At 45.2% G+C, this 57,345-nt stretch carries 41 protein-coding genes, 1 rRNA gene and 1 pseudogene; 25 read left to right on the plus strand and 18 right to left on the minus strand.

Translation table 11 applies throughout. The features are described from left to right. A pseudogene (locus L5L77_RS18340) lies at positions 1–232 on the plus strand (IS4 family transposase); the annotation flags it as partial. A gap of 102 nt (positions 233–334) precedes the next feature. Beyond that, positions 335–1,351 carry a protease SohB gene (sohB, locus tag L5L77_RS18345; RefSeq protein WP_198572807.1) on the plus strand — a complete coding sequence of 339 codons (1,017 nt, stop codon included), beginning with the start codon at positions 335–337 and terminating at the stop codon, positions 1,349–1,351. An 87-nt stretch (positions 1,352–1,438) separates the two neighbouring features. Here sohB and L5L77_RS18350 read toward each other — a convergent pair whose 3' ends face one another. Then, entirely contained in the window at positions 1,439–2,506 is a 1,068-nt protein-coding gene (locus L5L77_RS18350) for a DUF3083 family protein (protein ID WP_028760986.1), read from the minus strand. Between the two features lie 145 nt (positions 2,507–2,651). Continuing rightward, entirely contained in the window at positions 2,652–3,251 is a 600-nt protein-coding gene (locus L5L77_RS18355) for an arylesterase (RefSeq protein ID WP_263163352.1), read from the minus strand. 52 nt (positions 3,252–3,303) lie between these two features. Between L5L77_RS18355 and L5L77_RS18360 the strand changes: the two genes are divergently transcribed. The 3 genes from L5L77_RS18360 (at position 3,304) to lepB (ending at position 7,474) form a co-directional block, all read left to right on the plus strand. Then, positions 3,304–4,032 carry an ABC transporter ATP-binding protein gene (locus L5L77_RS18360; RefSeq protein ID WP_212600695.1) on the plus strand — a complete coding sequence of 243 codons (729 nt, stop codon included), beginning with the start codon at positions 3,304–3,306 and terminating at the stop codon, positions 4,030–4,032. A gap of 2 nt (positions 4,033–4,034) precedes the next feature. Then, positions 4,035–6,530 (plus strand): ABC transporter permease, encoded by a 2,496-nt coding sequence (locus L5L77_RS18365; protein ID WP_263192231.1) that lies wholly within the window; start codon positions 4,035–4,037, stop codon positions 6,528–6,530. Between the two features lie 281 nt (positions 6,531–6,811). Further along, positions 6,812–7,474, plus strand: a complete 663-nt coding sequence (gene lepB / locus L5L77_RS18370; protein WP_263192232.1) for a signal peptidase I — start codon at positions 6,812–6,814, stop codon at positions 7,472–7,474. Positions 7,475–7,549: 75 nt separating this feature from the next. Here the strand turns inward: lepB and gltS are convergent, their stop codons facing one another. The 3 genes from gltS to folX form a co-directional block, all read right to left on the minus strand. Then, the gene (gltS, locus tag L5L77_RS18375; protein ID WP_113940752.1) at positions 7,550–8,773 is read right to left on the minus strand and encodes a sodium/glutamate symporter; all 1,224 of its coding nucleotides are present in this window, start codon (positions 8,771–8,773) and stop codon (positions 7,550–7,552) included. 531 nt (positions 8,774–9,304) lie between these two features. Further along, positions 9,305–10,198 (minus strand): TIGR01777 family oxidoreductase, encoded by an 894-nt coding sequence (locus L5L77_RS18380; RefSeq protein WP_263184833.1) that lies wholly within the window; start codon positions 10,196–10,198, stop codon positions 9,305–9,307. An 87-nt stretch (positions 10,199–10,285) separates the two neighbouring features. Then, positions 10,286–10,648 (minus strand): dihydroneopterin triphosphate 2'-epimerase, encoded by a 363-nt coding sequence (gene folX / locus L5L77_RS18385; RefSeq protein WP_006082167.1) that lies wholly within the window; start codon positions 10,646–10,648, stop codon positions 10,286–10,288. Between the two features lie 98 nt (positions 10,649–10,746). On the opposite strand from folX, the gene L5L77_RS18390 reads away from it, so the two are divergent. Both L5L77_RS18390 and L5L77_RS18395 read left to right on the plus strand, forming a co-directional pair. After that, the gene (locus L5L77_RS18390) at positions 10,747–11,856 is read left to right on the plus strand and encodes an AI-2E family transporter (protein ID WP_028760979.1); all 1,110 of its coding nucleotides are present in this window, start codon (positions 10,747–10,749) and stop codon (positions 11,854–11,856) included. A gap of 6 nt (positions 11,857–11,862) precedes the next feature. Further along, positions 11,863–12,780, plus strand: a complete 918-nt coding sequence (locus L5L77_RS18395; RefSeq protein WP_263184832.1) for a class I SAM-dependent methyltransferase — start codon at positions 11,863–11,865, stop codon at positions 12,778–12,780. 800 nt (positions 12,781–13,580) lie between these two features. Here the strand turns inward: L5L77_RS18395 and L5L77_RS18400 are convergent. From L5L77_RS18400 to ackA, 3 genes are all read right to left on the minus strand, one after another. Continuing rightward, positions 13,581–14,015, minus strand: a complete 435-nt coding sequence (locus L5L77_RS18400) for a hypothetical protein (RefSeq protein WP_105252133.1) — start codon at positions 14,013–14,015, stop codon at positions 13,581–13,583. Positions 14,016–14,492: 477 nt separating this feature from the next. Then, positions 14,493–16,646, minus strand: a complete 2,154-nt coding sequence (gene pta, locus L5L77_RS18405) for a phosphate acetyltransferase (protein WP_263184831.1) — start codon at positions 16,644–16,646, stop codon at positions 14,493–14,495. A gap of 111 nt (positions 16,647–16,757) precedes the next feature. After that, the gene (ackA, locus tag L5L77_RS18410) at positions 16,758–17,957 is read right to left on the minus strand and encodes an acetate kinase (RefSeq protein ID WP_107948097.1); all 1,200 of its coding nucleotides are present in this window, start codon (positions 17,955–17,957) and stop codon (positions 16,758–16,760) included. 141 nt (positions 17,958–18,098) lie between these two features. Here ackA and yfbV point away from each other — a divergent pair, with 141 nt between their 5' ends. After that, positions 18,099–18,542 carry a terminus macrodomain insulation protein YfbV gene (gene yfbV, locus L5L77_RS18415; RefSeq protein ID WP_081729091.1) on the plus strand — a complete coding sequence of 148 codons (444 nt, stop codon included), beginning with the start codon at positions 18,099–18,101 and terminating at the stop codon, positions 18,540–18,542. A 44-nt stretch (positions 18,543–18,586) separates the two neighbouring features. Here yfbV and pflA read toward each other — a convergent pair whose 3' ends face one another. After that, positions 18,587–19,327, minus strand: coding sequence for a pyruvate formate lyase 1-activating protein (pflA, locus tag L5L77_RS18420; protein ID WP_263184830.1), 741 nt, complete (start codon positions 19,325–19,327; stop codon positions 18,587–18,589). Positions 19,328–19,390: 63 nt separating this feature from the next. After that, complete coding sequence (gene pflB / locus L5L77_RS18425; protein ID WP_028760972.1) at positions 19,391–21,673, minus strand: formate C-acetyltransferase; 2,283 nt, start codon at positions 21,671–21,673, stop codon at positions 19,391–19,393. Positions 21,674–22,879: 1,206 nt separating this feature from the next. Here pflB and focA point away from each other — a divergent pair. Next, complete coding sequence (gene focA / locus L5L77_RS18430) at positions 22,880–23,875, plus strand: formate transporter FocA (RefSeq protein WP_263184829.1); 996 nt, start codon at positions 22,880–22,882, stop codon at positions 23,873–23,875. 107 nt (positions 23,876–23,982) lie between these two features. On the opposite strand, the gene L5L77_RS18435 is transcribed toward focA, so the two are convergent. The 4 genes from L5L77_RS18435 to cysK all read right to left on the minus strand — a co-directional run bounded on the left by L5L77_RS18435 (position 23,983) and on the right by cysK (position 30,663). Further along, the gene (locus L5L77_RS18435; protein ID WP_263184828.1) at positions 23,983–26,634 is read right to left on the minus strand and encodes a TonB-dependent receptor plug domain-containing protein; all 2,652 of its coding nucleotides are present in this window, start codon (positions 26,632–26,634) and stop codon (positions 23,983–23,985) included. A gap of 627 nt (positions 26,635–27,261) precedes the next feature. Beyond that, entirely contained in the window at positions 27,262–28,266 is a 1,005-nt protein-coding gene (locus L5L77_RS18440; protein ID WP_263223313.1) for a TDT family transporter, read from the minus strand. Between the two features lie 152 nt (positions 28,267–28,418). Continuing rightward, positions 28,419–29,492 carry a methyltransferase gene (locus tag L5L77_RS18445; protein WP_263223314.1) on the minus strand — a complete coding sequence of 358 codons (1,074 nt, stop codon included), beginning with the start codon at positions 29,490–29,492 and terminating at the stop codon, positions 28,419–28,421. A gap of 202 nt (positions 29,493–29,694) precedes the next feature. Further along, positions 29,695–30,663: a cysteine synthase A gene (gene cysK / locus L5L77_RS18450; protein WP_113940761.1), complete on the minus strand. Its 969-nt coding sequence runs from the start codon at positions 30,661–30,663 to the stop codon at positions 29,695–29,697. Positions 30,664–30,913: 250 nt separating this feature from the next. On the opposite strand from cysK, the gene L5L77_RS18455 reads away from it, so the two are divergent. Together L5L77_RS18455 and L5L77_RS18460 are read left to right on the plus strand one after the other, a co-directional pair. Beyond that, on the plus strand, positions 30,914–32,116 hold the full coding sequence (locus L5L77_RS18455) for an RDD family protein (RefSeq protein WP_263223315.1): 1,203 nt from the start codon (positions 30,914–30,916) through the stop codon (positions 32,114–32,116). Further along, positions 32,113–33,234 carry a beta-ketoacyl-ACP synthase III gene (locus tag L5L77_RS18460; protein WP_219253774.1) on the plus strand — a complete coding sequence of 374 codons (1,122 nt, stop codon included), beginning with the start codon at positions 32,113–32,115 and terminating at the stop codon, positions 33,232–33,234. Before L5L77_RS18455 ends, L5L77_RS18460 begins: the two co-directional genes overlap by 4 nt. 100 nt (positions 33,235–33,334) lie before the next feature. Here L5L77_RS18460 and L5L77_RS18465 read toward each other — a convergent pair whose 3' ends face one another. Together L5L77_RS18465 and cysZ are read right to left on the minus strand one after the other, a co-directional pair. Beyond that, the gene (locus L5L77_RS18465; RefSeq protein ID WP_411569221.1) at positions 33,335–35,776 is read right to left on the minus strand and encodes a DUF5916 domain-containing protein; all 2,442 of its coding nucleotides are present in this window, start codon (positions 35,774–35,776) and stop codon (positions 33,335–33,337) included. Positions 35,777–35,920: 144 nt separating this feature from the next. Then, positions 35,921–36,700 carry a sulfate transporter CysZ gene (cysZ, locus tag L5L77_RS18470; protein WP_131523549.1) on the minus strand — a complete coding sequence of 260 codons (780 nt, stop codon included), beginning with the start codon at positions 36,698–36,700 and terminating at the stop codon, positions 35,921–35,923. Positions 36,701–36,898: 198 nt separating this feature from the next. On the opposite strand from cysZ, the gene L5L77_RS18475 reads away from it, so the two are divergent. From L5L77_RS18475 to L5L77_RS18530, 12 genes are all read left to right on the plus strand, one after another. Continuing rightward, positions 36,899–40,315 (plus strand): chromosome segregation protein SMC, encoded by a 3,417-nt coding sequence (locus tag L5L77_RS18475; protein ID WP_263163327.1) that lies wholly within the window; start codon positions 36,899–36,901, stop codon positions 40,313–40,315. 23 nt (positions 40,316–40,338) lie between these two features. Then, the gene (gene zipA / locus L5L77_RS18480; protein ID WP_219251477.1) at positions 40,339–41,412 is read left to right on the plus strand and encodes a cell division protein ZipA; all 1,074 of its coding nucleotides are present in this window, start codon (positions 40,339–40,341) and stop codon (positions 41,410–41,412) included. 103 nt (positions 41,413–41,515) lie between these two features. Continuing rightward, entirely contained in the window at positions 41,516–43,573 is a 2,058-nt protein-coding gene (gene ligA / locus L5L77_RS18485) for an NAD-dependent DNA ligase LigA (RefSeq protein WP_263163324.1), read from the plus strand. A 246-nt stretch (positions 43,574–43,819) separates the two neighbouring features. Continuing rightward, on the plus strand, positions 43,820–44,305 hold the full coding sequence (locus tag L5L77_RS18490; RefSeq protein WP_131523553.1) for a DUF2919 domain-containing protein: 486 nt from the start codon (positions 43,820–43,822) through the stop codon (positions 44,303–44,305). A 222-nt stretch (positions 44,306–44,527) separates the two neighbouring features. Next, the gene (locus L5L77_RS18495) at positions 44,528–45,733 is read left to right on the plus strand and encodes an HD-GYP domain-containing protein (protein WP_173244162.1); all 1,206 of its coding nucleotides are present in this window, start codon (positions 44,528–44,530) and stop codon (positions 45,731–45,733) included. A gap of 56 nt (positions 45,734–45,789) precedes the next feature. Continuing rightward, positions 45,790–46,653, plus strand: a complete 864-nt coding sequence (locus L5L77_RS18500; RefSeq protein ID WP_263163322.1) for an SDR family oxidoreductase — start codon at positions 45,790–45,792, stop codon at positions 46,651–46,653. 121 nt (positions 46,654–46,774) lie between these two features. Then, entirely contained in the window at positions 46,775–47,395 is a 621-nt protein-coding gene (locus L5L77_RS18505) for a thiol:disulfide interchange protein DsbA/DsbL (protein WP_263163321.1), read from the plus strand. Between the two features lie 631 nt (positions 47,396–48,026). After that, positions 48,027–48,293 (plus strand): DUF4212 domain-containing protein, encoded by a 267-nt coding sequence (locus tag L5L77_RS18510; protein WP_006082142.1) that lies wholly within the window; start codon positions 48,027–48,029, stop codon positions 48,291–48,293. An 11-nt stretch (positions 48,294–48,304) separates the two neighbouring features. After that, a complete protein-coding gene (locus L5L77_RS18515; protein WP_131523557.1) occupies positions 48,305–50,041 on the plus strand; it encodes a sodium:solute symporter family protein in 1,737 nt (578 codons plus the stop codon). Between the two features lie 199 nt (positions 50,042–50,240). After that, positions 50,241–52,088: a DUF294 nucleotidyltransferase-like domain-containing protein gene (locus L5L77_RS18520; RefSeq protein WP_263163319.1), complete on the plus strand. Its 1,848-nt coding sequence runs from the start codon at positions 50,241–50,243 to the stop codon at positions 52,086–52,088. Between the two features lies 1 nt (position 52,089). After that, a complete protein-coding gene (locus L5L77_RS18525; protein WP_263163317.1) occupies positions 52,090–52,776 on the plus strand; it encodes an exonuclease domain-containing protein in 687 nt (228 codons plus the stop codon). A 203-nt stretch (positions 52,777–52,979) separates the two neighbouring features. Further along, entirely contained in the window at positions 52,980–53,573 is a 594-nt protein-coding gene (locus tag L5L77_RS18530) for a lecithin retinol acyltransferase family protein (protein WP_263163315.1), read from the plus strand. An 88-nt stretch (positions 53,574–53,661) separates the two neighbouring features. On the opposite strand, the gene L5L77_RS18535 is transcribed toward L5L77_RS18530, so the two are convergent. After that, positions 53,662–54,729, minus strand: a complete 1,068-nt coding sequence (locus L5L77_RS18535; RefSeq protein ID WP_028760951.1) for a ketoacyl-ACP synthase III — start codon at positions 54,727–54,729, stop codon at positions 53,662–53,664. A gap of 91 nt (positions 54,730–54,820) precedes the next feature. Beyond that, a complete protein-coding gene (locus tag L5L77_RS18540) occupies positions 54,821–55,492 on the minus strand; it encodes a GntR family transcriptional regulator (RefSeq protein ID WP_028760950.1) in 672 nt (223 codons plus the stop codon). 425 nt (positions 55,493–55,917) lie between these two features. Between L5L77_RS18540 and gmhB the strand changes: the two genes are divergently transcribed. Beyond that, positions 55,918–56,466 (plus strand): D-glycero-beta-D-manno-heptose 1,7-bisphosphate 7-phosphatase, encoded by a 549-nt coding sequence (gene gmhB, locus L5L77_RS18545; protein ID WP_219253763.1) that lies wholly within the window; start codon positions 55,918–55,920, stop codon positions 56,464–56,466. A 648-nt stretch (positions 56,467–57,114) separates the two neighbouring features. Next, a 16S ribosomal RNA gene (locus L5L77_RS18550) occupies positions 57,115–57,345 on the plus strand; the annotation flags it as partial.

Consider the following 57,345-nt stretch of genomic DNA (forward strand, 5'->3'; position numbering starts at 1 on the left):
GGTCCACCCCAATCAACTGAGTTTTCGAGATGCGGCGAGTTATATCATCTTCAAGTTGACACAACTGTCATCACAAACACCGGGGAATGTCCCGAGAGACGTATTGGATATAGAACGAAATGCACGGCAATTTAAGCTGGATGGTAAACGGGAAAGGGCATATCCACGAGTTCTTAAAATGAGCAAAAACAAGTTCCCGGTTAGACCAAAGAAAAATGCCGTTCACTCTTAAGTGAACGGCATTACAGCCTTTGCTGGGTTTTTTTATGGGCCTTTAGGCTGTTAGAATAGCGCGCAATTGACTGAATGATGTAACGCCCTAACGGAGAACACTTTGGAATTTTTATACGAGTATGGAATGTTTTTGGCGAAAGCCGTCACAATAGTGGTCGCAATCGTTGCCGTTATTATTGTGGTGTTGGCTTCTACTGTAAAACACAAGTCAGATAAGGGCGAGCTGAGGATCACTAACTTGTCTGAAGAGTTAGAAGAACTTAAGCATGGCTTAAAAGAAGAACTTCTGTCAAAGAAACAATTCAAAGCCTATGAAAAGCAATTAAAAGCTGACGAAAAGGCAAAAGACAAGGCCGCAGATGAAGCCTGCACGGGCAAAGTGTTCGTGATTGATTTTAAGGGCAGTATCGATGCCGCTGAGGTTGCATCACTGCGTGAAGAAATCAGTGCAATTATCGCTATCGCAGAAAAAGGCGATGAAGTGGTTGTCAATGTAGAGAGTGGCGGTGGTATGGTGCATGGTTATGGTTTAGCCTCCAGCCAGTTAGATCGCTTACGTCAATCAGATATTCCATTGACTGTCTGTGTTGATAAAGTCGCCGCCAGTGGTGGCTATATGATGGCTTGTGTAGCGAATAAAATTTATGCTGCACCTTTTGCCATTGTCGGTTCTATTGGTGTTGTTGCTCAACTGCCTAACTTTAACCGCCTGCTGAAAAAGCATGAAATTGATTATGAGCAACACACGGCCGGTAATTTTAAGCGCACCTTGACAGTATTTGGTGAAAACTCCGATGAGGGAAGACAGAAGTTTCAAGAAGAACTCGAAGAAACCCACGTCTTATTTAAGGCGTTTGTTGGTAAGTATCGCCCTGAGTTGGATTTAGTGAAAGTCGCCACTGGCGAGCATTGGTACGGTCAGCAAGCTATCGAATTAGGTTTAGTTGATGCGATTTCGACCAGCGATGATGTGATAATGTCACTCGCCACAGAGCGTACTGTGTACAAGATACGTTATCAGGTGAGAAAGAAACTCGCTGATAAAATTGCCCACGGTGCCTCTTTGTCTGTGAACGCTATTTTCAATCGCCTCATAGAAAAAAATCGTCCTATGTAATTCTGTCTATTGGTGAATAAAAGTAAAAACGCCTGCATTTGCAGGCGTTTTCATTTGCTGAGCTTTCGCGGCTAATACCGAAGTGGGTTAGATTTGATAGCTGATATGTTGATGGAAGCGTACGATGAGATCTTCACGCTCCGGATCGACACCTATGTCGGCTGCGAAGGCCTTCAGAGCTGTTTCAACATTGTTCATAAAGCGACCGAAACCTGAATCATCACAGTCCTTAGTACCTGCCACTATGGTAAAGTGCGCGGCTTCGACTAAGTTATCGGCATCCCAGCGACGGATAACTTGTTGCTCAGTCGCATTAGGATCGAACCCTATCATTTGTACTTCGGCTTTGCTGTCGAGCTTTTCAAACTTACTGTTACGCACAAGCGGTGTTAAGCCGTTCGCTATCATAGCAAGGCGTGTCAGTTGTCTATTCGCTGCCGCTTTGAGGAAGCAGTCTTCAAGATGCTGATATAAAGGCGTAAAGTCAGTGGCTGAGTCAGGTAATAAACCCTGTTTGAGTTTGCGGCTCAGTGGCAAGCTCACAGTCACATAGGTGAGAGAGCTAACGTTTTCTGGTAACTCACATTTTCTGGCTTTATATCTTGGGCCGATGGCGCGCAGTTTATAACCATAGGTTTCTTTATAGCCCTTAGCTTTTGCGAACAGATCATAGGATAAATGCTGATGGTCGCGGACCTTAACCTTAAGATCGCTTATTGGCATTAAGGGCATTAATTCAGTGAGCAACTCACGCACCTTGATATGGAAACTGGCGGAATTACTGCGAATATCGTCACCTGTGGCAAGAAACACAATGCGCAGTTTGCGGGCGCGATAGTTTTCTTGCGAGAATAAGTTTTGGGCTTCGTGGTAGGCTGGGTTATAAAAAAATAGAATTTGTTCAGTGGTTTGGAAGCAATATGCTTCGGTATGGTAACGCACTACTGGCAGTTTATCGTTAGTGATCACGTGAACATTACGGAGATCGTGTTGTTCTGCCAAATTAAATATCAAACGGCTTAACGTTTGATAACAGCTTTGATAATCGGGATATTGATTGAGTAGCTCATCCGTCACCTTGATTTCGGCTGTGATGTATTGATTTGTACGGGCTTCCTTGGGTATGTACACTTTTTGCTGATGGCTAAGGGACATATTGACTCCTTGTTTGAGTTAACCATTTGCTAACACGAATTTTACTGTTTATCTATAGGGTTAATCTTGCGTTAGAACACGTTTTTATCCGTTGAGTATGAGTTTAGCTAAGTAAGCGGTTCGTTAGCTTAAAATAGCAGCTATTTTATTGGGTTAACGCATTTTCTATCCATGGTTGCATCCAAGCCGCAATCTGAGCTTGCGCCTTTTCGTTGGGATGAATGCCATCCCTTTGCATTAATTCTGGATGGGGAGCGATATCCTGCATAAAGAAGGGGATCAACACTATATCCTGGGTTTTAGATATGTCTTGATACACTTGGGTGAACTTTTGGGTATAGCGAGGGCCATAGTTAGGCGGTACCATGATCTCGGTCAGCAGCACTTTTGCGCCGCTATCTTTGGCTAGGGTAATGATTTGGATTAGATTATTTTCGAGTTGCGTTGGGGGGAATCCACGTAAACCATCATTACCTCCTAGCTCAATGACCACAAGATCGGGAGCAACAGAATCGAGCAAGGCGGGTAATCGGCGTAGGCCGCCCGCTGTGGTTTCGCCGCTCACTGAGCCATTGGTAAACTGATGTTCGGGCAGATTTTTTTGCAGTAGTGCTACCCAGCCTGACTGTTCTGCCATGCCGTAGCTAGCGCCTAAGCTATCGCCGAGGATCAGTATCTTTGCCGCGTGAGCGGGCGTGACCATGAGTACACTCAGTAGGATGAATGCCCCTAGGGTCTTCGCCATTGATTTTAATCTTAGCGATTGATACCAGAACGATTTATATAAGAAGGATCCTATGTCTAACGTCATCTTAAAAAACAGTGCCATTAATGTTGTTAACCTCGAAAAATCAGTGATTACTCAGGAAGGAACGCTCACTATCCTCAAGGGCATTAACTTAGATGTCAAGCAAGGTGAGAGTGTGGCTATTCTCGGCCCATCAGGTTCGGGCAAATCCACCTTATTGGGATTGCTTGCGGCGCTTGATACGCCTACGTCGGGGGAGATTTGGCTCGATGGTGTGGCATTATCACCACTGAATGAAGAGCAAAAAGCGGCACTGCGTAAACAGAAGGTCAGCTTTATTTTTCAATCCTTTATGTTAGTGGATACCTTAACTGCACTCGAGAACGTCATGTTACCCGCCGAGCTTGCAGGCGTGAGCAATGCCAAGGAAAAAGCGCAGGCCATGTTGGTGCGGGTTGGTTTATCCCATCGCTTGACTCATTTACCCAAACAGCTTTCGGGTGGTGAACAGCAAAGGGTGGCGATTGCCCGCGCTTTTATCTGTGAGCCTACAGTTTTGTTTGCCGATGAACCAACAGGCAATTTAGACAGCGTCAACGGCCATAAGATTGCCGATATGTTGTTTGAGCTTAATCAAGAAAGCCATACAACCTTAGTCCTCGTTACCCATGATCTGCTGCTGGCCAAACGGTGTGAGCGTCAACTAGTGATGGATAACGGCCATTTACAGGAAGATATTACTCAAACAGAACCGCTAGCCGATGTTAAGGAGGCTTAATAATGGAGTTAAGTCTGGCATGGCGTCTGTTTAAACGCGAGTTACAGCAAGGGCAATTGTTATTGATTATCCTCGCTATTACGCTCGCGGTTTTGTCTGTGAGTGGCTTGGCGCGGGTGAGTGAACGTCTGCAAGTGGCAATTAGTGGTCAAGCTTCACAGTTTATTGCTGCCGACCGTATTATCGATTCGCCAGTTAAAATTGATGCGGCGATTTTATCCAAAGCCGAAGCGCTTGGGCTTAAGCATGTGACTAATATGCAATTTAATTCCATGGTCTATTCGGGAGATAAGTTTCAGTTAGTCACAGTACGCGCCGTAGAGTCGGGTTACCCGCTTAAGGGGGATATTGAACTCACCAGCGGTAAAACAAAGGCGTTACCTCAAGCGGGCGAAATCTGGTTTGAGACTCGCTTAGGCGGACTTTTGGGTTATCCCAAATCCATCGAACTAGGTAACAGCGAATTTGTGCTCAGCAATGAGATCAGCCGCTTACCCGACGCAGGTTTTAATCCTTTTGCTTCATCGCCTGTGGTATTGATGCGGATGGAGGATGTCGCCAAAACAGGTGTTATTCAACCAGGCAGCCGCGTGACTTATCTGTATCAATTTGCTGGAGATGAAGCCTCGCTTACGGCCTTTGAACAAAGTGTTAAACCGCTTTTGAATAGCACCCAGCGTTGGGTCGATGTGCAATCCGGTGACTCACCTATTGCGGGAGCCGTTAAGCGAGCGGAGCGCTTCTTACTGCTGGCAAGTTTGATGGGCATTGCATTGGCCTGCGCGGCGATAGGTATTGCCGCCCAGCGTTATTGTCAGCGTCATTACGATGTGGTGGCCATGCTGAAAACCTTTGGCGCCTCGGCAAAGCAAATTCGCCTGTTGTTTGGTACTCATTTATTGTTGGTAACGCTACTGGGAATTGGTCTAGGTCTTATTGGGGGGGGGTTACTCGATTTTGGGATCAGTTATCTATTGCCACCCGAAATTGCGGCCTATTCACCGCCACTCACACGACCATTATTACTCGGCATCAGCACAGGGCTCATCAGCGCCTTTATGTTTTCGGCTTATCCATTGATGCGTTTACTGGCTATTCCGCCACTGCGGGTGTTGCAGCGCCAGTTAGAAGGCTTACAGCTTGGTATGTGGCTGCATTTGCTACTGAGTCTAGGGGCTATGGCGCTATTGGGCTATTTGTATTCCCAAAGTTGGACTTTGACTCTGACTGTGGTCGCGGCTGTGCTATTGCTGGCTGCGCTATTAAGTCTGCTTGGATTTGTGATGATACGAGCAGGACACAGTGTTGGTATGAAGACTACCAATCCTTTGCAATTAGCGCTGGCGGGGCTAAGGCGTCGTGCGCGGCAAAATGCGGTGCAATTGGTCGGCTTTAGCGCTGCACTGGTACTGTTATTGACGATTTTGGCGTTAAGACAAGATTTACTTAACGAATGGCAAAAACAGTTGCCCGAAAATGCGCCTAATTATTTCCTTGTCAATATTGCGCCTGATGATGCAAAGCCCTTGAATGATTTCATGACGGCTAAGGGGATAGTGGCGACAGACATTTATCCGGTGATCCGTGGCCGATTAACTCAAATTAACGGTGAAGCGCTGATTTCGAATGAACAGTCAGAAGCGGGTGAAAAGGGAAGAGTGGGCATTTCGCGCGAGTTAAACCTAACGTGGCGCAATACACTGCCTGCTAACAACGAACTGTTAGAGGGGCATTTTAATCAAGCCGCTGATGAAGTGTCGGTGGAGTCTGGCGTGGCGGAGCGTTTAGGTATTGGTCTTGGCGATAAGCTGACTTACGTGATTGATAATCAAGAGCTCACAGTTAAAGTTGCCAGTATTCGTGCCGTACACTGGGAAACGCTGCAACCGAACTTCTTTATGATTTTCACCCAAGAAGCGCTCGCGCCTTTTGCGTATACCTCGATGGCGAGTTTTTATCTGAATGATCAGGCGACTAACGATAAGACTATTAATGCTGATGGTACGCCTAAGGGTGCAGTGATCCTTGCGCTTATTCAGCAATTTCCGACGATATCTATCATAGATGTTGGCGCTATGGTGGGGCAGTTGCGGCAGATAATTGAGCAAGTGTCGCTGTCGTTGTCTTTAGTGCTGGCCTTAGTGTTATTAGCCAGTGCCTTAGTCTTGATTGCACAGACTGAGGCTGGCATGGCAACTCGGCAATGTGAACTCGCTGTGTTGCGTACCTTTGGTGCTTCAGGATGGTTATTGCGCAGTGCAACGGGTTTAGAGTTCGCCTTACTTGGCGGTATTGCGGGTGTGTTAGCCGTAATTGTGGCCGAATTTGCGTTATATCTACTTAAGACGCAAGTATTTGAACTTAATGTATACATGCACTGGCCTTGGTGGGGTATTGCCCCAGTTTCTGGAGCCTTAATTGTCGCCTTACTTGGGGTGTGGTGTTGCCGAGAATTGCTCAGCCAATCTTGCTCTGAGCTATTAAAGGCGGGCAGCTAGTGGTTGCTTGCATGGGTTAACGCTTGAGTTTATGACGTACATAGGCTGAGTTAACAATTAAAAGCACTGATGCTGCCTAAGCTCAGTGCTTTTTTATTGTCTGGCTGATTCTGCTGAGGTTGAGCATGACTCGAACATGAATTTGAGCATGAACATGCCTTTTTACATCGGCTTACAAATTGATCTGTGCTTAAGCAGGTAGCAACAGAACTTAGTGCAACGCAATGGGTCTATCTAACTGAGAACAGCGACTAGCTTATATATGCCATAGAGGGAATATTATGTTCAAAGGAATAACAAAACTGCTTAAGGATAATCGCTCCTTTTTTCTGTTTATCAGCTTAATGTTAGTGTTCAGGAGCGCTGTGGCAGATTGGAATACTGTGCCATCGGGTTCTATGCTGCCGACTATCGTCGAGGGGGATCGCATTCTTGTTAATAAGATGGCTTATGATCTTAGGGTGCCATTTACGCATATCGCATTAGTTAAACTGGCAGATCCTGCTCGTGGCGATATTGTGGTATTTGACTCGAAAAAGGCCGATAAAAAGCTGATTAAGCGGGTAATAGCTGTGCCAGGCGATACTGTGATGATGCAGGATAATCGCTTGTATTTAAACGGCGAACTGCTCAGCTACACATCCCAAGCATTGAGTGCTTATGCTCCCGCTGATGTGACAGAAATGCAGGAAAATTTACTCGGTATGGTCCACAGTATTCGCCTTAACCCTGTACCCTCAAGGCTTGCCAATTTTGGACCTGTCACAGTGCCAGAGGCGCATTATTTAGCCCTGGGTGATAATCGTGATAACAGCGCTGACTCTCGGGTTATTGGCTTCGTGCCCCGTGATGAGATTGTTGGCCGTTCAAGTTCAGTCGTTTTCTCCCTTGATTATGATGATTATTACCTGCCTCGGCCTGAACGCTTAATGCGTGAATTCTAGTCTTAACTATTTTGAACCATGAAATAGGGCGCCAAAGTCGGCGCCCTATTTTTTAAGTGATTGAGTTATAAACAACTACTTCATAAAGCTCAGATAGCCCTGTAAGACAATTAAGTTAACTATGTCGATAAAGAAGGCTCCGACTATAGGTACTACCATAAAGGCTTGGGGTGATGGCCCTGTGCGCGAGACGAGCGCGCCCATATTCATTACTGCTGTTGGGGTTGCACCCATACCAAAGCCGCAGTGTCCACCGGTGATCACCGCAGCATCGTAATTACTGCCCATGACTTTGAACGTCACGAAATAGGCAAAAATGGCCAACACTGCGGTTTGTACCAGTAAAATCACCAGTAGCGGGATCGCTAAATCAAAAATTTCCCATAACTTTAAAGTCATTAAGGCCATTGAGAGGAAGAGTGACAGCGCGACAGTCCCTATCACATCGATGCTTTCGGTATGGGGTTTGTAACCGCGGGTGAGTTCTGTGAGATTAGCGATCAGCACGCCAAGAAAAAGAGCATATACAAAGTCGGGCATCTTTAGCCATGCAATACCCGATTGGCTGATCCACAGCGTGAGCCATTTTGATCCTGCAACACACAACAACAGTACAAACAGAGTTTCTAATATGGTTTTGGCGGTGACTTGGTCTTCTTCTAAGTGATCATAAGTGACTAAATGCGGATGTTCACTGTGATGCTTGCGGCCAACTCCATAGCGAGAAACGAGATTATGTTTACCGATTAATCGCTGCGCGACGGGGCCACCGATGATCCCACCCATGATCAAACCAAAAGTTGCCGCGGCCATAGCAAACTCTAAGGTGTTGATACCGTAGCGCTCAGCAAAGGTTTGTGACCAAGCTACGCCGGTACCATGGCCGCCCGACAGAGTAATTGATCCTGCGATAAGTCCCATGATGGGATCGAGCCCCAATAGGCTGGCTAAACTGACGCCGACGGCATTTTGAATCACAATATACACTGAGGCCACACCTAAAAAGATGAAGACTTTTTTACCACCGCTGAGCAATAGCTTGTAGTTTGCCGAGAGGCCAATGGTGCTAAAAAACATCAGCATTAAGGTATTTTGCAGTGATAGGCTGAAATCGAGACTGATATTTTGAAAGTGAAGAAATGTGACTCCCGCGGCGACAACTAGGCCACCCACTATGGGTTCGGGGATATTATATTGCCTGAAGACACGTACATGGCGATTGATAGAGTGGCCGATAAACAGCACGAAAATGGCAATTAAAAATGATTCTAGCTCGCCAATCATATAGGTCGTGTGCATGAAAATTCCTTACAAACTGTCTTAGTGCGGGCGTTTCATTGGGCACAATGTCCAATGAGAAGTAACCCATCTTGTTATTAAGTACCTGCTAATGCTGGATGTTAAGCGCTTGATGTCGAGGACAGATCAGTGTCAATCCGATAAAAATTTAAAGGACGAGTAGGCGCGAGTGTGTATCGTTTTATGGTCTACAGACCAAGAACAGCAGATTAAATAGCCTGTTCCTGAGCATAAATAACTGTCTATTTATGAGGTGTTGCTGACTCTATCTGTGGTCAAGGCTGAGGCGGTTAATGCGTGCCTCCTATGACCGAATGGAGGCGAGTTTAGCAGAAAATGGACGGATTGTCGCTAAATCATAATATAAATCATGATGTTACACTCTTGTTTTTCTAGTGTTGCTAAAATAATGGCAAAATTGACGCTACAATATACCTGGTTGTTGAGCGGATTTGAGTACTAAGTTCCGCCTGCATCAGCCACTGATTTTATCAGTATATTTAAGCTGAGTTTAGGCTCTAGCGTACAGGCCTATTTGGCTAACACGTTTGTTAAGGCGTTATCGAGATCACTGAATTGAAACTGAAAACCCGCTTCGAGGGCACGTTTGGGGTAAACAAATTGCCCTTCTGTCAGCAGCTCCGACATTTCGCCCATCGCTAAGCGTAATGCAAGCGGTGGGGTCGTGATTAACGCTGGGCGATTAAGTGCTTTTCCGAGCACTTTGGTAAACACAGCGTTACTCACTGGATTGGGTGCTGTGGCATTAAATATGCCTTTACAGTGTTGTTGAGTGAGTAAAAAATCAATAAGGGAAATGAGATCCTGCACATGGATCCAGCTCATACCTTGGCGTCCATGGCCAATTGGGCCACCGAGTCCGAGTTTAAATGGCGGTAACATTTTCTCTAAGGCACCACCTTTACCTAGCACGATACCAATACGGATAATGCAGACGCGTGTGTGCTCTGAGGTTGCATTTAGCGCTTCTTGCTCCCATTTTCGACAGATGTCATGGCTAAACTCAACATGGGCGCCACTAGACTCATCGAGTAATTTATCATCGTGTCGCCCGTAATAACCGACTGCCGAACCACTCACCATGATCTGAGGAGGAGTGCTACTCTGCTGTATTAGCTGAGTTAATCTTGCCGTAATATCCCAGCGACTATCACAAATGCGTTGCTTCTGGTTTTTACTCCAACGTTTAGCGACTATGGGTTCACCCGCAAGATTTACAATGGCATCAATGTGATTTAAGTCGCTTAGCGCATCGAGACTCTCGAGGTAATGGTGCTGATTACCGAGCACTTTTTGTGTTTGTTGCACTGAGCGAGTTAATAACGTCAGTTGATGATATGGCGCCAGTCGTTCGACTAATTGGCGGCCAATAAAGCCGCTTGCGCCGGTGATCAGTATATTCATGGAACCTCTCTTAATTGGTTAAGCTCTGCGGATATATACCAAAATGCGGTGTGCAACGATCACTTAGTCGGAGTATTTTTAGCCAGATTATTTTTGATAACATAACTCCATCGAGACTGAATCGGCAAAGCGTAGTGCATGGGGTTTGTCTATTTCGACACTGGCAAATTCAACCCAAGGATGCTCACTGGCGATGGCCAGCGTTTGGCTGGTGAGATTTTCGAGTAATGAGAAACGGTTATTCTCAATCAGTTCAATGATCTTTTTGGTGATTGTGCGGTAATTGAGCGCATCCTCGACATTGTCACTGTTGCGGGCACGTTCGGCACAATAATGGATCACGACATTAATGATCACGTCTTGGCGATTTTGGATTTCATCTTCTTTAATGCCAATAAAAGTACGAAGTCTTAAGTTTTTAATGCGTATAATCGCGGTTTCTGGTTTCATAATGACAAATGGCTATCTTAAGCTAAAGTTGCTGAGGTTAAGTGGTTTCAAGGGTTAGCCTAACAATTTTATCTAAGATCAAGAAGGATTTTTAATAAATGACTCGACCTAATGCGCCCTCTGCTGCTTATCGTGGCTTTGCGGTTATGGCCTTTGTAGTGATTATTTTGGCAGGGATTAAGGCGGCGAGCCCGATTGTGGTGCCGTTTGTGCTGTCCAGTTTTCTTGCGGTGATTTGTAATCCTGCAATCGGTTTGATGACAAAGTTCCGTGTGCCTAAATGGCTGGCAGTGATCCTCTTGATGGGTTTTATTGTGTTGATGGGCCTATGGTTAGCCTCAGTCGTCGGCAGTTCTGTCAATGAGTTTTCTAAACAATTGCCCCAATATCGCGATCAGCTGGTGGAGCAGTTTTCGTGGATTATCCATAAATTACAGGCATTAAATATTCAGATTTCGAAGGATCAGGTATTAGCCTATTTTGACCCAGGTATGGCCTTGTCTATGACCACGAATATGCTATCGGGTGTCGGCAATGTGATGGCGAATTTATTTCTGATCATCCTCACTATCGTCTTTATGCTGTTTGAAGCTCAGTCGCTGCCAAAGAAATTGCATCTGGCATTGGACGATCCCGATATGCGCTTAAAGCAGATTGACCGCTTTTTACAATCTGTGAATCAGTACATGGTGATCAAGACCTTAGTGAGTTTGGCTACTGGGATCATCGTCGGTGTGGGGTTGACCTTCATTGGCGTGGATTACGCCATGTTATGGGCGGTGATTGCTTTCCTGTTTAATTATATTCCCAATATTGGTTCTATCATTGCCGCCATTCCAGCTGTGTTGTTGGCCTTTATTCAGCTTGGCCCTGCGGCTGCGGGGGGGACTGCACTTTTGTACGTGGGTGCCAACATGGTGATGGGCAATATCATTGAGCCTAAATTTATGGGGCGCGGTCTGGGGTTATCGACCTTAGTGGTGTTTTTATCATTAATTTTCTGGGGCTGGTTATTAGGTTCTGTGGGCATGTTGCTGTCAGTGCCATTGACTATGGTGGTTAAAATTGCCCTCGAATCGAGTAAGAGTGGTAATTGGTTAGCCATTTTATTATCAGACGATATTGAAGATAAGTTCTTGGCCAGTAACACGGAAAATTCAATTCCCAATGGCGATGAAGCCAATACAAGTGCAACTGAGAGTAAGTAATAGAAGATGCAAAGTTTTATACAAGCGCTAGCGACAATTGAGTTAGGTGATGATGCGGTGCGGTTATTTCACGGCCGCGGTGGGCATTACGTGGGTTGTGAGCACCTATGTTTAGATTGGTTTGCACCAGTGCTATTGCTGACCAGCTTTACTCCCTTGGAGGATACGGATTTAACCCTCTGCCAACAGGCGATTGCAGTGCGCTGGCAAGCTATTCGGCCAGATAGTCAATTGAATTTAGTCTACCAATACCGTAGTACGGGGGAGACGTTTACCCAATTATTGCAAGGTGAAGTGCCTGAGCCGCATATCGTTAGCGAAAATGGCGCACGGTTTCAGGTGCACCTAATGCGCGGACAAAACCACGGACTCTTCCTCGATATGGCCAATGGCCGTGAGTGGGTGAGAGCAAACGCCCGTTATAAAAAGGTGCTTAATTTGTTCGCTTATACCTGTGGTTTCTCGGTCGCGGCATTACAAGGGGGCGCCGATGAAGTCGTGAATATGGACATGAGCAAAGGCGCATTAGGCATAGGCAAGCAGAACCATTTGCTGAATGGCTTTAGCGCGGGGGCCCGTTTTTTAGGCCATGATATTTTTAAATCTTGGGGCAAACTGAAAAAGCTCGGTCCCTACGACATTGTTGTTGCCGATCCACCGAGCAATCAGAAGGGCAGTTTTGTTGCGACTAAGGATTATGTGCGTTTAATTAGGCGGTTACCTGAGTTGCTTGCCGAGAATGGCGAAGTATTACTGTGTCTAAATGCACCTGAACTCGATACCACTTTCCTGCGTCAACAGGTAGCGGAAGCAGCACCTGCACTCGAATACATAGAGCGCTTAGCCAATCCGCTAGCCTTTATGGATGTGTCTGAAGAGAAGTCACTTAAGGTGCTTCACTACCGCTTATCGACTCAAGCCTAGGCCTGATTTAGCTTAACAGGCCAGTATTAACTGGCCTTTTTGTCGGCTTAGGTTGAATGTTTAGCTTTTTACACAGTCGCTTATTACTCAGCACTTATTATTCAGTAGCTTAATCGCTCAGATAGCTGCGATCGCCCATAGGTTTTAATCACTTTACTGACTTGATGTTGGTCTAAGTGTTTTAGGGTGGACATTTCACCATAAAGCCTGCCCTGAACATCTAATGGCATTCCCTAGATTCATTTTATGTAAGTGATTTCTGTTAATCGCTTTTGTGTATAAAGCGAATGATGAAATGGCGTCAGCATGGCCTCAATATCCTCGTAGAAAAGTGAAAGTCTTTCATGTCGAATCACTGATTGTGAGCTATTTAAATGATAACCAGCCTTAAATGCTATGCTTGGCGATACAAAACTGAAAGTTTTCTGTAATTGTGGCTTTTGCTTTGTTATACTCCAGCCCACGGAATGTATCCCTTTCCTCATAGGCAAAATGTCAGCATAGAATGGCAAGCCTCTGCGACCTTACCCAATCAAGCAGGAGTTGTTATGGAAGTTCATGAATACGAAAATGCTTATTATCAAGTGAAAGACGATGTACTAACGTCTTTACCTGCTGAAAGCGAAGAAGAAGTGATCCAAGCTTAATCGATAGCGATTAAACTGACGGTACTTATGAGTCGGAAATAACAGAACAAGCACAAAAAAATAGCAACCCTAAGGTTGCTATTTTTTTGGCTGAAAGTAAGCAGAATGATTGTATGACAAGGTATGCGCGGTGAAAGCAGGCAAGAAAGGGGGTTAACCGTTAACTTTGCGCTTTTCAGGCAGAAGTTCGACGATAATCCATTGGCTACCAATTTTGTGTAGGCGTATGGTCCTGTCATCAATCCATGGTTGACCACCTTTAAGACCTTTCATTTTGACCACAACAATGACGTCTTTGGTAAATTTGCGGAAGAAGTCGATATCGATATCATCAATTTCCATTTCAACATTGGTCATAGATAGGCCGAGCATATTACGCTGTACGGCTGCGGCAATGTGGTAATGGGTGAGCACTTGTTTAATGGGATCGTCGACGTATTGCTTGGCTTGTTCAACATTACGATCAACATAAATCGCTTTAAAAAAGCCTAAGCTCACTTCTTCCGGTGATAACTGGCGTTGCTCTTGCGTTGAGGGATCGCCACAACCGAAGAGGAACAGGAGGGAGAAAAAAAATAGAGTTCGCATAAGTTTTAGTTATTGGAATTTGTTCCGAGTATCGCGATTTTAGCTGTAATGTACAAGTCTTGTCGTGATTCGCTGTCTATTGTGAAAAGCATTGACTCAAACCTCATGTGTGTGGCATATAGTTAGGAGTCATATAAAAAGGTTATCCACAGAAACTGTGGAAAACTATGTTGAAGACTTCAGTGATACTTTGTAAGTCATTGATATTGTCTTGCTTTATTTGCTGGTTAAAAAGTGACGCTTTTCTGCTTTCCATTATGTTCCACTTCTACTTGTGGATATTTTTCGCAATTTGCCGAGCTTATTCACACTGCATAATTCGATATTTCTCGTTTTTTCTTCATCTTTTGTAATTTCGACTCATCCATTAAGCGATTCTTGCGATCAACGGTATGGTTTACGCTAAATTTGAGCATAAAAAAGCACCGGTAATAACCAGTGCTTTTTTGTGCGTAACGCTATGCAGATTTAATGCTGTTAGCTTTTAGCTGCGTCGTTTTGTGCGGCTTGAATTGCCGTTAGTGCGATAGTGTAGACGATGTCATCGACTAACGCGCCGCGAGACAAGTCGTTCACAGGTTTGCGCATACCTTGCAGCATAGGACCAATACTGATCAGATCGGCGCTTCGCTGTACGGCCTTGTAAGTCGTGTTGCCTGTATTAAGGTCTGGGAACACGAAAACGGTAGCTTGACCAGCGACAGGGCTATTAGGTGCCTTAGAGCGGGCAACGTTTGGCATAACCGCCGCATCGTATTGCAATGGACCATCAATAATCAGATCTGGGCGTTTTTCTTTGGCAATACGGGTTGCTTCACGCACTTTATCCACATCAGAACCTGTACCTGAGTTGCCAGTTGAGTAGCTGATCATCGCCACTCTTGGCTCGATACCGAAGGCTTTTGCTGATTCCGCCGATTGGATGGCGATATCTGCTAACTGCTCAGCATTGGGATCTGGGTTAATCGCACAGTCACCGTAAACAAGCACTTGATCTGGCATCAGCATAAAGAAGATGGATGAAACTAAGCTTGAGCCAGGTGCCGTTTTGATCAATTGCAGTGGTGGGCGAATGGTATTGGCTGTGGTGTTAACCGCACCAGAAACGATACCGTCGACTTCGTTTTGCGCCAGCATCATAGTGCCGAGCACCATGTTGTCTTCTAACTGTTCACGGGCAACGACTTCAGTTAAGCCTTTGCTGCGACGCAGTTCCAACATAGGTTCTACGTAACGGTCGCGCACCTCTTCAGGATCGATAATGATCACGCCTTCGCCAAGCACCACATCTTGCTGGGCGGCGATACGCAGGATTTCATCTTTTTTACCTAAGAGTACACAGCGAGCAATACCGCGTTCTGCACAAATGGCCGCCGCTTTAATGGTACGCGGCTCATCACCTTCTGGAAGCACCACAGTCTTGTGGGCGGCGCGCGCCAATTCCGTGAGTTTGTAACGGAAAGCGGGTGGCGACAGGCGATGCTCACGGGGTGAGTTTTTAGTCACGCTTTCAATCCACGTTTGGTCAATGTGGCTGGCCACATAATCCTGCACCAGATCGATACGAACCGCGTCATCGACAGGTACTTCATGGTCGAAACGTTGAATGTTGAGCGAGGTTTGCCAAGTGTTACTGTCTATTAAGAACACAGGTAAACCGGTTTCAAAGGCCTGTTCACACAGCTTAAGGATTTCTGGCTCTGGCTCGTAGCTACCGGTCAACAACAGGGCACCAATTTTCACGCCGTTCATGGCCGCAAGACAGGCTGATACGATCACATCTGAGCGATCGCCTGAGGTTACAAGCAAGGAGTCAGTCTTGATATGAGTGACCATGTTCGGGATACTGCGGGCACAAAAGGTTACTTTACGCAGGCGGCGGGTATGCATTTCACCAGCATTTAGAATGCGTGCACTTAAATGTTTCGCTAAATCCGACGCACGAGGAGCGACAAGATCAAGATTGTAGGGCACGCTGCCTAAAATACGCAGTGGGCTTTTACCCGGCAGTTGGAACATGCTGGCCGCATCTGAGCGTTGAACACCTTGGTGATCAAAGACTTCAGATAGATCAGGGCGCGCGCGACCTTCGTCGTCCACGGGGGCACCAATCTTGTTAATTACAGCACCAATTAAGCGTTTATTCTTTTTCCCGCCCCAAGAGTTATAGGCGATTTCGAGGCGATTCATTAGCCCTGTAGCCGTATCACTGCCTGGTGTGGCAATAAAAATTACGTCGGCATCCATGGCTTTAGCGATGGCATAGTTCACATCATCGGCGAAGGGATGATTACGCGTTGGCACTAAACCTTCGACAATTAAGGTCTCTGTGTTGCTAGCGCAATCGGCCGCACGGGCGATGATTTGCTCCATTAAGACGTCGATTTGATCGGCGCGAATTAAGGCTTCGGCATGGGCCATGTCGAAGGGCTCTAAGGGATTTACTGTTGGCGATTTGCTCAGAATAGTGGTCGAGCGTTCTGGGCCATTATCGTTTGGACGAAGCTGAGAAATAGGCTTAAAGAACTGAACCTTAACCCCGTGGCGCTCCAGTGCGCGCACCATCCCAAGGCTTAAGGAAGTCAGGCCGACTCCGGTACCTATGGGGATTAACATAATATTACGAGACATAAAAACCTCTAGTTTCGATGGTTTTTGGCAGAATAGTTTCTGCAAATTTGCTTGTGAGTACGGCTACGTAAGGTATAAAGCCGTTTGGGTGAGCAAACGGCTTAGGTCTTTTTATTTGTTGATAAGTTTAATGGAATCTTCGGCGATAACCCATTCTTCGTTCGTTGGGATCACCATGGCAATCGTGCCTTTATCTTGGGTGATGATACCTTTCTTACCGAAACGCGCCGCTTTGTTGCGCTCACTATCGACATGGAAATTGAAGATCTCCAGCATGTTGAGCACTTTTTCACGGATTAAATCTGAGTTTTCACCAATACCGCCGGTGAAGACGACTGCATCTAAACGGCCCAGTGGCACAGTGTATGAGGCGATGTACTTGGCTAAGCGGTAGCAGAAGATTTCTAAGGCTAAGGTCGCGCCTTTATGACCGTCTGCGTAACCTTCTTCGATGCCGCGGCAATCGTTGGTCAGCTCGGAAATACCCAGCAGACCACTTTGCTTGTTCATCAGGTTATTCACTTCTTCTAAGGTGTAACCCAGTTGATGAACTAAGTGGTAGATGATTGAAGGGTCAATGTCGCCACAACGTGTGCCCATGACCAAACCTTCTAATGGGGTTAAGCCCATAGAAGTGTCGACACTTTTGCCGCCTTTGATGGCGGTGACTGACGCGCCGTTGCCTAAGTGAGCACAGATAACATTCGTTTCTTCAATTGGCTTGTTGAGCATTTTTGCCGCTTCACGGCTAACGAATAAATGACTCGTGCCATGCATGCCATAACGACGAATACCGTGTTCACGGTATAACTTGTAAGGCAGGGCGTAGACATAAGCTCTGTCTGGCATGCTTTGGTGGAAAGCGGTATCAAATACAGCAACCTGTGGCAATTTAGGGAAAGAGGCCATTGCCGCGCGGATGCCGATAAGGTGAGCAGGATTGTGCAGTGGGGCTAATGAAGCACAGTCTTCGATGCCTTTGATCACGCTCTCATCGATGATCACTGAGCGAGTGAATTTCTCACCACCGTGAACGATACGATGGCCAACGGCTTGAATTTTTGCTGCTAATTCAGGTTGTTCCGCAAGAATTTTATTAACAATGTATTCAACTGCTTCACGGTGAGCCGTAAATGCACCTAAGGCTGCTTCATGTTTTTCGCCGTTGATTTTCCATTTAATGCGAGAGTCTTCTAAACCAAAACATTCGGCTAAGCCAGAAATTTGGTCGTCACCTGTTTGCGCGTCAATGACGGCAAATTTGAGAGAAGAGCTACCGCAATTGAGAACTAAAACCAGTTTATTTGACATGTGTAAACCCTTTGCCATTGTGTTTAATATAACGATTCAAAATAATGAGGAACTGCGGTGTTTTTACCATATCAGTCTTGGGGCGATTCGCCAGATTGTGCTATGGTAAGAGCAGTATTCCATTGTAGTTGGTGTCTAAGATTGAGCATTAAGATCCTCAAAACCTTAGGTGATGGTCATCAGTATATGAAGACTTGGCCTATGGTTAGACAACTGGGTTTTTATTTTCCTGAGTATCGGGTCGTCCGAGCAACTCAGCTCGCCATACTGGTGATGCCAGTGCTGGCGATTTTTGTGAGCATGAGCCAGCTGTATATTCACGGTTGGGCATTTCTGCCCCAAGCTGTCACTCTCGGTTTATTTTTCATCAGCTTACCGTTACAGGGGCTGCTGTGGTTAGGCTGGCGAGCTCGCCATCCATTACCGTTAACGCTGTTCGACTGGATTAACCAGTTGAGTGCGAAGTTGTCATCCATGGGCATCAATTGCCACACGTTAGGCGCTAAAGCCTGTTACCTCGATATGGCACTGATTTTAAAAATAGCCTTTGAGCGTTTAGATGCCAGTTATTGGGAAGAACTTTAGGCCGTTGCCGCGGTTATCCGTTTTGGCTTTTCTATTACTGTGGATTAATAAAACGCGTTAATCCCTTGTTGGACAAATACCGCTTTGATCTTTTCCATGGTTTCTCGACTCGGGGGAGATATCCCATCGAGTTGATAGCTTTCGCCCATGGCTTCCCACTTATGTTTACCTAATTCGTGATAGGGTAGTAACTCTACCTTTTCAATGTTTTTCATGGGCTTGATAAACTCGGCCAGTTGTAATGCCGATGCTTCATCGTCGGTAAACCCGCCCACTACGACATAACGTATCCACGTCGCTTGATTACGCTCTGCTAAATACTGCGCAAACTGTAATGTTCTATGGTTGCTGACTTTGGTTAACTCAATATGTTTTTCATCGTCCATGTGCTTGATGTCGAGCAGAACCAAGTCAGTATGGTCGAGCAACTCATCAATCACTGGCGTGTACTTACGTACAAAACCATTGGTATCTAAACAGGTATGAATACCTTCTTGCTGACAAGCCGTGAATAATTCGGCGACAAATTCGGCCTGTAAAATGGCTTCACCACCACTGGCCGTAACACCACCATTGCTGGCATCGAGAAAAGGCCGATAGCTGATGATTTGACTCATTAACTCATCGACCAGAACTTCTTTTCCACCATCAAGATCCCAAGTGTCACGGTTGTGGCAATATTGGCAGCGCATTAAACAGCCCTGCATAAAGGTGATAAACCGTATGCCGGGACCATCTACTGTGCCAAAGGATTCCACCGAGTGGATCCGACCGATAACTGCCATTGTGACTCCTGTTAAAATAAGTGAGGCTGTAGCACAGTGTACTACAGCCTTGACTAATTTAGCTTACAGACCTTTTGTGAATGTACGCGTGATCACATCTTGTTGCTGCTCTGGCGTCAGTGAATTGAAGCGCACTGCATAGCCAGAAACACGGATGGTCAGCTGTGGATACTTGTCTGGATGCTTAACGGCATCTTCGAGCATCTCGCGGTTCATCACGTTGACGTTCAAGTGTTGGCCACCTTCTTTTTTGTCATTGTGGTCGAAGTATCCGTCCATCAATGCCGCTAAGTTGGTACGGCGAGCATCATCATCTTTACCCAGCGCATTTGGCACGATTGAGAAGGTATAAGAAATACCGTCTTGAGCGTGGGCAAATGGGAGTTTTGCCACTGAGGTTAAAGAAGCGATTGCGCCTTTTTCATCACGGCCATGCATAGGGTTTGCACCCGGTGCAAATGGCGCACCTGAACGACGACCATCGGGTGTGTTACCGGTTTTCTTACCATAAACCACGTTTGAGGTGATGGTCAGAATTGACTGCGTTGGGATCGCATTGCGATACATTTTACGGTCACGAATTTTCGCCATAAAACGTTCAACTAAGTCACAGGCGATATCATCTACACGTGGGTCGTTGTTACCAAATTTTGGATAGTCACCGCTGATATCGAAATCAACTGCTATGCCGTTTTCATCACGCACTGGTTTTACGGTGGCGTATTTGATGGCAGACAGTGAGTCGGCTGCGATAGATAAACCCGCAATACCACAAGCCATAGTGCGACGTACGTCTCTGTCGTGCAGCGCCATAAGCGCGGCTTCGTAAGAGTACTTATCGTGCATGTAGTGGATTGAGTTCAGTGCAGTGACATATTGAGTCGCTAACCAATCCATTAAACCGTCTAAGCGATTCATCACATCATCAAAGTTGAGCACTTCGTCTGTGATCATGTCTGCTTTAGGGGCAATTTGGATTTTCAGTTTTTCGTCTACGCCGCCGTTAATCGCATACAGCATGGTTTTCGCTAAGTTAGCGCGAGCACCGAAGAACTGCATGTGTTTACCCACAACCATAGGGCTCACGCAACAGGCGATTGCATAGTCGTCTGATTGGAAATCAGGACGCATTAAGTCATCGTTTTCGTATTGGATTGAGCTAGTGTCGATAGACACTTTGGCGCAATATTTTTTGAAACCGATTGGCAGTTTATCTGACCATAAGACTGTGATGTTTGGCTCTGGACTTGGACCCATAGTGTAAAGGGTGTTCAAGAAACGGAAGCTTGATTTCGTCACTAACGTACGGCCATCTAAGCCCATACCGCCGATTGACTCTGTCGCCCAAATTGGGTCGCCTGAGAACAATTCGTCGTATTCAGGGGTACGTAGGAAACGCACCATACGCAATTTCATCACGAAATGGTCAACCATTTCCTGAGCTTGTTGCTCAGTTAAGGTGCCATTTTTCAGATCACGTTCAATATAGATGTCGAGGAATGAAGAGGTACGACCTAATGACATGGCTGCGCCGTTTTGGCTTTTCACTGCAGCTAAATAGCCGAAGTAAGTCCATTGGATCGCTTCTTGTGCATTGGTCGCTGGACGAGAAATATCGAAGCCATACTTGGCAGCCATTTTCTTCATTTGGCCTAATGCACGGTGTTGCTCGGCAATTTCTTCACGTAATTGGATAACGTTAGATAACTCTTCACCCGCTTCAAACTGCGCTTGCAGTGAGCTAAATTGGGCAAACTTATCTTTCATCAGGTAATCGATACCGTAAAGTGCAACACGGCGATAGTCACCAATGATACGGCCACGGCCATAGGCATCGGGTAAGCCCGTTAAAATACCTGATTTACGACAGGCCATAATTTCGGGGGTGTAAACATCGAACACACCTTGGTTATGGGTTTTGCGCAGTTCTGAATAAACGTATTTAACATCTTCATCCAGTACACGATCGTAGGCGGCGCATGAGCTTTCCACCATACGAATACCACCGTTAGGCAACATAGCGCGTTTTAGCGGCGCGTCTGTTTGTAAGCCAACGATAGTTTCTAATTCTTTGTTGATGTAGCCAGCGTCGTGGGAAGTGATGGTTGAAACCATCTTAGTGTCGAAATCAACAGGCGCGTGGGTACGGTTTTCCTGTTTGATGCCTTCCATGACTTTATCCCACAATTTTGTGGTCGCTTCGGTGGCACCGGCGAGGAAGGACTCGTCGCCTTCAAAAGGCGCGTAGTTTTGTTGGATAAAGTCACGTACATTGACTTCAGATTTCCAATCGCCAGGAGTAAAGCCTTCCCATGCGTTGGCAAACAGTTCAGTTTTGTCGGTCATCGTACTAATACCTTCTGGTTGAGATAAAAGGTTATTGGCGATCAGCGTTAAGCAATGCTGAGTATAAGCCAATAGCTAATTCCTGAAATAAAGCTCCCTTCATGATGACGCCCTATGATGGGAACTGGATTTTGAAGCGCTCGTCACTCCAAAAGTCTGTCTATTGATACCCGATAAGATGACAAATATTCGCTTACTTTGATTATCGGCTACTGATAAATCTTTATAATTGGTAAGACCAATTGTCCATAAGCATATTAACATAGGTCTGTCGCTATCGCATCTTAAACGGCTTGGTTTATGCTCTGTTAATCCCAAATTTGCTAGCTAGGTAGCATTTTTTTACCACAATAGGGAATACGGCACGCTTTTTAAGTTGGTGTGACATCTGAACCCCATTATCTCTTAAATCAGCCTGCCTATATTGTTCCCATTTACTGTCCACCTTTAGCGAGGATAAATCTATCCTCGTATAGGCTGATTTTGATTGGTGGAAGTCACGGCTCGATAATGGGAGCTGTCACAGTAGGCGCAGTGGTTATGATATTAAAAATAAGTTTGATGTTAGCTATTTGTATTAATTTATTTTTATTTGCTAACTTAGTGTCGATTTAGGAGACGGCATGTCATAACGCCATCAAATAAAGCATGCAATGCTTAAATCATTCAGGAAGGGTTAAAGAGTGGCTAAATACAGTAGTTGGCTATGATGCAGGCAACTTATTACTTGCTGTTGGACTAAACTGTAAATGCTAAAGTATCGGTTCAATTTAATAAATACCGAGAGACACGCGTCAAGCTATTGGTCATTTAATGTGTCATTGCTGAGGTTTGCTTGAATCTATAGCGCATTAATTTAAACGTTAGTTCGCTAAATATGAGATGGAAACGTGCAGAATATGCATTGTATACCATCTTAATTAAGCCACATTCTCGCGATGAAAATCGTGTCACCATGGTAAGACCAATTAACCTTTTGTGTTTTTGGCTTCAAAGTTTTCACATTTTGGGTGTGAATAGCATCACGCTTTAGCAATATCTGCTTCACAGCATAAGCGCGTTGTATGATACAAAGCGAGACTTTAGTGAATCATCATTTAAGCAAATCATTATCTCGGTTTTGATTCGTGTTATCTGCGCAATGGCGCTGCTGGAGATACCTATGCTACGCGTTCAAGTTTGTTTATCTGAAGTTGGAGTTATGCAATGAAAAGCCCAAATCCATCGTCATCAGTTCCAACTGTGACAAACAGCGCACATGAAGCGCCACAGGTTTCAGCTCATTTTAGTTGTTACAATCAGGCTGAAATTTACGGGACAAGCAAAGTGGTTAAAGCACCTTGGCAGTCCTTTGGCTTAGCCGTGTTTGCTGGCGCATTTATCGCTTTAGCCTTTGTTTTTTATTTAACCGTAACCACTGGCGCAGGCGATGCGTCTTGGGGTTTAGTTCGTTTCGTTGGCGGAATAGCCTTTAGTTTAGGTTTAATTTTAGTGGTTGTTTGCGGTGGAGAACTGTTCACCAGTTCTGTGCTCAGTACCGTCGCCTGGGCACAAAAACAGGTCACTGGCGCTGAATTACTCAAATGTTGGTGCCGCGTGTATGCCGGCAATTTTGTCGGCGCCATGTTGATGGTTTGCTTGATCACTGCCGCAGGTATGTATGAGCTAGATGGTGGTAATTGGGGATTAAATGCCCTTAAAGTGGCACAGCACAAACTGCACCATACTTGGATTCAAGCCTTTAGTTTAGGCATTTTATGTAACATGTTGGTGTGTTTAGGTGTGTGGATGACCTTTGCTAGTCGTGATGTACTGACGAAATCGTTACTGTTAATTTTACCTGTGGCTATGTTCGTTAGTAGTGGCTTTGAACACAGTATCGCTAACTTATTTATGGTGCCTATGGGCATGATGATCCAATCAATCGCCAGCCCAGAGTTCTTCGTGTCTTTAGGGGTTACTCAAGCACAATTTGCCGATTTAACCGTGGCAAACTTTATATTCAATAATTTAATACCTGTAACCTTAGGCAATATTGTCGGTGGCGGTGTGATTGTTGGTTTAGGTTATTGGTGGATAGAGCAGGGTAAAGTAACCTTGGCTGAACCACACAAAGCTCATCATGAGCACTTTTCTGCACCACATTCACATACTGAAAAACCTCAGCATCAGAGTGAAATTAAGCTGACTAAACATTCCTAAAACGTCTTTAATTATCAGTCTGAAGTGAAAGTAATGAAGTAAATAAAAACGGCATCCGAAGATGCCGTTTTTTGATTAGGTTCTAGTTCTAATTGAGAAATGCGATATTAGAACTTAACTTTGTATCCTGCAAATACTACACGACCTAAGATGTTGTGCGTATCAGTGTCGTATCCAGGGTAACCTAAGCTATAGTTAACTGTTGGCATGGCATCAAATAAGTTACGTGCACCTACAGTGACTTTCCCATAATTGTTGAAGTCATAGTTAAGTGTCATATCCCAAGTTGTAAACGAAGAGAAGTCTTGCTTATTAGTGCCGGCTTCCTGCTGTTGTGGTGTTTCACCATCATAAGAATCAATATATTTAGCGATTAAAGACGCGGAAAAATCGTCAATAGCGTAGCTAAATGTAGTATTGAAACGCAGTGGTGGATAACCTTTAGTTCCTAAAACATCATAGCGTTGAGCAATTGGACTTGCTTGCTCTGAATATTCAAGTGCATATGTACCCTCAACTGCGAACTTCAGCTCACCCATAGCGCCTAGATCGTATTTAGACGTAAAAGAGACATCAAGACCTGAGGTTTGTACGCCATCCATGTTGATGTTGCCAGCACCAATTTCATCGATTGTGCCATCAGCTTTACGTTTTACATAAATGTAGTTTGGATCGTAGGCGCCTAAACCAGCTGTCGCTTCTAAGTCGACAATAGTCTGAGCATCGATATAACTTACTTGGTCAGTGATTTCAATATTGTAGTAATCAACGACAAAATCAATATTTTCGGTGATGTTCCACACTGCACCAAATGAGTATTGAGCTGATTTTTCTGGTTCTAAATCTTTATTACCTGAACTTTTACGTAAATACTGGTTATCTTCACATGCTTTGTTACCTGCTTGTTGATCATCAGGTAAGCTTTGGCACAGAGTTGTATCAGTTATTGAATCATAACTTGTTGCTGGCTCGCCTAGTAAGTCGTCTAAAGACGGTGCTCTAAAGCCTTGTCCATAAGATGCTCTTAATACTAAGTTATCAAGCACTTCATAACGCACGTTAATTGAACTTGATAATTGGCCAACATCAGGAAGACTGTATTGGTCATAACGACTAGCAAGTTTAACGTTTAAATTTTCTAGAACTGGAAGCTCTAATTCAACAAATGCAGCTTTATAGCTTCGGTCACCAGCTGAATCACCACCATAAGTACCTAGTACATTGCCTGCCGCTTGTTGCGCATCACGAGTATCTTTGTACTCCATTTTTTGATATTCAACACCGACGGCATAGCCTAAATCGCCACCAGGTAATGCTATTGGTGCTAAAGCTGCCCAAGATAAACCTGTACCAGTTGTGTTCGATGTCGCTTTACGTGTTGCTGTATGCAAAAATGTATCTAAGGTTGCCTGTGTTGCATTGCCACCTTCCACAAAAGGGTTATACAGTTCTTTATCTACAGCTTCTTGTAACTTATCTTCAAAGACATAAGAGTCCGTTTCGATATTAACGACTTGATCAGAATATTGAACATACCAGCTTAATGAACCAGCATCTAATTCAAGATTCAAGCCAGTAACGATATCGACTACATTTGAGTCGAATTCTGTTTTGCGATCAGCTACACCTTTTAAGCGGTGATAGGCTTGAACCTCTGACGCTTGAGCTGTGCCATATGTTGGATTTAACTTGTTATCAGCAGCCATATATAGATTAGGAGTCCATAATGCTGTTGAAGATGTGGTTGATTTATCACGCATTACAATTGCTTGACCAAACCACTCTAGTTCATCAGAAATGCGATGAGTCATATTTGAAAAAATAGAGTCTTTAGTTTGTTCAGGTAAGTAATCTGTGCCATCAAAATGACTGAATCCACAGGCCGAGCCATCTTTAGTGGTAATAACTCTATCAGCAGGACAGTCTTTACCTGGAACTTGTAATCCTGTGTAAACAGGGTCATCAAATGTTCCATCAGCGCCTTTTCCTGGGCGAGATGCTACAGGACGATATGTTCCTTCTGGAGCATACAAACCACTTCGACCATATTTTTGGTCCCAGTTAGCTGTTATGTGAGGGCGTTGTCCACCTTGCAGAGGGTCAAATGCTTTATGTTCGATAACAACTAAACTACTACCTTTATCATCAGTTTTACCAAATGTAATAGAAGCAGATTTTTCATCACGGCCACCTTGTGTTGGGCTACCGAATTTTGCATCGAATGCTAAGCCATCGAATGTCTTTTTAAGAATTATGTTAATTACACCACCGATAGCGTCAGAACCATAAATAGCTGATGCACCATCACGTAAAATTTCGATACGCTCAATTGCATCCATAGGGATTAAGTTGAGGTTGGTTGAATCACCACCAAATGTTGCGGAAGGAGCGATCCGACGTCCGTTAATTAATGTTAGCGTACGGTTAGAGCCTAATCCGCGCATGCCTGAACTTGCATGGTTACTTGCTGAACTTCCAGCGTCACTAATAAAACTTCCCGCAGTATTAAATGGCATTTGAGCTAATACTGCAGAAACGTCGCTTAAGCCTGTTTTAGCTATATCTTCAGCCGATAAAACCGTAACAGGCAATGCTGATTCCATATCAGTTCTTTGAATACGAGAACCTGTTACTTCAATACGTTCAACTTTTGCACCGTCTTCAGCAGCAAATACTGCTGAAGTTGATAATGCTGCTGTAGCAACTCCGCTGATTAACGCAAAGCGAACTGCTTTGGCTAATGTAGATTTTGCGCGCATTCTATTCTCCCTTAACATTTGTTTTTTTGTTTAATTCTTATTTTATTAAAAGTCACTTTTGTAACCAATAAGTGTCACCTTTAATTAGGTTCAAGATATAACCACAAGAAAATAACAAGTGCAACATTCTAAATGTTTCTTAAATTGTTTCTGATTTGTAAAAGTTGATACTAAATGTTTTTTTAAAAAGGGTTTGCGCATCATTAATGCCGTTAGTGATGGTTATTTGGTATTTCACGTATCTTTTTTTTGTAAATTTTGTTTAAATTTTGTTTGGGTATTGAGTGTGTTATTGTTATATTGTTTTATTTTTGTTTTAATTTTGTTTTAATTTGTTTTTGGTTAAATCATACTTTTTTATTATTTTTATAGAGAAAATAGGAAATGTTGCTTATTTAGTTTGTCATTCCGTATATCTTCAGGTTTGCTCGTGAAGCTGAGCTTGATATAAAGGGTTCCATGCTGTTTAAGTTAGATAGTTTATTCTTTTAAATGTGCACTTTTTTAGAAGGCCTAGGATAGGTTTGGTTTGAAATTGAACAGTTTTTTTAGGGGGGTGTTTTAATATTCTTTTGAGTTTCAGTAGGTTTTTCTAATTAATGTGTGCAGAGTGCATATAATAGAGAATTAATTTTTACTTGGTTCTATTCTGTTTATTAGCTCTGCCACTTTAAATTGCAGTGGAAAGTAGTGTCCTAAATAACGTAGGGCGACATAGGCAACCACTAAGGTGGCGATTACCAGTTCGAATTCTGCTAAGTATTTTATCCATATCGCTAACTCACCCATGTTATTGAACTGCGTTAACCAAGCTGCGGTTTTAAAGAGGGCGGTTGCACCGATCACCATAGGGAAGGTAAAGGCGGCATAGCCTGGGCTAAAGGGCAGTTTTAGTAGGTGAAAGAAGGCCAAGTAGATGATGCTGGTCATCAGAATGGCGATGCTCAGTAGTAAGGCGACTAAGGGAATTGATGCCTGCTCACAAACAGTCAGATAGCCCGCGAGTGATAAACTGGCGGGAGCTGCAAGAATGGCAATGGTTGGTTTAGCGGCATCAGGTATCGTCTGACAGAAAATGAGGCGATAGAGCATCAAAGGTAGCATGATTAAGTAGGCTAACATTCCAAAAACCAAAATGGCGTTTGCTAACCATTGGTAATCAGACACAGGGAAAGACACCGCCGCGACGATAATGCCAATCGGTGGTACAAACCAGCTTGGAACCATGTGCTCGAGTTTAAAATCGATGGCGCGAAAGTAGATAAACGCGCTTAGGAAGATCACATGGATACCAATGGCGACTAGCCACAGAGTTAAGCCTGCATGGGGGAAATAATCGCCGAGTGATTTAGACACCACCATCAAGCCCATGGCGAAGGTGGGGATCACACTACCAATCACAGGGTGGCTTAGCTCGTCCTTTAAAATATTAGGATGAAGCATGAATTTACCCATGAGCAGTAGCAGCAACACAGAGGCTATGATGGCACCTGTGAGTTGTCCTGCGCCATTAAGTGAAGGTGTCATGTTCTCCCATGTCCAACCTAAGCTGGCAATTGCCAGTGCCAACCCAGCCATAGGGCTGGGAAGTTTAGCTGCGTGGGATGTCCAGCGTTTGCGTTTTGAAGTCATTTTGAATACCTCTCAATACTGACAATGCTTAACATCGCTTTTTTAGGGCGCTGTTTTGATGTATTTAGTGTACTGCGGGTATCAATGATAAATAAATTTGATTAATTTTATTCATTGCATAAGTTTTTTTTACTTTGATGTTGCTATTAAACTTAAGGTTTGAGTTTACAACGCAGTAGCGTGTGCCCTAGGCCAAGATTGTCTGTATCTTCATCCACATACAGTCCCGCTTGGTGAAGCAGGGCCAATAAATCCTTAGAGTGATACATGCGGCTGTTGCCATTGGCCATGGCGCTGAAATAGAGGCTAGTGGCATTTACGCAATAGGCGGAGGCGGCCGATGGCTGTCTATCCCAAAAGGTTTCGACGATAAAGAGTTGGCTGCTTGATGTCATTGCCTTTGCCGTGCGTTGTAAAATGCTCAGGATTTGGCTTTTTGAGAAGCAATCCAGAAATTGACTCATCCAGTAAGTATCGGCGCCTTCGACAAAGGGGAGTGAGTCGTCCAGCAGATCGGTGGCAAAGGTATGCACGCGTGCTGCAAAACCTCGTGCGAGTGCATTTTGTGTGGCTACCTCTAGTTGCCCCGGAAAATCCATAATCGTGACTTCAACGCTTGCGTCATAATCACAGCAGCTCAGTGCCCATTTTCCCGTATTGCCGCCTATATCCACTAAATGGATTGGCTTATGGGCGAACACTAACGGCAGAAGCTGTGGAAAGGCATGATCCGAATAGTAATGATCGAAGGCAAACCAGCTCTGTTTCGCTTTGGGTGGTAAATCCTTCAAGGCAGGGTAGATAGTATCCCAGTCACCGAAAACCTTGAGTCCTGCGGCCTTGCCTTCGAGTAGTGCGGTATCAAGGCTAAAAAGGCCTTGATAACAAACGTCCTGCACAAAGTTAAGGTTGATGGCGGCCATGTCGTCATGGAGTAAAAAGTGCCCCGTTTTGTCGAGGACATAGCCAGACTCATGCTGCCAAACGAGCCCCATGCTGAGCCCCATATCCAGCAAGACTCCAAGGGCGTACTCGCTCAGTGGTGTCGATTGGCTTAGCTCGGCCGCAGTGATCCCACGTTCAGCCGCGTTATCTATTTGCGCTAGCACATCGAATTTGAGTAGGCAGTGGGCGACTTGAAAGCTGATGGGGCCAAAGGCAATTTTTTGAGCTTCAAACTTCGCATTGAAGGCGCTGATGTTACTTGGTGTTCGGTAAAAAGACATAAAAAGGAATGAATTGGCGAGCGGGTCCGTTCTTTATAACCAAGTTAGCCGTGAAAGCCAGTTGAGATACGAAGAACTATGAGCTGTATCCAAACTTGAGCAGTAACTTATTTATGCTCTGTAATCGAGATCTAAATAATGGAATGCCATAAATAAAAATACCCAGCCAAAGCTGGGTATTTTAAGGACGAGAAAACGTCGTTTATTGAACGTTTTCTTCGTCGCCGAATTGGCCTTGGAACAAGACTGAAGATAGGTAACGCTCGGCAGCCGATGGTAAAATCACCACAATGGTTTTGCCTGCAAACTCTGGCAACTCAGCGATGCGGTTTGCGGCGACAACGGCGGCACCCGATGAAATACCCACTAAAATGCCTTCTTCTTGCATTAAGCGGCGGGCCATGTCGATGGCTTCATCGTTAGTTACAGCTTCAACACGGTCAATCAATTCTAAATCTAAGTTACCTGGGATAAAGCCAGCACCAATACCTTGGATTTTATGCGGCCCTGGTTGCACAGGTAAACCCGCTAAGGTTTGAGCTATAACAGGAGAATCTGCTGGCTCAACCGCCACTGAGGTGATGGTTTTACCTGCCACTTTTTTCAAGTAACGGCTTACGCCAGTAATTGTACCGCCAGTACCTACACCGGCAACAAACACATCCACTTCACCATCGGTATCATTCCATATTTCTGGACCTGTGGTTTTTTCATGGATTTCTGGGTTAGCAGGGTTATTAAACTGCTGCAATAAAATGTATTTTTCAGGAGCCGATTGGCGAATTTCTTCCGCTTTATCAATCGCACCTTTCATGCCTTTCGCGCCTTCAGTCAGCACGAGAGTTGCGCCTAGGGCTTTGAGTAGCTTACGACGCTCTAAACTCATGGTATTTGGCATGGTCAGGGTCAGTTTATAGCCACGGGCCGCGGCAACATACGCTAATGCAATACCTGTGTTGCCTGATGTCGGCTCAATCAGCTCGTGATTTTTTGTTAATAGACCTTTCTTCTCGGCATCCCAAATCATATTGGCACCGATACGGCATTTAACACTGAAACTTGGGTTACGGGCTTCGACTTTGGCCAGCACTTTACCTTGGCTAACACGGTTTAAACGTACTAGTGGTGTATTACCAATAGTATATGAATTATCTTCGAAAATTTTGCTCATGGATTGCTTGCTCCTATGTTGGCACTACTGAATCATAATCTGCTGTGGCGCTTTTAGAAGTGATTGTTTGTTCTTCTTTATTCGATTTGGTTATTAAAGGGTGTGCTGTTATTCGCAAACCCTGATTGGCAGCCAGTTTAACTGTGTTAACCTCTTGCTAACATAAAAAAGATTGTGGCATTAACAGGGATAACTTCTTGATGTCTCAATCGTAAAACTAGCCTATCACTCGTATCGGACAAGCGCAAAGATGAAGCAGCAACAAATGGATCTGGGTAAAGATCCAAAAACGATGGTAACACCAAAGGCATTTACCATTGCAGCAGCCGTGTTATATACCCCATTGGCGACACCGTTGAAGCGGATGTTAGCCATACTGATTGATGGTTTGCTGATCACTGTGTTAGCTGAGCAGATGGATTGGATGTTTGTCTTGCTGGTGGTCAGTATTATCTGGATTGAAAAGCGCAGTCGTAAGTTTGGTCGTTTATTAAAGTGGGGACTTTATGCCTTGATGTTGGTTTTTATGTTGCTGACAACCGCTAATAATCTGTTTGATTTTAATGGAACAGACGTTAAAAGCAGTGAGGGAGTAGAGCAACAATTGGCATTAGGTGAACAAATCATTACGTCACTACCAGCATTGATGTCGTTGAGCCAGTGCAATAATTATGCTTGTGGTAAAACTCAAGTTCAATCCCTACATGAAGCGATAAAAAGCGCTTCAGGATCAAAGGGCATGACAGAAAATGATCAACGTGAAATAGTGCTAGCAACCATAGCCAACAGTAGTTTGCCTGCCATAGACAGTGAAAAGTTACAGGCGGAAGTGCTTAATGGCAGCCTATGGCCTGTTATTACGCTTCCTGTTGAGTTGGCGACAACAGATTCTCCGCCTGAGCCACTTCAGCCTATTCAAGCTATTTCGCCGGATGTACAGCCGCAAAGCGCGGTGGCTGATGCAGTGAATGTGAGCTCTTCGCAATATTCTCGCCTCAGAACCGTTGATGAAGCTACAAGCCATAGAGTTGTCGCTTGGGTTAAAGGCTTTCTGAGTGATATGGGGCTGGGTTTTGGTTGGGCAGCGTTTTACTTTACCGTCTTTACTGCACGATTTGATGGTCAAACCTTAGGTAAGAAGATGCTGGGCATTCGGGTGATCCAGCTCGATGGTGCCAACATCAGTTTATGGGCCGCGTTTGGCCGTTATGGTGGCTATGCCGCAGGCTTTACCACAGGCTTACTTGGCTTTATGCAAATATTTTGGGATGCCAATCGGCAGGGGATCCAAGATAAAATATCTTCAACAGTCGTGATAGACTTAGTGCAAATGCATAAAAAGCAACGATTAGAGCAACAAGCGCAGGGGCAAAATGAGTTAGCACCTGTGCTTACGAGTGATGATGCATCCTCTGCTCACCTTACAACCAGTACCCGTTTGGAGCATTTATGAAACAGGTCGTCATTTCGGGGAGTGGCCTATTTACGCCGCCCCACAGTATTTCCAATGAAGCCTTAGTTGAGAGCTTCAATGCTTATGTGGATATTTTTAATCTTGAAAATGCAGGCTTAATTGAGCAAGGCCATGTTGCGGCTTTGTCCTATTCATCGAGCGAGTTTATTGAAAAAGCCTCTGGCATCAAGCACAGATATGTGATGGTGAAAGAGGGCATTCTGGATCCCGAAGTCATGATGCCGTTGATTCCTGAGCGCAGTAGTGACGAATTATCGATGCAGGCCGAGATTGGCCTTGAAGCCGCATTGATGGCGCTTAAAAATGCCAATCTCAAGGCTGAACAAATTGACTTAGTGATTGTTGCCTGCGCTTATACTCAGCGTGCGTATCCTGCTATGGCGATTGAAATTCAACGTGCACTGGGTACGCGGGGTTATGGTTACGACATGCAGGTAGCGTGTTCATCGGCGACGTTTGCAATTGTCGCCGCGGCTAATGCCATTGCTACGGGTTCTGCCTCAAGAGTGTTAGTGATCAACCCTGAGATTTGCTCGGCACAGGTGAATTATCGCGACCGTGACAGCCATTTTATCTTCGGTGATGTGGCGACGGCTCTGGTACTGGAAGAACAAAGCTTAGCCCCGTCTGACCATGTGTTTAAGATCCTCTCGAGCCGCTGTTTTACTGATTACTCGAACAATATTCGCAGTAATTTCGGTTTCTTGAACCGCTGCGATCCGAGTGCGGCCCATCAAGCCGATAAGTTATTCCACCAACAAGGGCGCAAGGTATTTAAAGAGCTGTTGCCGATGATTTACCAACATTTGGATGAACATCTGGCCGAACAAGCGTTAACGCCACAGTCCTTCAAACGTTTGTGGTTACATCAAGCGAACATCAACATGAATCAGTTTGTGGTGAGAAAGTTGCTTGGGGATGATGTGTCAGCGGAACAAGCGCCCGTGGTACTAGATGAATACGCCAATACGGCTTCCGCGGGTTCTGTGATTGCATTTCATAAGTTTTCCGGTGACTTTAAGACTGGCGATTTAGGTTTATTGAGTTCGTTTGGCGCAGGATATTCTATTGGTAGTGTTATTCTGCAGAAGGTCTAAGATTCTCACCGTCATAATAAAAAGCCCACATCGAGGAAGATGTGGGCTTTTTTATGTCAGTTGTTTGCCTAAGTTGCTTTTTGTTTAATGTAATGATTGTTTATAGCAGCCATGCGTAACTTAACTTCATAAAGTAGGTTTTCTCGTCCCGCGTCAGGCGGCTTAACTCATCATTAGCCTGCAAACTATCAGAGTATCCGAGGTAGAATACACTCTGCGGATTGAGTTTATAACCGTAGAGGAGCTCATTGCCTAAATGCGCTTCCTCACTCTGCGGCGCCGAATATAAATACTGCGCCACATTGCGATTTATCCGGGTGTAAATGCTAGAAAGGCGAATAAAACTGTGTAGACTGAATTGCCAGTTGAGGCGTACATCGCTCAGATTCGCGGTAAAAAGCGCACCTTGTTCCAGATCCATTTGCTGATAAAGATGGGAGATATCGATAGAAAGTCCATTAGCAATTTTCCAATTGATACTCGGGTTCATTTGCGTTTGAGTGCCCAGCCTATCATTGATAAAATCAATTTCATCGCCGTAGTACATTTCAAGCTCCATACTCAGGGGCGATAACGGGGTTACTGCGCCATAAAACCACACTTGGGTTTCATCATATAGTTGACTATTTCCGGCGATAGTGAGCTGTGAAGCATTGCGGCGAGGGCCCACACGTTCACGGGTTTCTACACCAAAGGTGATTTCGCTTTGTAATGCGCCGAGGATTTCGATGTAGGCTTCATACTCTTCTTCAAGTCGTTCGCCTGCTTGGTTATGAGTGATATCCCAATCTCCCGCTAATTCCACCTTGTTAAAGGTGCCCGTAGGATACCAAATCAAACCCGCACCAGCCTCAAAGGTGCGGTAATCGATTTTTTCGACAAAGCCTAAATCGGCACGAAAATCGGGATCAACTGCGTTGTATTCACTGTAAGCAAACCAATTTCGCTCTTCGTGTTTAAAGGTTAACTGATATAAATTGCCGCCAAAGCGGCTATCAGATTGGCTACGTAATACTTGTTCGTTGAGTTGGCAGTGACCGAGTTCGCAATCAAGCTGAGATTGGCCACAGGGCAAACCATTACTAGGGTCATTTTCAGTATCAGTACAAAATTGACGATAAACTCCCGTGGGGTACTGAGTATCTGATTGGGCCACTTGCGCAGTGAAACTGTCCTGTGGTGTTGGTTGATATTTCGCATCCAGACTAATGACATAGTTGTGGTAATCGGGTTGGCTGTTAATCCCATAGTGTGGGTTATTTGCTGTACCATTGTGAGTGTTGTCACTGCTCGTTTTCGCGGTAAGTAATCCACCGATGGAGAAGGTTTTGCTCATGTCGAAACGATAACGTCCCGCAAGGTTCAAACTTTCTTGATCAAGCGAGGCAACTTCTGAGCTTAAATTTCCCGGTACCAAAAACGTGGTTTGGCTATCGTTACTCGCTAGCAGAGCTAAAGTATGATCATCGCTCTTACTTGTCAGTTTTATACCATAGTCTGGTGCAACAATATTGCGGGTGTGCAGCAGATTCACCTGTGTGTCGAAATAGTCTTTATTATCCAAAAAGAACGGCCGTTTCTCATCATAGAACAAGGAGAAAGTGCTGTTCACATCGAGCTGGCCAGCATCAGATTCGACTTGGGAAAAATCGGGATTAATGGTGGCATTGAGTAAGGTGCTGGAATTAATGCCCCAGCGTAAGTCTACACCTGGCTCGAGATTGTTATCTGCTTCCCAGCCATCCGCCTGTTTATGTTCGTTACGGTTGGCGATAAAAGTCGGGGTGATTTGTACATCCTGTCCTTGTTCTGCCCCCGCTAAGCCAGAAGCCACACCTAACTGACAAAGTTGACAACTCGTATTTCGGTCAATCTTATGGGTCGATAGGCGATGTTTTTCATTGCGTGGATAATAACGAATTAACTCAAAGCCCCATTCTTGTAGGCTTTTCTTGTCGTCAAAGTTGAACAGTCTCAGTGGTAATTCGACTTCGACCTGATAGCCATCGGCGGTGATCTTGCCTGCGGATTTCCAAATCCCATCCCATGCTTCGCTTTCTTCACCCGTTAATTCGTTTTCAATTGAGTCTAATTGCACGCCAAGGGGATTAATAAAAAATTGGTATGCTAAACGGGCATTATTAAAAGTATCGAGTTTAATTCCGACTAAATCATCACTCCACAGCTTGTCTCTGTCCTTGAGGGTTGCCCGAATGAGTTTGGGATTAATGTCTTTGGCAGTAAATGCCACAAAAAGACTGGTTTTAGTCGCATAGACTCGCGCCTCGGTTTTCACTAATGCGGCAATGTTTTCCCCTGGTTGGGTTTCGTATTTGAGCTCTGTGACTGCGGCTTGTTGCCAAATGGCATCGTCCAACTCACCGTCGATATTGGCAGCACTGTTAAGTGTTGGAATGGCTAACTGAAATTGGCTGGCATAGCCAGCAAGACAAGTTACAGGTAGAAAAGTAAGACTAGATAAGATTATGGCTAAGATTGATTTCAACAAAAAAGACTCAAATAACACATTCGTGGCGCGCATTTTGCCAGAAAACGTGAAGTTAACAATAGCGAGTAATTGTTACAAGGTTTGCGTTGATTTTAACGAGGCGAAACATGATTGGATTATTGGGTCTAAAAAAATTGGGGAGCAGTGCTGAGCCATGACTCAGCACTGCTGGTGTTACTACTCGGGTGCGATTGCATGGTTGCGATACGCTTCACGATACTTATCGACCCACATGGCCGTCGCGCCACAAATCGCCACTGGCATGACGATAAAGTTGACTATGGGGATCATCGAAAATAGCGTCACAGTGGCGCCAAAGCTAAAACTGGTGCCACGGGTTTGATTCAAGGCAAAGCGCATATCTTTAAAACTGACCTTGTGGTTATCGAAGGGATAATCGCAGTACTGAATCGCCATCATCCAAGCGCTGAACAGAAACCATAAAATCGGCGCCAGCGTCTGGCCTACCATAGGCACTAAAAACAATAACAAAAATACCAGTGCGCGGGGCAGATAGTATTTGAGTTTGATCCACTCACGCCCAAGGATACGAGGTAAGTCTTTGATTAAATCAATACCAGAACCGGTATTCAGCTGCTTACCAGTTAACAACTGCTCGACTTTTTCAGCCAACAGACCATTAAAGGGGGCGGCGAGCCAGTTCATGACGGAGCTAAATACAAAAGCAAGCATCACCAGCATAGTGGTGACGGCGAGTGGCCAAAGTAAAAAGTTTAACCAGCTTAAGTACTCAGGGAGCTGCGCATTCATCCAAGTGAATAGCGTATCTAACTGGCCTATGGCTACATAAATGACGCCAGCAAACAGCAGAAGGTTAATCATTAGCGGAATAAATACGAAAGTGCGCAGGCCTTTACGTGTGATTAAACCAAAGCCATCGAGAAAATAATTAACGCCACTTTTGGCTGGGAAGGGCAAGGTTTTTTTCTGTGTCATATCGTTTTTCCAAAAAAGTTAAGCGACAGCTATATGCGATTGTGATCAACTCATGGACAGATGACAAGCTAAAAGCCGCATGAATTCAATAAAAAGCGTTACAAAATGCTGCCTGCTTTGTTAAAGTTGGCCGATAAATGCATTTACACCGCTCGGCTCATTTTCGGGCCAGACTTCAGAGACGCGCTAACTGGCACCATGAGATTAAAACAGATAAAACTTGCCGGCTTTAAGTCGTTTGTCGATCCCACGAAAATTCCTTTTTTACAGGCATTAACCGCCATTATTGGCCCAAATGGCTGCGGTAAATCGAACGTGATCGATGCAGTGCGTTGGGTGCTCGGTGAAAGCTCGGCGAAGCACCTACGCGGTGATTCTATGGCTGATGTGATATTTAACGGTTCAAGCGCGCGAAAACCTGTGTCTGTGGCGGGTGTTGAACTTATTTTTGAAAACAAAGAAGGTCGCCTCGCTGGTCAGTATGCCAGTTATGAAGAAATCGCCGTTAAGCGTCAAGTGAGCCGCGACGGTGAGTCTTGGTATTTTCTCAATGGTCAAAAGTGTCGTCGTAAAGACATTACCGACTTGTTTATGGGCACAGGTCTTGGCCCGCGAAGTTATGCCATTATCGAGCAAGGCACTATTTCCCGCCTGATTGAATCTAAACCCCAAGACTTGCGTACCTTTATTGAGGAAGCCGCTGGGATTTCCCGCTATAAAGAGCGTCGGCGCGAAACTGAAAACCGTATTCGCCATACCCGCGAAAACCTCGAGCGTTTGGGCGATATTCGCAGTGAACTCGGTAAGCAGTTAGATAAACTCGCGCAGCAGGCTAAAGCCGCTAAGCAATATCGTGAGCTTAAGCAGGCCGAGCGTAAGACCCATGCTGAACTCCTTGTGATGCGCTATCAAGAGTTGCAAGATCAGATGGCGAGCCTATCTGAGCAGATAAGTGCTATTGAAGTACAGCAAGCGGCGGCGCAGTCACTCGCGCAAACCGATGAATTACAAACCACTGAACTGCAAGTGCAACTCGCGCAACTGGCGGAGCAAGAGCAGCGAGCGGTTGAGGCCTATTATCTGACCGGTACTGAAATCGCTAAGTTAGAGCAACAGCTACAGAATCAAAAGCAGCGCGACGCCCAGCTCGAAACCCAGTTGGCGCAAGTCAAAGAGCAGATCCAACAAAACACCGATAAGCTTAACGGCTATAAAGCGAGTCTTAGTGCGTTAGAGCTTGAGCTTGCCAAGCTTGGGCCACAGCATGATGAGCAACAAGAGCTCATGGATGAGCTGCAATCCCAATGGGAAATGAGCATAGAACGCAGTCAGCAGCAGGCCGAAGTGGCGCGCCAACAGGCCGCGGATGTTTCTCAGCATAAGTTGCAGCTTGAACTGCGTCGCAGCCAGTTAGCGCATCAGCAGCAATTACAGCAACACAAACAGCAGCAAAGTCGTGAGCAGCAGGCGCAACTTTCGGCGTTAATGGATGGTGATCTCGCATCGAGTATTACACCATTGCAGCAAGATATTGAGTCTTTGGATGATGCGCTCACACTGCAAAATGAAATTAATCATCAGCAAGAACAAAGTGTAAGTGCAAGTACGCAAGCCTTAGATGAAGCCCGCCATAGCGCTGAGCAAATTCAGCAGCAATTAACTGCGACTAAAGCGCGCCATGAGCTGGTTGAACAGTGGTTGACTAAGCAAGAACAGCAGAGTGATAAACCGCAGTTATGGCAGAGTTTAACCGTTGAAAATGGTTGGGAAACCGCGGCCGAACTCGCCCTAAATGGCTTGTTGACCTTGCCCGTTGGCGTCACTGAAACTGAAATGGGGTTTCAAGCATTAGCGTCACAATCAAACCAAAGTGAATTTTTACAGGCTAAGGTGAATCTCGCCCCTTGGTTAGCGGGGCTTAAGTGGGCAAAGGATATCCATGCAGCTAAAGAACTGCTGCCACAACTAACATCCGATCAACGGATTGTCACTGCCGACGGTTATCTACTGGGACAAGGTTTTTTAATCACGAAAACAGAGGGCGCCCAGTCACTGGTGCAACTCAGTAAAGAGCAAGCTCAGTTAGCGCAAAATATCCTCGATTTGCAACAATCCCTGCAGATTCGGCAAGACAAGATGACAGATCTTGCGGCTATTTTGCAGCAACAAAGACTGCAACTGACCTATGGCGCGCAAAAATTACATCAATTGCAGTTAGACAAAGCGACTAAGTCGATGCAGCTTAGTGGTTTAATCGAGCAAGTGAAGGCGCGCGTCGAACAGCAAAGTAAACTCGACGCGGCTTTAAGTACGAGTTTGATTGATATTGAACGCTTAAGCGAGCAATGCGAATTATTAGCAGAACAAGAAATGGAGCTCGATGAGACGCTGCAGGCAAGTGAAGATATTCAACGGCAACTCATCCAAGACACGCAGGCCGATAGTGTGCGCCATCAAGCATTAAAAGGGCGTATTACTGAGGTAGAACGTCAATTATCAGCCACTGCGACGGGTTTGCAAGCCGTGACGATGCGCATGGCCGTGAGCACGGAGCAAATTGAATTACAGCAAGTGCGTGTCAATGAACTCATCCACTCCCGCGAGTCTGTGTTAACAGAACTTGCCAAAGTTGCCCAATTGAGTGGGGTGCAAAATAGTGGGCAGCTGACTGAACAGTTAACGCAGTTACTAAAGCAACAACATGAGCAACAACAGGGCTTAAAAGAGGTTCGTCAGCAGCAAAGTGTGCTCACAGACACATTAAACCGTATAGGAATAAAGCAAAAACAAGAGCTTGGTAAGCTTGAGGACTTGACTCAAAGCCTGAGCACGTTAAAGTTACGTCGTGAAGGAATAAAAGGCCAAGCGAATAGTCAGCTGGAAGCCTTACAGGAACAGCAAATCATTCTGTCTGAAATCCTTGGAAACTTGCCCGCAGAGGGGATGCCAGACAAGTGGCAGAGTGATTTAGATCAAATACGGCAGAAAATTGTTCGTTTAGGTGCCATTAACCTTGCGGCGATCGAAGAATTTGAACAGCAAAGTGAGCGAAAATCTTATCTTGATCATCAAGATGACGATTTAAATAAAGGGCTTGCAACCTTAGAGGAAGCGATCCGTAAAATAGATAAGGAAACCCGAAGCCGCTTTAAGACGACATTTGATTCAGTCAACGAAGATCTCGGACGCTTATTTCCGAAAGTGTTTGGCGGCGGCCGAGCTTATTTAGCGTTAACTGACGACGATTTGCTAGAAACGGGCGTGACTATCATGGCCCAACCACCGGGGAAGAAGAACAGCACAATCCATCTTCTTTCGGGTGGTGAAAAAGCATTAACCGCTTTATCATTGGTATTCGCCATTTTTAGGCTGAATCCTGCTCCCTTCTGTATGTTAGATGAAGTGGATGCGCCATTAGACGATGCCAACGTAGAACGCTTCTGTCGATTGCTAAAAGAAATGTCACAGAGCGTACAGTTTATTTATATCAGCCATAACAAAATAACCATGGAAATGGCGGATCAACTTATTGGCGTGACTATGCACGAGCCCGGTGTGTCTCGTATAGTTGCGGTAGACATAGAGCAAGCGGTGGCGATGGCTGACGCTGGATAACTAGAAGAAAGACAGGGTAACCAATGGAAGATTTGCAACTAGTATTGTTCGTTTTAGGCGCCATAGCCATAGTTGCTGTGCTGGTGCATGGATTTTGGTCTATCAGAAGACAACAGCCTAAATCATTGAAAGATAGCCCAATGAGCAACTTTTATAAGAAACAGGCTGAGAAAGGTGAGCCGAGTCCGAAGCGGATCGATTCAGAAGGGTTTGATGCCGATGGTATTGGCGCCGTACGCGTGCGCAAAGCCGGTGAACTTGCACCTAACAACGAAACTCCTGCGACCAATCCTTATTTGAAGCAGGAAGTAAAGCTAGAACCTAAGCCTGAATTTAAACCACAAGAGTTTAAATCAGCAGAATTTAAACCAGAGTTGAAAGTTGGCCCTAAACACGAGCCTGTAACAGCTCAGCCTGATTTTAGCTTGCAGCCACCCGTGGCAAAAGAGCAACACCGTGGCCCGAAAGTCTCGCGTCAAGAGCCCGTTTTGAACACTCAAGTGAGTACGCAAACTCCGCCAATGGGTCAATCTCATGCGGCTATCGTCGCGCAAAAAGCGGCTGAGCAGGAACATGCGTTACGTAGTGCAGCTCCGCAGCAAACGGCCTTGTTTGACGAAAATGAATATAAAGAAGATAGATATCAAGAAGAGGTTGTCGAACAAGCCGCTGAAGATGAGTTAGGTGAACCACGCGACGTACTGGTATTACACGTGGTCGCTAAAGAGGGTCTACAGCTTAACGGAGCCGAATTGCTACCTTGTTTCTTAACCTTGAATTTTAAATATGGCGATATGAATATTTTCCATCGCCATGTGGATAATGCTGGCAATGGTAAAGTATTGTTCTCGATAGCGAATATGCTAAAGCCTGGCGTGTTTGATCCGGATAATATGGAGCAGTTCAGTACCCAAGGTGTGGTGTTTTTCATGACTTTGCCTTGCTACGGTGACGCCCTAATGAATTTCTCGATTATGCTTAACTCGGCGCGTCAACTCGCGGATGATATCGATGCGGTCGTGCTTGACGGACAACGCCAACCTTGGGGTGAGTTCACTAAGCAAGATTATTTACACCGCATTCGCGCTAACGCTTAAGCCGACGCCGCAACTTGGCGGTTAATACATTGATGAGGCCGCGATTGCGGCCTCATTTTTTGTGATCTACTTTTTGTGATCTAAAGAATTCTGGATAAAGAATATGCAAGACATTCAAATCGATACACTTCTGTCTAAAGACGTCACCCCAGAAAACGCATCGCAGGTGATGCAGGCGCTCAGCCAATCGCTGAACGAGCACAACATTCGTTACTATGTGGACGATGCTCCGAGCATTACCGATTCTGAGTACGACAGGTTGATGCAGCGTTTACTCAAGTTAGAAGCCTTGTATCCCCATTTGATTGTCGCTGATTCACCGACTCAAAGGGTGGGCGGATTAGCGCTCGCCAAATTTGATCAAATCACGCACCTTAAGCCTATGTTAAGCCTAGATAACGCCTTCGATGAGGCGGATTTCAGTGCTTTCCATAAGCGTGTCACCGATAAAGTGGGTGAGGTGAGCTTTTGTTGTGAGCCTAAACTTGATGGCCTTGCCGTGAGTATCTTGTATCGCCATGGTGTGCTCGAGCGTGCGGCGACGCGCGGCGATGGTTCAGTGGGTGAAGACATCACTGAAAATGTTAAAACCATTAAATCGATCCCGCTTAAATTACGTGGTAATGACTTCCCTGAACTCGTTGAAGTACGCGGCGAGGCTTTTATGCCAAAAGCCGCTTTTGAAGCTTTGAATGACAGGGCGCGCGCCAAAGATGAAAAACTCTTCGTGAATCCGCGTAACGCAGCAGCAGGTAGCTTGCGACAACTTGACAGTAAAATTACTGCTGCCCGTTCATTGGCTTTTTATGCCTATGCGCTCGGTGTGGTGGAGCCGGATTCCCATCCGTTAGCTAAAACCCATTTCGAGCAGTTACAGCAACTTAAATCGTGGGGTTTACCCGTAAGTAGCGAAATTAAAGTCTGCGCTGAACTAAGCCAAGTCTATGACTACTACAAAGATATTCTCAGCCGTCGCGGTGATTTAGCCTTTGAAATCGATGGCGTAGTGATGAAAGTTAACGACATTGCCCAGCAGCAACGTTTAGGCTTTGTGGCTAAATCACCCCGCTGGGCGATTGCTTATAAGTTCCCCGCACAGGAAGAAATGACCCAACTTGAAGGCGTTGATTTTCAAGTGGGCCGCACAGGTGCTGTCACGCCAGTAGCACGCTTAAAGCCAGTGTTTGTTGGTGGCGTGACGGTATCGAATGCGACGCTGCACAATGCCGATGAAATTGCCCGCTTAGGCATTAAAGTCGGTGACACAGTGATCATCCGCCGCGCTGGCGATGTTATCCCACAAATTGTTGGCATAGTGCCCGAAAGACGCCCTGAAACGGCGACAGACATTGTATTTCCGCATAATTGCCCTGTGTGTGGCAGTTTAGTCGAGCGCCTAGAAGGTGAGGCTGTGGCTCGCTGTAGCGGAGGTTTATTCTGCGAAGCGCAGCGTAAAGAAGCGATTAAGCATTTTGCCTCCCGCAAGGCTTTAGATATCGATGGTATGGGCGACAAAGTCGTTGAGCAATTGATTGATAAAGAGTTAGTTCAAAGTCCTGCGGATCTGTTTAAGCTCACCGCTTCTATGATGACTATGCTTGACCGTATGGGGATGAAGTCAGCAACCAATTTAGCGGCCGCGATTGAAGCGGCCAAAACCACCACTCTCGCGCGTTTCTTATATGGCTTAGGTATTCGCGAAGTGGGCGAGGCGACGGCAGCAAACCTAGCGGCGCACTTTGCCAGTCTAGATGCGCTGCGGGTGGCCACTGTGGAGCAGTTAACTGAAGTGGAAGATGTTGGTGCTGTCGTTGCCCAGCATGTGGCCCACTTTTTTGCCCAGCCCCATAACCTTGAAGTTATTGATGCTTTAGTTGCTGCTGGTGTGCATTGGCCCGCCATTCAAGCACCTAGTGCAGATGCTCAGCCGCTTAAAGGCCAAACTTGGGTATTGACTGGCACCTTAAATCAGCTCAATCGCAATGATGCTAAAGCGCAGTTGCAGGCGCTGGGGGCGAAAGTGGCAGGCAGTGTCTCCAAAAATACCGATTGTTTAGTGGCAGGTGAGGCGGCAGGTTCAAAACTGGCTAAAGCGCAGGAGCTTGGTGTTAAAGTGATGGATGAAGACGAGTTGTTAGCCCTTCTCGCCGCGAACGCTTGATTGGCGTCATTTCAGAGAGGGCGTTGGCTTGATGTTGATTCAATGCCGGCTGTAACGGCTGCAGCCTTGTATCAAGGGGTGAATACCGCCGAATAGCAGATATTAAATAGCGCCTGGCCCAAGGCGCTATTTTTGTCTGAAAATAATCAAGGTGCGGAAAGATTATCTGCTTTGGCTATTGAATTAACCGCGATTGGCACCATCTCCTTGATATGCTGTTTTAGATTTTGCTGATTGGAAACCTATTTGAATTTTAGTCACATCACTTGGCTCGATGATAAAGGCCACATTAAACCGCCCATCTTTTTATATGCGCTTTTGGCTTATCTCGCGCGTGGTTGGTGTATTTTTATCGCCTCGCTGACTCAGATGGGTGACCGTTCTGAGTTAGTGCGGATTTTTTACCCTGAAAAGTCAGATTTTTTGCTAGCACTCGGGGCGGGACTTGGCGCGGTTTTGATTTATCTTGTGGTGATAGCTGAACGTCGACGTTCGCCCCAATGGTTAAGACCGATTTTTGTGCATTTAAAATGGGGGTTGTGGTTGCTGTTGATTATTGATGGCGTTTTGTTGGGTCAGCGATTGATCCATGGCCAATTTCTGTTTCATTGGAGTCTTGCTTTAGATGCTTTAATGTTATTTTGGTCGAGTATTTATCTTATTAAATCGAAGCGACTCAGTTATTACCTCCGTGATTGGCCAAAAGAAGAAGCTAAAGAACTTCAGCCTTAGTTTTTATCGTATTGTTATATAATAACTTTATTTAGATCTGAGCGGTGGGGCACATGACGATGTGTTCTATCCCTCAGTTTGATAAGGATTTTTACCTTATTTCTCCATTGAATGCTTTGAATCATCTATAGTTATATGTACTTAGCTTAAATGTGCCCTGTTGGATACGCAGATGAGGCCATCTGTTTATATCCACATTACATTTGAAAGGAGTCATATTGCGTGGCAAAAGTACCTCAAAAAAAGTTGTTACTGTCAGAAATTCAACTTGGCATGAGAGTCAAGTTGCCTTTGTCATGGACGAACCACCCTTTTTTATTTAACCGTGTTGATATTAGCAGTGCCGCTCAAATCGAAATGATCCGTGGCTTAGGCGTTCCCTATGTTTTTTTGTTATCTGAATTGAATCCCGGCTCGGAGACTGTTAGGGAAGATGAGGATGTTGAAGATGAAATTGAAGTTCCACCTGAGCGAGATCTTAAGGCCGATACCCGTAAGGCGATACGTTTAAGCCAAAAGCGTTTCCTTGAGAATGTAAATAACTGCCGAAATGTATTTGGCAAGATAGCCAGTGATCCCGAAGGTGCCTATCGATTATCGGCGGCACTGGTAGAAGACTTGCTCAGCCATCTACAGGAAGTTGAAAAACCTTTCCTCACTTTGGTTGGAATGGATGATAACGATGTCAGTGTGACCCAGCACGGCGTCTCCGTGGCAGTATTAGCAATGATGATGGGCCATGCACTGGATTTAAGCCCAAGGGAACTGCGTGATATTGCTCTTGGTAGTTTGTTACATGATATTGGAAAACTTAAGGTACCTGATGTTATTCGCCGTAAGCGCGGAGCCTTAACACCTCATGAGTCAAATTATCTGCAAATGCACCCTAATTTCGCCTATGACATGCTCAATCGTTCCGGATTATTCCCTAAAGAAGTACTACACATTGTGCTACACCACCATGAGTTTATTGACGGTTCAGGTTTCCCTGATGGGTTAACTGACCATAAAATTCCTATCATTACGCAGATCGTGAGTTTGGCAAATGACTACGATCAACAGCTCAGTGGTCAACAAATATCCTCCCCTCAAGTCGCTTTAGGTTATTTGTTTAAGAATCGGGCCACTAAACATGCCGAATCTTTAATCGCTATTTTGGTTAAAATTCTCGGTATTTATCCACCAGGAACCATAGTGAAACTCTCCGATGGCTGTATCGCAAAAGTCATGATGACGACTAAAGATGTGAGTCAACCCCAAGTGTGGGCCTGCAAAGAGGATGGCAGTGAGCCATCGCTGCGTTTTTTAAGTAATGAAGGCGTGACAGTACAAAAAGCCATCAAGGCGGAAGAGTTGTCCGAGGGTGCTATTCGTACCTTACAAGTCGATAAAGGGATTAGTTTTTATTTTAGTTCGCTACAAGCTTGAATCTTATGCGCTAAGTTCCGTATTCTATCCGCTGATGTGATTCCCTTAGGGCTAATATGGCGAATGTAAAAGCAGAAAACAGCGCAGTAAAATCCAGTGTTGCTTTGGTCGGTTGTGGTTGGTTTGGTTTTGCTTTGGCAAAGCAACTTGTCCATGAAGGCTATCGAGTCACTGGCTGTAAGCGCAGTGCCGAAGAATTATCGGTATTAACTGAAGTCGGGATTGAAGCCTATCCGCTGCAATTGGGCCACGAAGCATCATCTGCCTCCGATGCTCAGGCTTTAAGCGGTTTATTTCAGACTGATTATCTGGTGGTCAATATTCCTCCACGGCTAAAGCGTGGTAATGCCGCTTATCTTGAAGAATTACAACAACTCATCGCATTAACTCAAGGCTGGCAATATCAGCGGATTGTGTTTATCAGCACTACGGGCGTATATCCGACCCAAGATAAATTGATGACAGAAGCCGATGCGATGGCAGAATCAAGCGATAGCCAAGTGCTGTTAGATGCTGAAGCTTTATTTCAAGCATTGCCCCATACCTGTATCGTTCGTTTTGCTGGGCTCGTCGGTCCTAAACGTCATCCTGGGCGTTTTCTTGCTGGAAAAACCGATGTGAGTGGGGCGAATGTCGCGGTAAATTTAGTCCATCTTAGTGACTGTGTGCGCGCGGTTAGCGCAATTCTCGCGGCAACTCATTCTGGATTATCAGTGGCGCCGATTTATAATCTTTGCGCACCTTCACATCCGACTAAAGCTGAGTTTTATCAAGCTGCTGCCGAATCTCTAGGTTTAGTCGCGCCAGAATTTAATCAACAATCTATGCCGAGTAAAGTCATCCAAGCTGACGCGATTGTCACGGATTTAGGCTTTCGATATCAGTATGTTTCGCCGCTGGATATGCTAGCGTCATGTTGAGAAAGGTTCATTACTGTAAAAGGTAAAAGTTGAACTTTTAGGTTATCTTTGAGTTCCAAATTTGCTTGAGCAAATGTGTAATCCTTATTTAAACAAATGACGAATAAAAAGAGACAATATAATGAGCGTGTTTAATCGAGTTCGACCTATAGCAGTATTTGCGTGCGGATTAATGCTGAGTGCCAGCTTTGCCCTGCAGGCTGCAAGTTTCGAAGAAGGCAAGGATTATGTCACTGTGGCGGGCATTACCGAAGCACAAAAGCCAGTGCTGCGGGAGTTTTTTTCTTATAACTGCACACATTGTTATAAGCAAGAACCGCTCATTGAGTCGACAGTAAAGCTGCTTGGCAAAGATGTGGCCTTTGAGCGTACCCCCGTTGGTGCAGGTCGTCCTGCTTGGGAATTGAGCCAGTTTGCCTATTATATGGCGCAAAAATTAAAGATGACTAAGCAAACCCATGGTGCCATTTTTAAGCAAATTCATGAGAAAGGTGAGCAATTTACCACCCTTGAGCAAGTAAAAGCCTTTTTCCTTGCCCAAGGCGCTAAGGCAGATGATGTCGATGCCGCGATGAATTCCGTCGATGCTAAATTCACCCTAATGAATTATGACTCTCAAGCTGAGCTTGCTGGGATCAAGGGGGTACCGTCATTACTGGTTAATGGCCGTTATATGCTGACCTCAACCGCACATACCGCAGAAGAATTGGCAGCGTTAGTGAAGTTTTTAGCTGCGAAGTAACGGCATTTTATAGACGGACGGCACGCGATGTATCATGCGATGAAAGTAGCTTTTTGCGAGTAACCTTTAGTCACGTTTCCTCAAGGTAGATTGAGTAACCCAGCATAGGCTGGGTTATTTTTTGTTGTTAACCTGCAAGGTGACTATGAGTCAAACCCTAACATTGTGACGAAATGACATGATGAAATAAAACGGTAAGCAATTGGGCTGACCTAGGTTTGATGAGAGATTTAACGTCTCTAATTAATTGAGGAACTCATGATTAAAATTCTCAATAATCTAGGCTAAAAATCTCAAGTATCTGATTTTTAGCCAGTCTAGAGCCGTATTAAAGGTCATTTAAATTTCTAATTTCCCTAGTTCAGACAATAAGTTATTTCTATTTATTGGATGAAAATCCTCTTTCTCCATTCACATCCCACTCATTCATGTTCGACATTGGTCTAACCTGTTAAAAAAGTTAAAACCGCATCAAAATGTAATGTTATTGTTAACTCTTTGAATTTGTTTCTATTCGCTATTTGCAGACAGTGTTTTGAATCACGGGTTAGACGAAAGTCGTGATTGTGCTCACACCAGCTGTTGCTAGATTAAACATGACTTAAAATTAAAACAGCACAGGGGAGTCACTATGGGTTTTGAAAACAACGACAAGGCAAAGGGTTATTGGCGCGAGAATATTCGTCTCGTACTGAGCTTATTAGCCATTTGGGCGGCAGTTTCTTTTGGATGCGGCATTTTATTGGTTGATGTACTCAATGAAGTCCATTTCATGGGATTCAAATTAGGTTTCTGGTTTGCACAACAGGGATCTATGTATGTATTCGTTGCGCTTATCTTTGTCTACGCGGCAAAAGCCAACGCCTTAGATAAAAAATATAACGTACAAGAAGACTAAGGAGCTTTGAGATGGATGTTCAAACACTCACATATATTATCGTAGGGCTCTCATTTGCGCTCTACATTGGGATTGCAATCTGGACCCGTGCGGGTTCAACCAAAGAGTTCTATGTTGCTGGCGGCGGTGTTCACCCTGTGGTGAACGGTATGGCAACGGCGGCAGATTGGATGTCAGCGGCGTCATTTATTTCGTTAGCGGGTATTGTGTCTTTCGTCGGTTACGATGGTAGCGTGTACTTGATGGGCTGGACGGGCGGCTACGTATTGCTTGCCCTTTGTATGGCACCGTATTTACGTAAATTTGGTAAGTTTACTGTGCCAGATTTCGTCGGTGAGCGTTATTACTCACAGGCGGCACGTACTGTAGCGGTTATCTGTGCCATCTTTATTTGCTTTACGTATATTGCAGGGCAAATGCGCGGTGTGGGTGTTGTGTTCTCGCGTTTCCTTGAAGTGGATGTGGATACGGGCGTATATATCGGTATGGCGGTCGTGTTCTTCTACGCGGTACTCGGTGGTATGAAAGGGATTACCTACACTCAGGTTGCCCAATACTGCGTACTGATTTTCGCCTTTATGGTTCCGGCTATTTTCCTTTCAGTGATGATGACGGGCCACTTAGTACCGCAAATTGGTTTTGGTGCTGAGTTACTGGATGCCGCTGGTAATAATAGCGGTGTGTATTTGTTAGAAAAACTCAATAACGTTTCGGTTGAGCTCGGCTTTGCACCTTACACCGACGGTTCTAAGAGCATGATAGATGTGTTCTGTATTACGGGAGCCTTGATGGTGGGTACTGCGGGTTTACCCCATGTTATCGTGCGTTTCTTCACTGTACCTAAGGTGAAGGATGCACGTATCACTGCCGGATGGTCGCTTGTTTTTATTGCGATTATGTACACCACAGTACCTGCGTTAGCAGCGTTCTCCCGCGTGAACATGATTGAAACTATTAACGGTCCCGATTCTAAAGGTGTGGCTTATGAGTCTGCACCAGATTGGATTAAGAACTGGGAAAAAACCGGTTTGATTAAGTGGGATGACAAAAATGGCGACGGTAAAATTTACTATTCGTCAGGTAAGATTGAAGATCCCGCTAGCAAAAATGAAATGAAGATTGATAACGATATTATCGTACTTGCTACGCCAGAAATCGCTAATTTACCAGCTTGGGTTATCGCCCTCGTGGCGGCGGGTGGTTTAGCAGCAGCGTTATCAACATCTGCAGGCTTGCTATTGGTGATTTCAACGTCGGTTTCACACGACCTATTGAAAAAGAATTTAATGCCTAACCTTTCCGATAAAAAAGAGCTGCTATACGCTCGCTTGGCGGCAGGTATCGGCATTGTGATTGCGGGTTACTTTGGGGTGAACCCTCCTGGTTTCGTGGCGGCAGTGGTGGCATTCGCCTTCGGATTAGCGGCTTCCTCACTGTTCCCTGCCATTGTTATGGGTATTTTCTCTAAGACAATGAATAAAGAAGGTGCGATTGCCGGTATGTTAACGGGTCTACTGTTTACTGCTGGTTATATCATCTACTTCAAGTTTGTTGATCCAACGGCTAACATAGCTGCTAACTGGTTTCTGGGTATTTCACCAGAAGGTATTGGTATGGTAGGCATGTTAGTGAACTTCGGTGTGGCAGCGATAGTGAGTCGAGTCACTGCGGCAACACCACTGCATGTTCAGGAGATGGTTGAATCGATTCGTTTCCCTAAAGGTTCGGGTGAAGCAAGCGGCCACTAACCTTACTGCGTAATGGTGAGTACCAACACAAGAGAGCGCTTCGGCGCTCTTTTTTATGGCTCTTTTGGCCAGCCTTTATGATTCTGTGGGGAGTCACTTTATTATGCTTGCGGCTGACTTTAGTCGAATGTAGCGTAGCGACAATGCAGGCTATAGTGATGACATCTCAGTAAAAATTCGCCTAAAGAAGGTGTTGCCTATGAATGCCAGTGAGTTACAACCCGTAGTGCAATTTCTACAGGGACTTGTGCCCTTTGATGCTCTGCCTGAGGATGTTGTTGTGCGCTGCGCTAAGGCTGTTACTGTTGGGTATTACAGCAAAGCCTCTGGTTATGTTAATTTCGACGCGAATTCGCCTAAGTTGTATATGGTGCGTAGCGGCGCCTTTGAGGTGCGCGATCCTGACGGCGTGTTGGTGGATAGAGTGGGTGAGGGTGAGTTTTTTGGCTTTTCTACTTTGTTATCAGGGGAAAAAGTCGTTAATAAAGTCGCTATTCTTGAAGACGGTCTAGTTTATCATCTGCCCCAAGCCTTGTTTGATAGCCTTAGGAGTGAGAGTCGTCACTTCGATAAGTTTTTTACCCGCGCCTTCGCAAAGCGTTTACGCCATGAGGCCCGCTTTAAGGCAAAGGATCTGACGACCACAAGTCGGATAAGTACCTTGATGTCTTCCACTCCCATCGTTATAGATGCCCAAGCTAGCGTGACTCAGGCGGCACTCTTGATGCGAAATCGCCGAGTATCGTCCTTATTGGTGACGGATAATCATAAATTGGTTGGCATCTTAACCGATAAGGATTTGCGTAATCGCGTGTTAGCAGCTGGGCTTGATGGCAGCGTTGCTGTGCATCAAGCCATGACGGTTTCACCTATCTCGATTTCCTCCAATGCATTGATTTTTGAAGCCATGCTGCTGATGAGTGAGCATAATATTCATCACTTACCTATTATCGATCAAGATAAAGCTATCGGTATGGTGACCAGTACTGACATCTTGCGCGGGCAGGGCTCACAACCGCTACTGTTGATTGGTGAGATAGAACGGCAGCAGGATCTTGCCAGTTTAATTGGTGTCAGTAAGCAAATTCCCCTATTGCTGCAAAATCTTATTAGTGCCGATGCCAGAGCTGAAGAAATTGGCCGAGTGTTAACCTCTGTCACCGATGCGCTGACGCGGAGATTAATCTTGCTCAATCAACAATTGCTTGGTGAACCGCCGATGGCCTTTTGCTGGTTGGCATTTGGCTCGCAGGGACGACAAGATCAGGCTGCGTGTTCAGATCAAGATAATGGCTTGTTAGTCGCAGAAGAGATGGATGATTTTGCTAAAGGTTATTTTGATGCCTTAACCCATGCCGTATGCGCAGGGCTTGACCAATGTGGTTATGAATTTTGTCCCGGCAATATTATGGCGCAAAATCCCCAATGGCGGATGTCACTCAAACAGTGGCAACAGGTATTTGAAAAATGGGTCATAACGCCTGAGCCTAAGGCGTTAATGCACGCCAGCATCTTCTTCGATATGCGATCGGTTTACGGTCCACAAACCCTGTTTGATGCCTTACAGGATAAAGTCTTGGCTCAAACCCGCGATAACGATATTTTCCTCGCGGGTATGACAGGCAATTCGCTGGTGGAGTCGCCGCCGTTAGGATTTTTTCGCAAATTTGTACTCGAGCGGGATGGTAGTGAAGTTAAAGGCATCGATTTGAAGCATAAGGGCAATGCTTTGATCAACGATATTTCCCGTGTTTATGCCTTGTCTGCGGGCATTAAAGAAGTGAATACCGCAAAACGTATTCGTGCCTTGATGGATGCGAATATCCTCAATCGACAAGATGCGCTCAATTTGGCTGATGCCCACGAGTTTATCGCCCATATGCGGTTATCGAACCAAGGTTATCAACATAATCAAGGGGTAGAGGTGAGTAATTATTTGCTGCCTGGGCATTTGTCTTCGCTGGTTCGTCATCAGTTACGTGACGCTTTTAAAGTCGTGCATGAGGCGCAGGCGGGGATGAAGATGAAATTTATGCGAAGTTTTTGATATGAATACATTGTTGCTGAAAACTCAGCTCAATTGGCGGGCGCTGCGTTGCCAACATCATTTATTTAAAGGCTATTATCAGTCGCTGTTGCCTCTGCTGGCAATGCCGTTATCTGAAGCGCCGTTAACGGCGATGGATTTGGAGATGACAGGGCTCAATCCACAGCAAGACCAAATTCTCAGTATTGGATTGGTGCCGATTGAGCGCGGTGAGATCCCGTTGGCACGCGCCGAGCAAAAGTTAGTGCAAATTCGCGGTAGTGTAGGCCAAAGCGCGACGATCCACGGCATTCTTGACAATCATTTGGTGCAAGCTGTCACCATTGAAGAAGCCATGTGCTGGTTTATCAATCAAACCTATGGACGCGTGCTGGTGGCACATCATGCCCGTTTAGATTGTCGTTTTTTACAGCAGGATTTATTGACGATTTATCATCAAGCCCTTGTTTTACCTGCAATCGATACTTTAATGGTTGAAAAGCACCGTTTACTACGGGAACATTCAGTGATTAAAGAGGGGAGTTTGCGTCTCGGTGCTTGTCGCGAACGTTACAGTTTACCCATTTATACAGCCCATAGCGCGCTGACCGATGCCTTAGCTTGTGGGGAATTATTACTCGCGCAAATGGCCGCCATGGGCGGTGCGGCAAAGCTTACCGTGGCTGATTTACTGCAAAAATCGACTTAGTCAGTGTTAACTGAAATCACTCTTTGTGGTGAGTGAATCCATTTGAGATGGATTGGTTTCACCTGGATTTCATCTTAGGTTAATCACTGACAAGCTAAACTCAGTTTACATTTAATCCTCTGTTCAAATTCAACCTGCCGTTAACTTGGCAATCCAACCAACTTGTACTTCACTCTACTAAGTTGAGTGTGTAGGAGAATATGATGCCGTTACCTTTACTTTGGGTGGGTGGTGCCGTAATCGGTGCGGTTTTGCTGGCCGATGAGCGCCAGCAGCGTCAACAGCTTGAGCGTGACAGATTACTCGGTAAGGCCCCTAAGTACCCCGTTGCCAATTGCGCTATGGTGGCACCGCCGAGTCAATGGCAAAAGGGATTAAAACAAGTATCGCCAATTCCTGGCAGTATCGTCTGTTGTTATGTTTTTGGCGTGATTGAGCATACTGGCATTTGGCTTGGTGATGATTGCCTCGTAGAGTTACATGGCTCAGGGCTGGTGCGGGCTGTATCGGTAAAGCGTTTTTTAGCGGGACGGACCGGTAGCCAAATCTATCTTGCCTGTAATCACCAACATCAGCCTCTTATTGCCGACTCTGTGTTGCCCCGCGCTGAACAGGCGATTTATCAGTATCGGGAATATGATTTATTCGACAACAATTGCCATCGATTTGTTTGGTCTTGTATTAGTGGCAGCGAAGGCGTGATTAAAGGCTTTAATGAGTTAAATCAAAAACTCGCCGAACATTTTAATCAAGCTATCTATTGGGATGAGATGATCATTAGCAAGCTGAATGAATAAGTTCTGTAGTCATATACTAAAAAAGCCATCGCTTAAGATGGCTTTTATGTTTTAGTGAAACACTATGTAATCGTTTTGCAGAAACCGTTTACGGCTTACAAAAATAATCTACAGCGCGTTTGACTAACTCTATGCCTGTTTTATCACAAGGCGGTAACTCGGCATCACTGATATTGATAGGTGTGACACGATTTCCCCATTGCAGCAAGAGTGCGGCAGAGGTTAAGCCTGCGCCAAAGGCACAAGAGAGTATGGTTTGATTCGGCTTGATAATGCCTTGTTCTAACGCATCACAAATCGCAATTGGAATCGTCGCCGCCGAGGTATTGCCATAATTAGCGATGTTCACGAAGGCTTTTTCTTTCGGGATTTTCATTCGGCTAACTAAGGTATCAATAATACGTTCGTTGGCTTGATGCGGGATCACGAGATCCACTTCATCCTTATCAACACCACATTTTTCAAGCACTTTAGTGCTCAATTTATTCATTCCGTTAATCGCACGCTTGAAGATTTCTTGGCCATCGAATTCAATGAAAAAGTCCAATGAGTCGGCTGAGAATCTGTCCATCGCCGTGCCAAAGCCCGCTTTCAGAATATCACGACCTTCAGGATCGTTATTCAGTTCATAACCGAGCACGCCACCGGCAACATCTGTCGCTTCAACCACAACGGCACCCGCACCATCACCAAATAGCACTGCGGTTTCGCGGCGCGACCAATCTAAATAGAAAGATAAACGTTCAGCACCAATGACTAATACTTTCTTGCTCTGGCCACTCTTGATTTGTGAGCTGGCTAAACCTAAGCCATATAAGAAGCCACTGCAGGCAGCATTGATATCGAATGCGGCACAACTGGCGCCAATATTAGCTTGTACAGTGGATGCAATATTTGGGATCAAAGTGTCTGGGCTGGCACTGGCCAGAATGATCATGTCGATTTCACTGCCATCAATACCCGCTGCTGCGAGCGCACGTTGTGCTGCAACTGAAGCAAGTTCAGAGGTATTTACATGACTGATATGGCGCTGGCTGATCCCTGTGCGAGATTTGATCCATTCGTCGGATGTCTCGATAAAGGTAGCAAGATCATCGTTGGTCAGCGTGGCTGGTGGAACACATTTGCCCCAACCTGTGATAGTGGCGTACTGCATGGTGGTTTCTCTCAAATAAAAAAGGCAGAACCTGAGCGCTGCCTTGAATCGACAACAAAGCTTATCGGCAACTCTAATGGCCGTCCGTGATCTAGACCACCTGTTTGGCGACGAGATCTCGAATTGTCATTGCGGCATGCAGAATATGATGACGCAGTAGCGCCGTCGCTTTTTCTGTTTCTCTCAGTTTGCAGTGGTTGAGCAAAGCCCTGTGCTCATGCTCTGCGGCAGGAATTCCCCCCGCGAGCAATAACTGCAAACGAATGTATCTATCACAATTAGTATTGAGGCCGTGAACAACCTCAAGGGTGTGTGGGCGATTAGCCGCCTGATATAAGCAAGTGTGAAATTGCGTATTCAACTCGCTCCAACTGGCGACGGCATCTTCATGTTTGAAGGCCGACTCCAATTGCTCGAGTACACGTTCTGCTTTTTCTAAATCAGCCTCTTGAAGTCGTGGGATCGCTTTCGCAAGCAGATCGGTTTCGATCATTGCACGTAATTCAAAAAGTTCGGTGACTTGTTCGACGGATAAAACTGTCGCAGTCGCACCTTTATGGGGCTCAAACTTAACGAGTCCTTCGGCTTCGAGTTGCAATAACGCTTCTCTCACCGGAATACGGCTGACATTTAACGCTTCAGCCAAAGCACTTTGTCTGAGGGGTTCTCCTGCGGCTATGTCACCTGAAAGAATTCTCTCTCTGAGCACTTCCACAACTAACTGGGTGCGGGTTTTGTGGACGATAGGAGTAGTTCGACTCATTATTTCCGTCTATTTCGGGTATTTTCTCGTTATTTGCCCAAGATTACCGTTAAAAACACCACAAATAAAGGGAAATGCTTGATTGAGTGCAGCATCTAAGAGACTAATAATGCCCAAAAGACGGGGTTTTTTGTGGTTTTCTCTTACGATTTGAAGCGCATTCCTTGCGAGCGGCTTCGATGGCAACGGTGGCAATTATTTGTAAAAACGCTGTTCAGCTCACTGCTGGATTTTTTTGGACTCTAATTTGGTGGGACAATTACTATCTCGCATAGACACAAGCTGTGCATAGAGATTTGCCTGTACAGCCACGAAATATCACTAACGCGCAATTTAGCACTAAAAGCATAACTTCAGCGGTGCAATTTCTGATAATGAATGGAATAATAGCGCGATAACGCCTTAGGCGATTTGGGAGTATTACAGTGAGTCGAGCAGTATTTTTAGACCGTGATGGCGTGATTAACAAAGACCATGGTTATGTCTATTTAGTGGATGACTTCGAATATATTGACGGTGTGTTTGAATCTTGCCTCTCTTTAAAAGAAATGGGCTACAAGTTAGTTGTCGTCACTAACCAATCTGGTATTGCCCGTGGCATGTACACTGAAGACCAATTCCACAGCTTAACGGAGTGGATGGATTGGAACTTTGCCGACAAAGGGGTCGAGCTCGATGGTATTTACTATTGCCCGCACCATGCCGAGAAAGGCATAGGGGAATATAAGGTCGATTGTGATTGCCGCAAACCTAAGCCGGGTATGCTTAATGATGCGGCGCAATTCTTAAAAATCGACTTAGCGCACTCAGTCATGGTTGGCGACAAAGCCGAAGATATGCAGGCAGCGAAAGCGGCGGGCGTGACTACTCGTATATTAGTGCGCAGTGGTAAGGTTATTGCCGATGACAGTGATGCCACTGTGGTACTCGACAGTATTGCCGATGTGCCGTCTTACTTAAAAAGCCTAGGCTAGTCGCTACGCTATTACTTATAAGCAGATAAACATTTGCTTATAAGTTCATCTCAAGTAGCTACTATCACAGTAGCCAGTAGCGTGGGTTGTTGCTCTTGTTGAATGGAAGCTTGCGTTAAAAGTGATCTAACATGACAAGAGCTAACCAATAGGTTGGCTCTTGTCATTTCTAGCGCTGGATTAATCTCATCTTTGCCCTTAATTCAGCATAGATTCGATAATATTGGCGTTAAAACACACTTTTAGTTTAAAAAGTGTGCGCTTGAATCGTTTTTCGTAATTATTCGCGCCAAAGGGGTTGCGGTAAAATCTGACATCCCTATAATGCGCATCCACTGACCCAGCGGGGTCAAGGGTTAAACGCTGAATAAGCTGCTAACCATGCTCTTTAACAATTTATCAAGCAAATCTGTGTGGACACTCACAGGTGTTGAGTTAATCGAAACTGCTTAACCTTAGGGTTGGCAGTCAAAAATTTAAATCAATGTTTTCAAGTCATTCTTCTCAACGAGAAGCGTGACTGAGTGTTCATAGTAATATGTACATACAGTAATGTATGAGTTGAAACGTGATGCTTCTTAGTGAGCAAAGCGAATCAAAACAGTAGAATTCATTGAGCCGTTTGACGTGAGTCAAACAACAAAACTTTAATTGAAGAGTTTGATCATGGCTCAGATTGAACGCTGGCGGCAGGCCTAACACATGCAAGTCGAGCGGCAGCACAAGGGAGTTTACTTCTGAGGTGGCGAGCGGCGGACGGGTGAGTAATGCCTAGGGATCTGCCCAGTCGAGGGGGATAACAGTTGGAAACGACTGCTAATACCGCATACGCCCTAYGGGGGAAAGGAGGGGACCTTCGGGCCTTCCGCGATTGGATGA

This window comes from Shewanella sp. SM29 (assembly GCF_025654245.1).
In the GTDB taxonomy this organism is placed as follows: Bacteria; Pseudomonadota; Gammaproteobacteria; order Enterobacterales; family Shewanellaceae; genus Shewanella; species Shewanella oncorhynchi.

Excerpts from the sequence above, each read along its gene's own strand:
- L5L77_RS18350 (WP_028760986.1), bottom strand. The coding sequence starts at position 2,506 with ATGTCCCTTAGCCATCAGCAAAAAGTGTACATACCCAAGGAAGCCCGT.
- L5L77_RS18355 (WP_263163352.1), bottom strand. The coding sequence starts at position 3,251 with ATGGCGAAGACCCTAGGGGCATTCATCCTACTGAGTGTACTCATGGTC.
- L5L77_RS18360 (WP_212600695.1), top strand. The coding sequence starts at position 3,304 with ATGTCTAACGTCATCTTAAAAAACAGTGCCATTAATGTTGTTAACCTC.
- L5L77_RS18365 (WP_263192231.1), top strand. The coding sequence starts at position 4,035 with ATGGAGTTAAGTCTGGCATGGCGTCTGTTTAAACGCGAGTTACAGCAA.
- lepB (WP_263192232.1), top strand. The coding sequence starts at position 6,812 with ATGTTCAAAGGAATAACAAAACTGCTTAAGGATAATCGCTCCTTTTTT.
- gltS (WP_113940752.1), bottom strand. The coding sequence starts at position 8,773 with ATGCACACGACCTATATGATTGGCGAGCTAGAATCATTTTTAATTGCC.
- L5L77_RS18380 (WP_263184833.1), bottom strand. The coding sequence starts at position 10,198 with ATGAATATACTGATCACCGGCGCAAGCGGCTTTATTGGCCGCCAATTA.
- folX (WP_006082167.1), bottom strand. The coding sequence starts at position 10,648 with ATGAAACCAGAAACCGCGATTATACGCATTAAAAACTTAAGACTTCGT.
- L5L77_RS18390 (WP_028760979.1), top strand. The coding sequence starts at position 10,747 with ATGACTCGACCTAATGCGCCCTCTGCTGCTTATCGTGGCTTTGCGGTT.
- L5L77_RS18395 (WP_263184832.1), top strand. The coding sequence starts at position 11,863 with ATGCAAAGTTTTATACAAGCGCTAGCGACAATTGAGTTAGGTGATGAT.
- L5L77_RS18400 (WP_105252133.1), bottom strand. The coding sequence starts at position 14,015 with ATGCGAACTCTATTTTTTTTCTCCCTCCTGTTCCTCTTCGGTTGTGGC.
- pta (WP_263184831.1), bottom strand. The coding sequence starts at position 16,646 with ATGTCTCGTAATATTATGTTAATCCCCATAGGTACCGGAGTCGGCCTG.
- ackA (WP_107948097.1), bottom strand. The coding sequence starts at position 17,957 with ATGTCAAATAAACTGGTTTTAGTTCTCAATTGCGGTAGCTCTTCTCTC.
- pflA (WP_263184830.1), bottom strand. The coding sequence starts at position 19,327 with ATGGCAGTTATCGGTCGGATCCACTCGGTGGAATCCTTTGGCACAGTA.
- pflB (WP_028760972.1), bottom strand. The coding sequence starts at position 21,673 with ATGACCGACAAAACTGAACTGTTTGCCAACGCATGGGAAGGCTTTACT.
- focA (WP_263184829.1), top strand. The coding sequence starts at position 22,880 with ATGAAAAGCCCAAATCCATCGTCATCAGTTCCAACTGTGACAAACAGC.
- L5L77_RS18435 (WP_263184828.1), bottom strand. The coding sequence starts at position 26,634 with ATGCGCGCAAAATCTACATTAGCCAAAGCAGTTCGCTTTGCGTTAATC.
- L5L77_RS18440 (WP_263223313.1), bottom strand. The coding sequence starts at position 28,266 with ATGACTTCAAAACGCAAACGCTGGACATCCCACGCAGCTAAACTTCCC.
- L5L77_RS18445 (WP_263223314.1), bottom strand. The coding sequence starts at position 29,492 with ATGTCTTTTTACCGAACACCAAGTAACATCAGCGCCTTCAATGCGAAG.
- cysK (WP_113940761.1), bottom strand. The coding sequence starts at position 30,663 with ATGAGCAAAATTTTCGAAGATAATTCATATACTATTGGTAATACACCA.
- L5L77_RS18455 (WP_263223315.1), top strand. The coding sequence starts at position 30,914 with ATGAAGCAGCAACAAATGGATCTGGGTAAAGATCCAAAAACGATGGTA.
- L5L77_RS18460 (WP_219253774.1), top strand. The coding sequence starts at position 32,113 with ATGAAACAGGTCGTCATTTCGGGGAGTGGCCTATTTACGCCGCCCCAC.
- L5L77_RS18465 (WP_411569221.1), bottom strand. The coding sequence starts at position 35,776 with ATGCGCGCCACGAATGTGTTATTTGAGTCTTTTTTGTTGAAATCAATC.
- cysZ (WP_131523549.1), bottom strand. The coding sequence starts at position 36,700 with ATGACACAGAAAAAAACCTTGCCCTTCCCAGCCAAAAGTGGCGTTAAT.
- L5L77_RS18475 (WP_263163327.1), top strand. The coding sequence starts at position 36,899 with ATGAGATTAAAACAGATAAAACTTGCCGGCTTTAAGTCGTTTGTCGAT.
- zipA (WP_219251477.1), top strand. The coding sequence starts at position 40,339 with ATGGAAGATTTGCAACTAGTATTGTTCGTTTTAGGCGCCATAGCCATA.
- ligA (WP_263163324.1), top strand. The coding sequence starts at position 41,516 with ATGCAAGACATTCAAATCGATACACTTCTGTCTAAAGACGTCACCCCA.
- L5L77_RS18500 (WP_263163322.1), top strand. The coding sequence starts at position 45,790 with ATGGCGAATGTAAAAGCAGAAAACAGCGCAGTAAAATCCAGTGTTGCT.
- L5L77_RS18505 (WP_263163321.1), top strand. The coding sequence starts at position 46,775 with ATGAGCGTGTTTAATCGAGTTCGACCTATAGCAGTATTTGCGTGCGGA.
- L5L77_RS18510 (WP_006082142.1), top strand. The coding sequence starts at position 48,027 with ATGGGTTTTGAAAACAACGACAAGGCAAAGGGTTATTGGCGCGAGAAT.
- L5L77_RS18515 (WP_131523557.1), top strand. The coding sequence starts at position 48,305 with ATGGATGTTCAAACACTCACATATATTATCGTAGGGCTCTCATTTGCG.
- L5L77_RS18520 (WP_263163319.1), top strand. The coding sequence starts at position 50,241 with ATGAATGCCAGTGAGTTACAACCCGTAGTGCAATTTCTACAGGGACTT.
- L5L77_RS18525 (WP_263163317.1), top strand. The coding sequence starts at position 52,090 with ATGAATACATTGTTGCTGAAAACTCAGCTCAATTGGCGGGCGCTGCGT.
- L5L77_RS18530 (WP_263163315.1), top strand. The coding sequence starts at position 52,980 with ATGCCGTTACCTTTACTTTGGGTGGGTGGTGCCGTAATCGGTGCGGTT.
- L5L77_RS18535 (WP_028760951.1), bottom strand. The coding sequence starts at position 54,729 with ATGCAGTACGCCACTATCACAGGTTGGGGCAAATGTGTTCCACCAGCC.
- L5L77_RS18540 (WP_028760950.1), bottom strand. The coding sequence starts at position 55,492 with ATGAGTCGAACTACTCCTATCGTCCACAAAACCCGCACCCAGTTAGTT.